The organism is Pseudoalteromonas sp. SG43-4 (genome assembly GCF_014164325.1).
GTDB classification, from domain to species: Bacteria; Pseudomonadota; Gammaproteobacteria; order Enterobacterales; family Alteromonadaceae; genus Pseudoalteromonas; species Pseudoalteromonas distincta.
Window position 1 is genome coordinate 57,672 of the sequence record NZ_JACJFB010000005.1, and the last position, 56,681, is coordinate 114,352.

The window sequence follows — 56,681 nt, forward strand, 5'->3', positions numbered from 1 at the left end:
TGAGCCTTGCCGGTATTTTGGCATTACAAGGTAAACGTGTATTGCTTATAGATACAGACCCTCATGCGTCACTCACTTATTACTTTGGCATTGACTCAGAGGATTTAGAAGTCAGTGTGTACGATATTTTTGCCCGTGGTACAAGTATGCAAAGTGAAGAGATACTCCAAGCTTTGTGTCCATCAACACTTCAAAACTTGGATATTTTACCTGCGACTATGGCAATAGCTACGCTTGATCGAAGTATGGGTAATAAAACAGGGATGGGGTTAATACTAAAAAAAGCGCTTGCAAAAATTAGCGAACATTACGATTATGCCATTTTAGATTGCCCTCCAGTTTTAGGGGTGTTAATGGTCAATGCGCTTGCAGCAAGTGAGCGAATTTTAGTGCCAGTGCAAACGGAGTTTTTAGCACTCAAAGGGCTTGATAGAATGATGCGTACTATGGATTTGATGCAATCCTCTCAAGCAAAAGATTATCAATATACTATAATTCCTACCATGTACGACAAACGTACTAAAGCATCGTTAGAAGCATACAAAACATTGCAAAGTACATATGGTGATAAAGTTTGGCCAGGTGTGATACCGGTGGATACCAAATTTAGAAATGCAAGCTTTGCACAAAAAGTACCTGTAGAGTATTGTCCTCGCTCGCGCGGTGTATACGCATATAAAGCACTGCTAGAATATTTAATTGAACAAGGTTAATGAATGAGTAAGCAATTGTTTGCTAATGAAAAAGTAATGAAACAATACCTTGGGGCTTTGTTATGTGAAGATGAGCCTGTAGATAACCTTGAGCCAGTTGCAAAATTACTTGAGCAAATCCCAGATGATTCACAACAGCATATTCATTCAAAACCTAAAGAACAATTAAAAGCAGCAGAGAGTACATTTGATAATGACTTGCTCAATGTTGAAATTGAGCCAATAGCTGAGCCAGCGTTTGAAACTGAAAAAGTTAATGAAGTGGTTGACGAGGAAGTAATAGCACCTGCAATTACTACTATAGAAAAGCCAGAGCTGGAGATTGTAACTACTAGCCAATCAGACTATTTTGATGGTGAATTTCAGGCATTGTTTTTTGAAGTTGCTGGCTTGACCTTGGCTGTGCCATTAAAAGCACTTGGTGGAATACATCAATTAGGTGAAGTAAATCATTTGTTTGGTAAGCCGAAATGGTTTAAAGGCGTTATGCTCAACAGAGAAGAAAAGCTTAATGTTGTTGATACTGCGCGTTGGGTTATGCCAGAAAAATATGATGATAAATTAGAGGCATCTTTAGATTATCAATATTTGATTACACTAGGTGATAGCCAGTGGGGTTTATTAGCTGAAAAGTTGATAAATAACATTACATTGAGTAAAGAAGATGTAAAATGGCGTACAAATAAAAGCAAGCGCCCATGGCTTGCTGGCGTTATAAAAGAAAAAATGTGTGCTTTGATAGACGTAGATAATTTAAATATATTATTAGAGAAAGGCTTAGATAGCCGTCAGTAGTAATGACCATTACGGGGTAATAGCATGAATCAAGATAAATTACTGTCAGCAAATAAAAACGCAGATAATAACGATGAAATTTTACAGTGGGTTACGTTTAAGCTAGAGGAAGAAACTTACGGCGTAAATGTAATGCAAGTACAAGAAATACTTCGTTATACAGAGATAGCTCCTGTACCAGGTGCACCTTCATATGTGATTGGTATTATTAACTTACGCGGCAACGTTGTTACCGTTATTGATACTCGTGCACGTTTTGGTTTGCTAGCTGCTGATGCAACTGACAACTCTCGCATCTTAATTATTGAAGCAGAAGAGCAAGTTATTGGTATTTTAGCCGACAGCGTATCGGAAGTGGTTTACTTGCGCAGCTCTGAAATCGACAGTGCGCCAAATGTTGGTACTGAAGAAAGCGCTAAGTTTATTCAAGGTGTTTGTAACCGCGATAATGAATTACTGATTTTGGTTGATTTAAATAAGTTACTCAGTGATGACGAATGGGATGAGTTAAGCGATATATAAGCTTTACCAAATAAATTATGGTGTTACTTAGTATAGCTATATCAGCGTTAGCGGTAGGACTTATATCGCTGGCGTTAATTATTGCATTAAAAAATAAACACGCGAATGAAATTAATGCTGTATCGCAGCAGCTTAAAGATAGCTCTGAGCAGACTCATATTTTGCGCAGTGAAATTTCGGAGATTAGAACCGGGCTCTTAAGTATTGGTAAGCGAGTGCTTGAAGTTGAACAACAAAACCAAGATTTAATGCAACAGCAAGCGGCGCAAAAATACGATGACCCTGATGCTAAAATTTACTCTCGTGCTGTAAAAATGGTTGAGTTAGGTGCAGACCTTGATGAAGTAATACGCGAGTGCGAACTACCACGAGCAGAAGCCGAATTACTATTTTCATTACATAAACAAAAAGGTGCTTAGCGCCTTTTTTTATGTGCGGATAAATTGGCTCAAGCCTTAATATTTAACTTACCTTGAAAATCCTGCCAACCTGGCGGAAATTGACCTCTTAATACATACGAAAACGCAATAAGCTCTGCAATAACATAATAAAGCTCTTTAGGAATTTCTTCTCCTAACTCTAAATGCGACAACGTTTTAGCAAGTGCTGCATCTTCGTGGATCATAATTCCTTTTAGTTTAGCCGCTGCTATTATTTCATCAGCTAATTCACCAAACCCCTTAACACTTACAGTGGGTGTGTTACCAGCTTCGTACAAAAGCCCAATGGCTGATTTATTAATCGGTGTATCACTCATAGCTAAACCTTAATATTAATAATTGCGTGAGATTTATAGAATGCCTGATTGTTGGCATCGCCTCGCCTTAAATTGAGCTCGCCAACTTGTAAGCCATGTTTAGCTAGTTTTGATCTTAAATTATCTAAGTGAGGGTGAGCAATTGCACTTACTTCTTGGCTCGAGGCTAATAGCTGGCAATCGAGTGCTTTATCCATTAACTCTGCAGTAATTTGTAGCTGCCCAAGTTGGGCATAATCAAAGTTTAATCTGACAAACCATACATTTTTATCTTCTAATTTACCGGCGCTTGGCTTTTTATACTGTCCAAGTGTTATTTCTGTTTGGGCTGCTTCTGGAGGTAATCTCATCGGTAATAAAAATTGTGCAAGCGGGTTTGTGTCTGGCTGTTGATTTGGTGTTGAGACACTTACTTGGGTAAGTGTGTTTTTAACGTGTACGATTTCGCTGGCCAAAGCTTGTACTTGAGCTTGTTGAAGCTGTTCAAGCATTTTTGCTCCCGTGTTACCCATTTTAAAAGTAGGTATAAGTACTTGTAAGAGAGCATCTAAGCCAGTTTGATTATTAAAACTGATAGGCGTTACTGATTGGCTAATCAGAGGCGCAGCTAAAATACTCACAGCCACCTGTTCAAGCCCTTTAGTGAAACTACTTTGCAGCATATCACCCGCTAGTTGAGTGGGCTGTAAAGTAGCAAGTATCTCACGCTGTATGGTTGCAGGGTTTATGTTATTACTTGAAACCATACGGTTAAATGCCTGATTAATTAAGCGAGTTAAATCAGGGGTGTCTTTTGTTGCCTTATCTGTAATATCAGTAATTTGACTGCTTAAAAGTTGTTTATTGTAAGCCAGCCTATCTGTAGGGGTTGTGGCATCAGGAAGCTTTAATAATGTACTTAATAGTTTTGCTTCTATTGGTTGTAGCATTTGACTACGAGAGGGCGCATTAGATAACGGCTCAGTTAACAAGGTAATGCTTTTAGTGTTCACTGTGCTTGTGTTGTTTTGATTATTATCGTTTATTGCAAGCTGTGCTGAGGAGGTGGTAAGTCCCTTAGTGACTACTTCATTGGTAGGGTTAACCAAGGTGTTCGATTTACTGCTTTCACTAGTAATAAGGGGTTTTAATTGGCTTGCTTTTAAATCACTTAGCTTAGCGCTCGCCACTTCACCTGGGGTAGTATTATTTGTTATTGGCATGTAGGTTGTTGCTGTGTTTGCAGGTGTTTGCCAAACACTAACACTTCCTTTTACTAGTTGCGTTAATTGTACAATCGGCGGGAGCCTTGAAAAGTGCTCTGGCAAAATATTGCTCGTATTGTTATTTAACGCAGTACTCACACTTTGAGTAATGTTAACTCTATTTAGCGGTGATTCACTCAGTTGTATAGCTAAAGACGTTTTTTGTTGCGCGGGCGAAGTTGATAGCTGCGTTAACTCAGATTTACTTATTGTAGCAAAAGGCTTATTTTCAAAATATTTAACCGCATCATTAATTCGCGTTTTTAAATCACTAAAACTATTTTGTAACCACGATTTTATTGGACTATTTAGGGTCAATAATGGATTTACTTTAATATTACTCGCAGAAACGGCTACTTCAGGTGCATTGCTTTTTTGCGCTAAAAGTAACTCGTTAAATGGTTTTGAGAATGAGTTGTTAAGCGTTACTTTTATATTGTTTGTATCGGTTTTAATAAATAATTTATCTGCCTGGTTCACTAAATTTACTTTAATAGGTGTATTAGGTAGTTCGGCAAGTTGTTGATTAGTAATAGGTGTTGTAAATGAACCTGACTTTTGAGGATGAGTTAAAATAGCCAGTTTTGGTGTTGCTTGAAGTTGCGCACTGGGTAATAAGGCCGCGAGCAAATTAGTAAGTTTAGTTTGGCTAAGTGGTTGCGAGTGAACCGTATCAGCAAAGCGGTTAATAACATTAATCTGCGCGCCTTTATTAGTCGTACTAACAACTACTTTTAAAGGCTGTTCTGTTGTAAGTAACTGGGCTACGTCTTTATTTATGGCAATACTTGCGTTGAGTTTATCAATAACTAACTTGGGAGAAGGGGATACAGCAACTTGTACATCCATTGGTTGGCTTTGTACCTCAGTGCCCGTGCTTACATAATTTAACAAGCGCTGCAATTGTACCGGCTGATTTAAAGTAAAGGTTGTACTGTTTGGCGATATGTTGAGCTGCTTACCATCAGGGCTGATTTGTATGTTAGCACTGACTATTTTTTGCAGGTTTTGTGGTGCGCTTGTAGTGCCAAGCCTTAATGTTTGCCAATGCTTATCAATAAATACATCAAGCGTAATCGAGTCTTTCGAAAATTGGATGTTTTTAGCCGCAAGTACCTCACTAGGTAACTGTGGTAACTCATTGGTCTGGCTGTGAGCAGATTGATTGATAACCAATGAGTTAGATAATGTTATTTGCGTTGGTGTATTCATTATTTTAAATCAAGTTTTTGTTAATCGATTATAAAGCAATATTCGTATTACCCTATCATTATGGTAGACTAACGCCTAATTTTTGGCAGAGAGAATCGTCATCTTGTTACACATTAAGTCCGTCACCTGCATCAAGCAAGATCGTTGTTTGTTTGCGGATCTTAATTTTAGCCTTAATAGCGGTCAAATCATGCAATTAGCGGGTCCTAATGGGGCTGGTAAAACATCGCTACTGCGTATTATTGCTGGCTTTTCTGTGCCTGATGAAGGGTCTGTTCTGTTCCAAGATCAACCTATATCTAAGTACTATGAAGAGTATGCCAGAGAGCTGCTTTTTATAGGGCATAAAACAGGTGTAAGTACTCAGCTTAGTGCAGTTGAAAATGTTCGCCACTGGTTACAAATTAATGGCTACATAAATGAGCCTGATTTGTATCCTATTTTAGCGCAACTTGGCCTTGTTGGACTTGAAGATGTACCCGTTAGAATGCTATCTGCTGGACAACAACGACGTGTAGCGCTTGTTAGGCTTTGGTTAAGTGATGCTAAATTATGGGTACTTGATGAGCCATTTACCGCGCTTGATAAAAGCGGTGTCGCCTTTTTACAGCAGCGATTTACTGAACACTTACAAAGCGGTGGTGCCATTTTATTAACGACCCACCAAGACTTAACGACCCACTTTAGTAACTTACAAACGGTTACACTGGAGTATCGCCACTAATGACTCGTCAACACTCTTATTGGTTGCTATTTAGTGCGGTATTTACCAAAGATGTAAAACTTGCGTTTCGCCAGCGCGCCGAAATTGTAAATCCTATTTTATTCTTCTTAATTGTAATTTCATTATTTCCGTTAGCAATAGGGCCTGAGCCCAGTCTACTTGCGAGAATGGCGCCAGGTATTATTTGGGTTGCCGCATTACTCTCTACCATGTTGGGTTTAGATAAGTTGTTTAGGGATGATTTTAACGATGGCTCGTTGGAGCAGTTAATTGCATCCTCTTATCCATTATCGCTAACCGTACTTGCTAAAGTGGCTGCTCATTGGGTGGTAACAGGTTTACCGCTTGTATTAATGACCCCGCTATTTGCATTGTTGTTAAACCTAGAAAGTACGGCGTTAACAGCAACTGTTTTAACATTATTATTAGGCACTCCACTATTGAGCTTTATTGGCGCAATAGGCGCAGGGCTTACTGTAGGATTACAAAAAGGGGGTATTTTGATGAGTTTACTCGTACTGCCTTTGTATATTCCTGTTTTGATTTTTGCAACGTCGGCTATCGATACCAGTACAATGTCACTGGATTATAGTGGGCAGCTTGCCATCCTTGGTGCAATGTTACTTATTGCTATTATTAGCGCACCAATTGCCATATCGTCAGCTTTAAAAGTGAGTGTAAGTTAATGTGGAAGTGGTTACATCCCTATGCTAAAGCAGAGCGTGCATACCAGTTATGCAATACGTTACTGCCATATTTTGCCGTAGTTACCGTAGTTAGTATGATTGTTGGATGGGTATGGGGGCTTGGTTTTGCACCTGCCGATTACCAACAAAAAGACAGCTACCGTATCATCTTTATTCATGTGCCTTCTGCCATTTTATCTATGGGGGCTTACTCATCAATGGCGATTGCCGCTATCGTTGCACTTGTATGGCAGCTACGAAATGCCGAGCTTGCTGTTATTGCTATTGCGCCTGTTGGTGCATGTATTACTGCTATAGCGCTTATTACTGGCGCTGCATGGGGTAAACCTATGTGGGGTGCTTGGTGGGTATGGGATGCGCGTTTAACGTCTGAACTTATTTTATTATTTTTATATCTTGGCGTGCTTTCGCTTTACCATGCATTTGAAGATAAGAAGTCAGCAGGGCGTGCGGCTTCTATTTTAGCAATTGTTGGCGTAATTAATTTACCTATTATTCATTACTCTGTTGAGTGGTGGAATACGTTACACCAAGGTGCAAGCATTACAAAGCTAGATACAAAAGCAATAGATCCAAGTATGTTTTGGCCTCTTATGGTTAATATTTTAGCCTTTGCTGCTTTTGTTGGAACAGTGACTTTAATTCGTCTTAAAAATGAAATTTTGCAACGAGAAAAGCACCGACCGTGGGTTCGCTCGTTGTTAAATAAGGGGTAATTATGCAGTTTGACTCTTTTTCTGATTTTATTGCAATGGGAGGTTATGGATTTTATGTCTGGCTTTCTTTTGGTACATGCGCACTTATTTTACTCGGTATTTTAGTGAACTCTTTGAGAGACACAAAGCGTATTATGGCTTCAGTGGAGCAACAAATAATACGTGAAGCGCGAATTAAAAAAGCTAAGCAGGAACAAATCTCATGAATCCAAGACGTAAAAAGCGCCTATTGGTAATCATTGCCGTACTGTTTGGTATTGGTGGGTCAATTGGTTTAGTGCTTTATGCACTGCAAGAAAATATTAATCTTTTTTATACGCCAAGCGAATTAATTGATGGCAAAGGCCCTAACAAAGAAAAACCACATATAGGTCAAAAGTTACGTATTGGCGGCATGGTTGTGCCAGGCACGGTTGAGCGTAATGAACAAAGCTTACAAGTAAGCTTTAAGCTAATAGATACAGGTCCATTAGTGACTGTGCGTTATCAGGGCATATTGCCAGACTTGTTTCGTGAGGGGCAAGGCATTGTAGCGCAGGGCGTATTAGTCGAGCCTAATGTTATTGAAGCATTTGAAGTACTAGCAAAGCATGACGAAGAATATATGCCAGCAGAAGTTGCAGAGGCAGTTAAAGGTATTAAGCACGAAAAACCAAAATACAACTTAGATAGTGGTAATTAGCTATGATCCCAGAAATTGGTTATTTTTCTTTAACGCTTGCCATGGTGCTAAGCGTTTTACTGTGTATTTTTCCTCTTTGGGGCGCGCATACTGGTAATCTTCGGTTAATGCGTGCGGCTCCATCTTTAGCAATAGGCCAGTTTGCTTTTGTACTAATCTCTTTTGCTGCACTTATTTATGCAAGTTTAACAGACGACTTTACCGTATCTTACGTAGCGTATCATTCAAGTAGTACGCTGCCTTGGTACTATAAAATCACCTCTACGTGGGGCGGTCATGAAGGTGCTATTTTATTATGGTTAGTAATGCAAGCGGGTTGGACCGCTGCTGTAGCAGCGCGTTCTAAATCATTACCTTGGGTATTACGTGCTCGCGTACTGGGTGTACTTGGTTTTTTAGGTGTAGGTTTTATGATGTACACCTTACTGCTTTCAAGCCCGTTTGAGCGCCTACTTCCTTATTTTCCGGTAGAAGGGCGTGATTTGAATCCGCTGCTTCAAGATCCAGGTATGATTATTCATCCACCATTACTGTACATGGGTTATGTGGGGCTGTCGGTTGCTTTCTCTTTTGCTATAGCTGCATTGTTAACTGGTAAACTTGATAACACATGGGCTAAATGGTCACGCCCGTGGACGATGACTGCATGGGGGTTCTTAGGTTTAGGTCTTACTATTGGTAGCTGGTGGGCGTATTCAGAACTAGGCTGGGGTGGCTGGTGGTTTTGGGATCCAGTAGAAAACGCAGCGCTTATGCCTTGGCTTGTTGCAACCGCATTACTGCATTCATTAAGTGTGACAGAAAAGCGCGGTATATTTAAATCATGGACAGTATTACTCGCAATTGCAGCATTTTCTTTAAGTTTGCTAGGTACGTTTATTGTACGCTCGGGTATTATTGTATCGGTACATGCGTTTGCTACAGACCCCGATAGAGGCTTATTTATACTCGCCTTTTTAGGCATCGTTGTCGGTGGTGGCTTGGCTTTATATGCAATGCGTGTGTCACAAGTTCACAGTGAAGGACGATACAAGCTGGTATCGCGCGAAGTGGCGTTATGGCTCAATAATATATTTTTAGTTGTTGCTACATTAATTGTTATGTTAGGTACATTGTTGCCAATGGTTCATAAAGAAATGGGCTTAGGTAGTATTTCTATTGGCGAACCGTTTTTTAATAAGATGTTTGCAATAATTTTAGTACCGTTTGCTATTTTGATGGGTATCGGACCACTTTTACGTTGGAAGCAAAACAAGTGGGCTTTTTTGCAAAACAAAATATTAATGGGCGTATTAGCAAGTGTTGTGATTACCTGCGCTTGGTTATTCTCAAGTTACGATTTAGTAAAACCACTTACGTTATTAGCGACAACACTGGCGGTTTGGATTGCAATATCAACAGGGATTGATATTTACACCAAAGCAGCTGTGCACGGGAGCTTAAAAGAAGGCTTAAAACGCTTTACTGTAAGTTACTGGGCTATGGTACTTGGGCATATTGGTATTGCATTTATTATTGCGGGCGTAACACTTACCTCGGCTTATTCAGTAGAGCGTGATGTATCGATGAAACCGGGTGAAATAGCACAGCTTAATGAGTATGAATATCGCTTTGATGGCGTTAAAACTATTCGTGGGCCAAACTACAGCGGTCATGCGGGCGTTGTATCTGTGCTTAAAAATAATGAGCTAGTAACACGTTTACACGCCGAAAAACGTAAATATGACATTGGTATGCAGTTTATGACTGAGGCGGCAATAGATGCCGGTTTTAAACGTGATTTATATTTAGCATTAGGTGAGCAATTAAGTGGTGATGCATGGTCACTTCGCATTTACCATAAACCATTTGTACGCTGGATATGGATTGGTGGCGTGCTTATGTCATTTGCAGGTTTCATGATTTTGTTTGATAAACGTTACCGTACATCAGCTAAAACAGCCCGTAAAGATGTACCGGAGAGTGTTTTATGAACCGTAAAATTTTAGCTATTGCGCCGCTTTTAGTGTTTGCTTTTGTGTGTGTATTTTTATACCAAGGTCTTTTTGCCAACCCTCGTGAAATTCAAACAGGGCGGATAGGTCAAGAAATGCCAGCGTTTAATTTACCTGATTTAATGCAAGACAATAAGCAGTGGACCAACGAGTCGTTAAAAGGTGAAGTTTACTTATTAAATGTATGGGGTACGTGGTGCCCAACATGTTTAGTCGAACTTGGTTATTTAACTAAGTTACGTGAGCAAGGCGTTAAAATTATTGGACTATATTACGTACAAGGTTACGACTCTGATTTTGATGGCCCGTTTGATATGCAATCACTTCGCAGCGAAGTCACTGATATGCTGCAACGTGCAGGTGACCCTTACCAATTTAATATTTTAGATTTACACCGTACTTTGTCGTTGGATTTAGGTGTATCGGGTGCTCCAGAAACATTTTTAGTCGATAAAAAAGGCACTATTTTGTTGCATCACACCGGTGATATAAATCCGCGAGTATGGCGTGCTAAATTTGCGCCAATTATGCAGGAGCTTAAATAATGAAGTGGTTACTACTTACGCTTAGCCTTTTTGTAAGCATGGGGGCGTTTGCACAGCAAGATCGCTATCAATTTGATAACAACAAACAAGCAATATTGTTTGAAGAGTTAACCAAAGAGCTACGTTGCCCTAAGTGTCAAAATCAAAACATTGCGGACTCCGACGCTGTTGTTGCTAAAGACTTGCGCGATAAAGTGCTCGTATTGGTTAAAGAAGGTAAAAGCAAAGACGAAGTGATTGATTATATGATTGACCGCTTTGGCTATTTTGTTCATTACGACCCACCTGTTACACCAGCGACTTTAGTGCTGTGGGTACTACCTGTATTAATTGTAATTGTTGGCTTTGGTTTTATTGTTATTCGCCAACGAAAAGCATCAGTAAAACAAACATGGAGCAGCGACGATGAAATGCTGCTAGCGAAGCTAATTGAACAAAATAAACGTCAGGAGCAAAGCTAAATGATTTTAATGTGGGCGTGTTTTGCCTTACTCACACTGGTTGCTCTTAGCTTTGTTATGATACCTTTTTTAAAAAAAGAGCGTGTTCAAACGATTACTCATAACGCCAATGCTGAATTAATTAGTATTTATGAGCAGCGTTTAGTCGATTTGCAAACTGATTTAGATAATCAACGCATTGATAGCGTAAATCACGCAGAATCAATTGTTGAATTAAAACGTCGCTTATTGAATGAGCTATCACCTGAGAAATCACTTAACAGCAAAGGTAATAATCGTATTTTTGCTTTAACAGGCGGTGCATTTGTTCTTGCGCTTACAGGGATTTTTTATAGTTTTACAGGCAGTCAGCAGCAAATTTCGGCTTGGCATGACGCAATGGATAATTTAGCTGATTATGGCGAGCGTGCTGTAATGCAAAAAGGTGAGCCGCTTAGTCAAAATGAGCTGCAGGCTTTTGCATTGGCGCTTCGTACTAAACTTAGCCGCTCTGGCGATGATGAAGTTGCTTGGATGCTACTTGGTCGAGTGGCTATGTCGCTTAATGAATTTGACATGGCGCAGCAGTCATTTGATAAAGCACTACGTATGAACCCTGATAATATGCAGGTTCTTATTAGTTACAGTCAGGTTTTATTACTTGAAGGTAGCGAAGCTAATATGACTCGCTCGGCAGGTATGCTTTCAAAAGTGCTAAACGTTGAGCCTACTAATTTAGATGCTATTTCGTTACTAGCGCTGATAGCGTATGAGCGTAAAGATTGGCCGCAAGCTAAAACTGCATTTGAAGTTTTATTGGCGAGCATGGAAAAAAATGATTCACGTTATAACATGATCTCAGAACGTATTGCTGATATTGAGCAACAAATGCAAAGTGAAGGCTCAGTTATGCCAGTTACTACTACAACGGGTGCTATTGCAGTTACAGTCGACATTGCAAAAGAGCTTATTGATAAACAGCCAAAAGACGGTATTTTGTTTATATTTGCAAAAGCTGCAACTGGCTCACCTATGCCATTGGCTGCTGTTAAGCTTACTAAATATTCATTTCCAATTACAGTTGAGTTGAGTGATAGTAGTGCAATGGTTGCAGGGCTTAACCTATCTAGTGCAGAAAATATTATTATTTCGGCGCGTATTTCTATCGATGACTCTGTTATGCCAAGCTCTGGTGAGCTAGAAGGTCATTCACAGGCGTTAAAGCGTGAAAGTGTAAGTGACTACCAACTTCAAATTGATACATTAATACCTTAAGGACGTTAGATGTTAAAACACAGTTTTACTTTTTTATGTTTATTGATACTAGCCGGCTGTGCTCAAGTCCCTCAAAGCAAAGTAGATGAAAGAGATCCGCTGCAAAGTATTAATCGTCCATTATATGACTTTAATATGGATGTACTGGATGCTTATTTGTTGCGCCCAGTTGCTGTAGGTTATGTTGAAGTAACGCCTGTACCGGTAAGAAACGGTATTGTTAATTTTACAGGTAATATCACCGCACCTGTAGATATGATCAATGCGGGTTTGCAAGGTAAACCGGGTAATGCAAGCGTGAGCTTAGCACGCTTTTTAGTTAACTCTACTGTCGGTCTTTTTGGTATCTTTGATGTTGCAAGCTCACTAGGTCTTGAAATAGTCGATGAAGACTTTGGGCAAACGTTGGGTGTATGGGGCGTAGGTGATGGCGCCTATTTAATGCTACCAGGTATGGGGCCAACAACAGCACGTAACCTGACCGGTGATGTAGTCGACAACTTTGTATTACCTGAAGTTGCGCTAACGACTCCACAAACTATTTTAGTATTTGTTTTAAAAGCAGTTGAGGCGCGTGCATCATTAATCCCACAAGAAGGGCTATTAAATGATTCACTTGATCCGTACTTATTTGTAAAAGATATTTACTTCCAGCGTCAAATTTATGAGCTGTACGATGGCAATCCACCAGTTAAAGAAGAGCCAGCTGATTTTGATGAAGACTTTTTAGAAAGTTTATAATTGAAGCCACTAATAAAAACGCCAGCTAAATGCTGGCGTTTTTATTTACTGTTTATATAGAATCTGAACTTTGGCTAGAGAAAAATAAACTTAGATATCATTATGATTCAATATATTAGTAAATGTTTTAACCAGAGTTCGGGTTACTTATTTTTCGTTAACTATTAACTGCATTTGCTCATTAACCCAAGTCAGTGCTTCATGATAGGCATCAGGAACTTTTTCACCTAGGTTTAGTTCTTTCGTTAATTCGTTTGCGGCTGACCAGTTAGCTTGTTCATAATACTTAACTAAGTTTAAATATTTTGCCAGCAAGCCTTCATCGTTTAATAACGCTGCTTTTATGTCATTCGAAAGTGGAAGCTTTTTCATAACGCTTTCCATACTCTCATCTAAAATAGCATCCATAAGAGACATCATACCGGTTAAAAATGCCATGCCGGTATCTTTAAATTGTCCATGGGATATAGCGAGTAACTCACCAAAACGAGCGCGCGTAAGCGATAGCCTAATTAGCTCTACAGGTTTATCTGCTGATACTTGCGCTGCAAATAATAATGATAATAGTTTTTTAATTTCGTTAGCACCAAGCACTATAAGGGCTTGCTTAATGGTACTTATTTCAGCACGCCTTGCAAAGGCAGCAGAATTTGAATACCTAAGTAATTTGTAAGATAGGTTTACATCACGCTCAAACACATCAGTGATTTTTTTAAGATCCATATCAACGCTTGATGTTTCGTAAAGTAATTCAGCTAATGCCATTTCTGAAGGCGGTAGAGCCTTACTTTGTACCATTTCAGGTTTTGAGAAGAAAAATCCTTGGAAATAATCAAAACCAAGCTCTAGAGCTTGTTGGTAAATTTCATAGGTTTCTACTTTTTCGGCAAGTAACTTAATATGCGAGTGCAGTTTTAAATCATTAAGAACCGTTTTTATTGTATCTATATCAGATGCTAAAAAGTCTATTTTAATAATATCAATAAATGGATAAAAGTGGCGCCAAACAGGCTGATGAATATAGTCATCAAGAGCAATAGTGTAACCTTTATCTTTTAGATCTTTCACTATGGCTAATAATCGCTTCCCAGGTTGCACAGTTTCAAGGATTTCTACAACTACAGTATCTTTGCCCAGTAGTGTTGGGTAGCCCTTTGATAGCGTTTCTAGAGTGAAATTTATATAGGCGGGTTTATTGTCGGTTAAATCTTCTAAGCCGAAATTAAACTGACTACCTTCAATTAGTCGTGTAGTTGCCTCGTCACCGTCTATATCGGGAAATACGTTATCAACGCCATCGCGAAATAAAAGTTCATACCCGATGAGCTTTTTATCTCTGTCTAAAATAGGTTGGCGTGCAGCGTAAAAATACATAAACAGTTCCGTAAGAGTAATCTAATTAGTTATTGTAATAATATATGGCAAAAGACTCAAAATAGCATTACGTATATTTGCTAGATTAATAAATTATCATTAAAAATTAAGGTCTTTCTAGTATTTAATTTATTATATTTCACCAATTCGCTTTAAAATTATTCAACATGAGTATTTTTGTATCAGGTGAGGGCAACAAGTTGGAGATTTTATTATCAAGCATGATATAGTCAGCGAGAATGGTTTTTACCCCAATAGTGTCTTAACTATAAAATTTTAAGAGTCATTATTTGGATTAAAGCCTATTATTAATAATTATGCGGAGGCTAATTTGGAAACAGGAATGATTATTTCACTAGCATTATATTTTATTGTAATGTTAGGTATCGGACTATATGCATATAAGCAATCTACTGACGATGTATCTGGTTACATGTTAGGTGGACGAAATCTATCTCCAAGTGTAGCTGCACTGTCTGCAGGTGCATCTGATATGAGTGGCTGGATTTTAATGGGCCTACCTGGTGCGATGTTTGTTACTGGTTTTAGTAGTACATGGATAGCAATTGGCTTGGTGATTGGTGCTTGGTTAAACTATCTGTTAGTTGCACCGAGATTACGTGTTTACACTGAAAAAGCAAATGACTCTATAACCATCCCAGATTACTTTTCAAATCGCTTCAATGATAAATCCAACCTATTACGTGTTGTATCAGCTGTGGTAATTATTGTTTTCTTTACTCTTTATACTTCATCTGGTGTTGTCGCTGGTGGTAAATTGTTTGAAAGCTCATTTGGTTTAACTTATGAGATGGGTTTATACATTACAACGGGCGTAGTTGTTTTATATACCTTGTTTGGTGGTTTTTTAGCTGTAAGCTTAACTGACTTTGTGCAAGGTTGTATTATGTTCATTGCACTTATTCTAGTACCAACGGTTGCATATTCTTTGCTTGAACAACCTTTAGAATCAACTTTACATAGCGTAAATCCAGATATGCTTAACTGGATTGGTGCAGGTTCTGCATTAGGTATTATTTCTGCAATGGCTTGGGGTTTAGGTTATTTTGGCCAACCACATATCATTGTTCGTTTTATGTCGGTACGTAGTGTTAAAGATATGCCTAAAGCACGCCGTATTGGTATGACATGGATGATTGTTGCTGCCATTGGTGCTGTTGGTACTGGTATATTTGGTGCAGCTTATACTTATGAGAACAACATTGTAGTTGAAGACCCTGAAACAATTTTCTTAATTCTTTCTGAGTTGCTGTTCCACCCACTTATTGCTGGCTTTTTACTTGCTGCAATTTTGGCTGCGATTATGAGTACTATCTCATCTCAATTATTGGTTAGTTCAAGTTCATTAACAGAAGATTTCTATAAAACATTCTTACGTAAAGATGCCAGTGATAAAGAGCTAGTTGCTGTTGGCCGTATTAGTGTTGCCGTAGTTGCTATGTTCGCTATTTATTTAGCTTACGACAGAGATAGCTCTATTTTAGACCTAGTAAGTAATGCGTGGGCTGGCTTTGGTGCTGCGTTTGGACCTCTTGTATTGTTTAGCCTTTATTGGAAACGCATGAACTTTGCTGGTGCGTTAGCTGGTATGTTAGTAGGCGCATTTACTGTGCTAATTTGGATATATGGACCATTTACTATCAATGGTGAAAGCTTAAGTAGCTTTATGTACGAAATAGTACCGGGCTTTATTTTAGCGAGTATTGCAATTGTTGTTGTTAGCTTAGTAACAAAAGAGCCTGAGCAAAACATCACTGCTTTATTTGATGAAGTAGAAAAAGAGCTTTAATTAGCAATTACTACTTATTTTAAAGTGAGTAGTAATTAATACCAACCCGCAATAATACTTAATCATTTTGCGGGGCTAAACGTGTTGCTACCGGCGTTAAAAAATTCTCATTTAGAACAACTAAATATCGAATTTTTGCCTAGCTATCAACACGTTTTTCCACCCTCAAAGAGATCATTTAATTAAGCGAATTGGTATAATAAAAAAGGGAGCAACTTAGTTGCTCCCTTTTTTATTTAGTTTGTCCCGTTCGAGGAGGGAGCATTCTATGAATTAACTTACTTTTTTATCGTTGTTATCTTCAATTGATGCAACGTTATCTGACTTTTTACTTTTTGCTGGCGCTTTGGTAACAGCTGGATCTTTGCCACCTTTTAATATGGTCATAAAATCATCTTTGCTTTTCGCTATTTCTAAAGCAAGTGATTCAATTTGTTGCTCACTAAGCGGTACGTCTACCTTTTCTAGCATCAGCTCAAGTGATTCTGCTATATCGAGCATCTTGTCATAAGCATCCGCTTCTTTTTTGGTAGTAAACGTCATACGCTCGACTCCGTTTCGTTCTACAACATATTTAACAACAACAGCCATGATTTCTCCTGCAAAATTGCTTGGCACCGTGGTTTTTAAAAAACCATTAGATTACTGTTTTTATGTACAGTAATGGTTTGTAAGTAAATTTGCAAGCGCGAAGTATTAATTTTTAGGTGTCTTAAATTTGACAAAAAACGGTAACTTTACTTTAGTTAAGCAATCACTTTGTTGTACCAGCTGCATTTTCAGGATTTCGGATCATAGTGATAATGCGTTTAGGTACACTTTAAGTGATGAACTTTACAGTTCCTTATTTATTGATTTCCTGAGCAATACTCAAAATTAAGAAAAGAAGAATAAGGGCAAGTTTAATGAAAACGTTAAAAAATTTACTCATCATAAGTTTATTATGTTTACTACCCGCGACTACCGCGTATGCACAATTATCAGAAGTAACTAAGCAAATGCCTCAAGCTGAGACAATTAGTATAAATAATGCTGATGCAGAGATGCTTGCTAAGTTACCTGGTATAGGTAAGAAAAAAGCGCAGGCAATTGTGGATTATCGTGAAGAAAATGGCGAATTTAAAAGCGTTAGTGATTTATCGCAAGTTAAAGGGATTGGCAAAAAACTTTTAGCTAAATTAGAGGGGAAACTTTCACTTTAATATTTCTAAAAAGTAATCAGGGTGCTAGGCGCCCTGATTAAATTGTTTTAGCGCATCGCTTAAGTGCTTTTTAGCAAAGTTAATTTCAATAGGTGTAGTTAATAGTGGATAGCACAATCCGCCAAGTATCAAAAATGGTATTAATATCCAACCTTTAAATACAGTGAATATTAAAAATAGTGGGCTAAGTAATAGCAACTTTATAATACGCAATAGAACTTTATCAGTTGGCGATAGCTGACTTAATGCAAGCGCAATTACGTCTTGGCGCTGGCGTACTTTTAAATGCTTAAGCTGGTCTAATTGGCTTGAAAAAAATGTAAACATATCAAATCGACTTTTTAATTGATAAACGGGCAATAATTATAATAAATAGCGTTAGTGAGAAAATCCCAAATATCACTTCCATCCAAGCAGGCATGCTCATGCCAACAAACTGCCAATCTATATTTCCACAATCCCCGGTAGCTTGAAAAAAGCTAGGTATCCATTCATGTAGTGGCATAAATGATGGGAAATTTGGTTCAAACTCGCAGCTAAATGCAAAAGGGTCTGTGGTGGTCTGCATATCAATATGTTCGCGAGCAATTAAGTATCCCCAAACACTCGATATTCCCCAAATAACATACGCTATCATACGCACAGTTTTACTTTGTGGTTTACTTGAGCCTACAATCCCTGCGCCTAATAACCCCAATACTGCAGTGCGTTGATATATACACATTATGCAAGGCGCTAACCCCATTTTGTATTGAAAGAAAAGAGCGGTAACTTCAAGTAAAAAAACGATAGCTGTAAATAAAAGCCACGGGGTTCGTTGGGTAGGTAATTGTGCAAGCCAGTTCATAAAAATTCCGCGTTTTAATAGGACGTTAGATTATGACGTAGGATAAAGTATGCAGCAACAAAAAGGAAAAAAAAGCTACCGAAGTCGCTTTTTATAAGATGAAATTAATGACTACTCAATTCAGCCTTAGCAAAGGTTAAATGACGTTCTATTATTTTCCCATCGATACATAAGCTCAGTTATATTGCTTACTTATACTAAGGTGATGCATCATCTAAAGAATTTTTTATGGTTGCACTTTTTTGTACTTTTTCTTATGGCAAGTGCGGGATAAGTTAATTAAGCTCAGGCGCTGCGTAAATAAAAATATCTCCATAATAACAATGTACCTACAATGAATATTACTCTAGATATTCATGCATTGTAGCTAAATTAGAGAAACCCAAATTTAATTATTTATTAATTTTAAATTTCTACCCATTTGCTTTATTAATATATTACTTTACTTGTTAGTTGTGCTTCGTCTGGTACAATCAGTCAGTTATTCGTGTAAAACGATGAGTGTTGATTAATTCGAGTGGGAACTGGATGAGAATTTTTAAAGCGAAAAGCCCAGCAGGATTTGCTGAAGAATATATAGTTGAGTCCATTTGGAACGGCGATTTCCCTCCAGGTTCAATTTTACCTGCCGAGCGAGAACTTTCAGAGTTAATTGGTGTTACAAGAACAACCTTGAGAGAAGTATTACAGCGTTTAGCACGTGATGGTTGGCTAACAATTCAGCATGGTAAACCTACAAAAGTAAATAACTTTTGGGAAACGTCTGGCTTAAACATTCTTGAAACATTAGCGCGCTTAGATGAAGACAAGATGCCAGAGCTGACAGATCAGCTTTTATCTGCACGTACTAATATTAGTGCTATTTATACACGTGCTGCAATTAAGTTAAATCCTGAACGCGTGATTGAAATTTTATCACAAAGCCATGAGCTAGAAGACACCGCTCAAGCATTTGCTGACTATGATTATAAAGTGCATCACGAATTAGCCGTTGCGGGTAATAACCGTATTTATGTATTAATACTTAATGGTTTTAGAGGTTTTTATTCAAAGATTGGTTGTCATTACTTCTCTGATGCTGGAACTCGTGAACTTGCTCGTCAGTTTTATAAAGATTTAACCATTTTGGCAGAAAAGAAAGAGCATGATGGTGCTATTTCTATGATGCGTAAATACGGTCATCAAACGGGTGAGATTTGGCAAAAAATCCGTGGTGATATGCCCTCAGATATAATGGACTAAGTCTAAGCGAGAAACCTGCATTTGCAGGTTTTTTTTATATCTGTAAAATTTAGCGCCACCGTATATGAAATTCTAAAAAGTTTAATGCATAAACCACTTCGATATTTTTAAAATTTCTACTTAGTTACAACGCAACTTACACTTTAAATTAGACCTATTATTTAAGCATATTAGCGCAAGTTGCAAGTGTTCGTTATTTTCGATTGCTCACATCGTTAAATGCGATTGTTCTTTTGTAGTGAATAACTTTAGAATGCCAATTAATTATATGTATGCGCTATTGGTTTTTAATTTTTAGCGCCCATATAAGTACCAGCATTGCGAAAGCAATTGAAAACAAACTCAAAATATTTGGAGAATAAAATGGGTGTATTAGTAGGCCGCCAGGCACCAGACTTTACCGCTGCAGCTGTTCTTGGTAACGGTGAAATTGTAGATAGCTATAACCTTCATGAAACAATTAAAGGTAAAAAAGCAGTTATCTTCTTTTACCCACTAGATTTCACGTTTGTATGTCCTTCTGAACTTATTGCATTTGATAAGCGTTTTGAAGAGTTTCAAAAGCGTGGCGTAGAAGTAATTGGTGTTTCTATCGATTCACAATTCTCACATAACGCATGGCGTAACACTGCTGTAGCAGACGGCGGTATTGGTAAAGTTCAATACGCACTAGTTGCAGACGTTAAACACGAAATTTGTAAAGCATACGACGTTGAGCATCCAGAAGCGGGTGTTGCGTTCCGTGGTTCTTTCTTAATTGATGAAGAAGGTAACGTACGTCACCAAGTAGTGAACGATTTACCACTAGGTCGTAACATAGACGAAATGCTTCGCATGGTTGACGCGCTAGCGTTCCATACTGAGCACGGTGAAGTATGTCCTGCTGGTTGGACTGAAGGTAAAAAAGGTATGGACGCAAGCCCTGAAGGCGTTGCTAAGTTCTTATCTGAAAACGAAGGCGAGCTATAATTTAGCCCTTAGTTTTAAATAAAAAAAACCGCCAATTGGCGGTTTTTTTATTTGTAGCGTTAGCTCACTTTAAAATAAGCTCGCAAAGTTAAAACGAGAAGCTAACTTTAGTATAGAAGTATCGGCCTCTAGGATTGTGTACACCTGAAGCATAACCGTATAGATCAGCGTCGCCATCACCAATTGCAAATGGTGGCTCTTCATCAAATAAGTTATTTACACCTAGCGATAGTTTAGTTGAGTCAGTAACACGATAAGATGTTTGTAAATCTACCAATGTTTGCGAATCAACCATACGTGATGTATTGCTATCAAAGTCTAAATTACCGTCAAAATCAATATCTGGGGTATCTTCAAACTCACCTACATAACTGATGTTTACGTTTGTATTAAACTCGCCAATTTCCCAGTTTGTAGAGAAAATCCAGCGGTGCTCTGGATAGCCATACTCACCGGTGTAATCGCGGCCATCTTTTTCAAATTTATCTTGGTATGCCCATTCTAAATTAAATTTCAATAAACCTAAGTCATCAAGTGAGTGATTGTAGTTAGCTGAAACATCGACCCCAGATACTTCTTGCGAAGAAACGTTTTCAAATGTGCTGTAAATTTTTTGAATTGTTCCTAAGCTATCGCCACCTGTAGGTGTTAAGCGCACACATACTGTACTATCTTGGTTATTACACTCAGAGTTATAAATTGGACCAAACTCTTGCTCATCAATTTTGTTATCTTGAGTGATGCTCCACACATCGACACTTAAACCAAACTCAGCAGAAGGCGCCCAAATAAAGCCGACATTCCATGATTCTGATTCTTCAGCTTCAAGGTCAGGGTTACCAGCAAATTCAATGTTGTAATCAAGTGCATCACAATCAAGGCCCGTTGCTTCACATCGGTATGTATCTACAAAGAATTGGCTTTCTTGAGATGGACCTAAACCAACTTGTGCCAAAGAAGGCGCTCTAAAGCCTTGTGCCCAAGAGCCACGCACTGTGATTTCATCAGTAGGCGCCCAGCGAAGAGCTACTTTAGGGTTTGTTGTTGTACCGAAGTCACTGTAGTCATCGTAACGGCCAGCAAGTTGTAGCTCTAAATTATCAGCAAGAGGGATAGAAAACTCGACATAGGCTGCGTATTGTTCACGATCTGCAGATGCAGATACAGACTCTGTGCCAAATATTAAACCACGTTGAAATTGATCATCTGGAATGTCATTAACGTCTTCTTCACGGTACTCAATACCTGCAGCCATCATTACTACATCATCGCCAAAACTAAATGCTTCACCTGTAATGTTTGCATCAAAGGAAGTCATGTGAGACTCACCACGACGCACTAAGCTTGTTGTAATACGATCAATTACAGCAGGGTCGTTGTATGTGCCACCAAATGGATTGTAGTTTCCTGCATCAATTTCTTGTTGTAAGAAATCAGTACGCACCCAACCTTGTGTTCTATCACCTGTTTGAAGAGATTTACTTCGGCCTTTTTGTACAGCGGTTTCCCAACTCCAGTCATTAAACTCACCTCTAAGCCCTGCAACAAAGCGAAGAGTATCTGATTCAATATCCCATTGGCGTGCGCCAGCATCAACTGTACGGTAACGACCAATTTGAATGTCTTCACCAAATGGATTGTTAGGGTGGCTAGCTGGGACAGTTAAGCCTGCATCTTCATCAAGTGGAGTAGGGGCTCCGGCCGCAACAGACGTATTGTGCTGTACTGCCATTTCTAAAAAGCCCGTAATGCCATTATCAAAGTTATATTCAAATTGAGAAATAGCACCCACGCGTTCAGACGCTGGTGCGATATAACCGTAGGGGCCGTAATCAAATAAACAACTGCCGCTTGAAGTTGCATTTTCAGCAGGACAAGCCGGATCAATTGTTTTAACACCGTCTACATAAAAATATCCAGGGAAGCCACGAGATGAGCGAAAATCTTCACCACCATAAGGTGATTGATTTGCTGTACCTAAGCTGCCCATTTCATCAGAAGAAAGAGATGTATTTTTGAAGTAATCAATAATAACTGACGCGCTACTTTTCTCGCTAGTAGTACCCCATACTAAACTTGCTGTTGTTTCTTCATAATTGGGACCATCAGTACCACCGTAGCCCAAATTAACTTCAACACCGTCAATGTCTTTTTTCAAGATAACGTTTACAACACCCGCCACTGCGTCTGAGCCGTAGATAGCTGAAGCACCATCTTTTAGTATATCAATTCGCTCAATGGCAGAAACTGGGATACTGTTAATATCTACAAATGAGTTTGTGATACCTTCGGCAAATGCACTAATAGATACACGACGGCCATTGATGAGTACGAGCGTAGCATCAGCACCTAAGCCACGTAAACTAACAGCAGCAGAACCATTTGCAGTTGAATCTTGGTTGTTACCACGTGTTGAGAAAGTACCGCTACCCGCGACAGGCATTCTTTCGAGGAGTTGTTGTAGGTTGTCATAACCCATGTTCTCAATATCAGCTCTTGCGATTGATTGAACCGGAGAAGGTCCTTCGATATCTGAACGTTTGATTCGTGAGCCAGTTACTTCAATGCGCTCTACTTTTTTAGCTTCTTCAGCAGCGTAAGTTGTTGTTGTAAAACCTGCTGAAAGTGCGATTGTAGCACCTGCAATTAAGCTAGGTGTAAATGCAATTGATTGCTTCATCCTTAAGTCCTTGTTGATATGTTATAAATTTAGTTGCTCTATACCAATCCTTTTTAAACTGTTAAATAAATCCCATATTTAAGCGGATTGATATAACAAGCGACGACATTAATATCATGTAACTTAAGTGTTAGCAATTAGACTGAAATGTGATTTTAGTATGGTTTTTTGTGTGTTTTTGGATGATTTTAAAACAGATGTTATGCGCTGAAGAAGGTTGAAATAGGCGCATATGCTTTATTTTGGAAATAACAAATACAGCCTAAATGCGAGTAATAATTAAATTAATTAATTCACAATAAAATTGTAATAAATTATTTACATGTATATTCTGAATGAATAGTAATCTTGTTGTATATTAATAAAACAAATAATAGTTGGTTTTTTAATAAAAAAAACGCCTAACTTGTTAGTTAGGCGCTGTGCTTATACTTTGTGTTTCATTAAACGTTCTTTTTCGCGAGACCAATCTTTATTTTTCCCGTCGTCACGTTTATCGTGCAACTTTTTACCTTTTGCTAGATGAAATTCAAGTTTTACCCAACATTTTTTCCAGTACATAGCTGTAGCTATTAATGAATAGCCATCTCGCTCTGTTGCACCGAGTAGACGGTCAAGTTCGCGTCTGCTTAATAGTAACTTACGATAACGCAACGGATCGCAAATTACATGGGTTGATGCACTATTAAGTGGCTGGATTTGCGCGCCAAGCAAAAATGCTTCGCCATTTTTAAGATGAATATAAGTTTCGGTGATGTTTACCTTACCTGCTCGGATACTTTTTACTTCCCAGCCTTGTAGTTCAACACCTGCTTCAAACTTATCGTGTAAAAAATACTCATGTCGCGCTTTTTTGTTTAGCGCGATGGTATTACTTGTCGATTTTGATGAATTTTTCTTAGCCATAGTGCCCTATAATATACGTAATGTGAGATGTTTTACATCGATTTTTTAATAATGCTTTTAAAAATTAAGCTTTAATTTAAGCAGCATGAAAATTTGGGGAAACGCGCAAAGCTTGCTAAAATTCGCCCACACAGTTGGGAGTGAGTATGCCACAAATAGAAAAAAGTGCGCTGGTTATGTACAGCACTAAAGAGATGTTTGATCTAGTTAATGATGTAGAAGCTTATTCGCAGTTTTTACCAAATTGCTCAGACTCAAAAATTGTTTCACAGCATGATAATAACATGACCGCGAGTTTAGAAATATCTAAGGCGGGTATAAAAAAGTGGTTTACCACCGAAAACACCTTTGTTGATGAGCAAACCGTGTTGCTAAGCCTTGTTGATGGACCATTTAAGACGTTAAAAGGACGTTGGCATTTTCAAGAGCTTGACGCCAAAGCATGTAAAGTTCATTTGCACCTAGAGTTTGAATTTTCAAGTAAGTTAATAGAGCTTGCCTTTGGAAAGATTTTTAACGATGTAGCAAAAAATATGGTGAGTGCATTTACTCAACGTGCAAAACAGGTTTATGGAGCGAGAGCATGATTAATGTTGAGGTGGTATTTGCGTTACCAACCACGGCAACGTGTTTATCAATTGAAGTGCCACAAGGGACTACAGTCGAGCAAGCTGTTATTCAGTCAGGTATTATACAAAAGTGCCCTGAGATAGATGCTACATCGCTAACTTTAGGTGTGTGGAATCGAACTGTAAAAGCTAACTATGAGTTAAAAGACGGTGACCGTATAGAGATATATCGTCCATTAATTGCAGACCCTAAAGATGCGCGCAGAAAGCGTGCAGAAAAAGCTAAAGAAGAAGGGCGTGCAAATAAAATAACGGGTGGCCGCCCACTCGAAAAGTAACGAAAATCGGTATAAACGTGGAAAATTTAACGGATTAAATCACACGCTAACGTTGTTTAAAATGGTAAAAGCTTTTAAATAAACCAATAAAAAAGGTGAGCCATGCTCACCTTTTTTTACCACTTGAGAAATTTATTGCTCGAGCGGTGTAGTAAAGTTTTCAGGTTGGTCATAATCACCTGAAATTGAAACTAACTTTTCATTTTCAAAGTTAATTACTAACTCTTTATTTTGCTCGTTTTTACGGCCTTTATTGAAGCTGTAAATATAACGCCAAGTATTGTTATCAAAGGCGTCTTCGGCAATAGGTCTGCCTAATACGTAAACAACTTGCTCTCGAGTCATATTTACACGAAGTTTTTCAACATCCGATTGCTCTAAAAAGTTGCCTTGTGGGATGTTAATTCGGTATACCCAGCTAGAGCAACCTGCTGCTGAGCTAAGTGTTAAAGCAACGATAAGCCAAAGAGAAAAAGTTTTTAACGACTGCATTGTTAGTTGTGATCCTTATTTTTTATAATCTGCATGATACCGATTAGTCACTGAAGGTAAAACCCTTTTAAGCAATTGTTTTATGTTAAGGGCGTTAAGGTAATGTTTTGACCATAAATAATGAAAAAAGTTTACAGCACATCGAAACGAATATTTTAAAAACGGAGTCTACTTGGTTTTTATATATAGTTGAGACACGATTTGGTCATTGGTACACAGGGATCACGACTAATGTTGAAAAACGCTTTGCAACTCATCAAGCCGGCAAAGGGGCCAAAAACCTTAGAGGGAAAGGGCCGCTTTTACTTATCCATCAACAACAAGTTGGTAATAAAAGTGAAGCAAGTAAACTTGAGTATCAATTAAAAAAGCTCCCTAGGGCCAAAAAAGAAGCATACGTTTTAGCATTTAATACCGGCGACACTAAAATCATTTAGTTAATTTATTTAGATTAAACCGTATTCGCTGTGAGCAAAAGCTAGCTTTTAATATAGCTTTTGCTCACAAAGGAAATATAGCAGTTATAGCTGCTTAGCGATGTTTTTCAAAGGTAGCGACAAGTGCATCGAGTGTTTGAGCGCTGTTTGCCAAGTCACGAATAGCTTGCTCTGTATTGATTTGCTCGCTCATTGCTTTATCGCTAATTTCACTTATTTGCTCTATGTTACGACCTACATCAGCAACCACATTACTTTGCTGTTCGGTTGCAGTTGCAATAAGCGTAGCCATATCGTTTATTTGATTAGCTGTTTCGGCTATCGCATCGAGTAATTCTACTGAGCTCTGCATGGCTCCAACGCTTTGCTGCGCTTTATCTTTTGATTGGCTAATATCGTTAACTACATCATCAGATATTCTTGTAAGCTCTTCAATCATAGATTGAATTTCGGTGGTTGATTGCGATGTACGGTTTGCCAGAGCGCGTACTTCATCAGCAACAACAGCAAAGCCTCGACCGTGTTCACCTGCGCGAGCAGATTCAATTGCCGCGTTTAAAGCAAGTAGATTAGTCTGATCCGATATCCCTCTAATTGAATCCACAATACTTGCTATATCAACCGTTTTTTTAGAAAGCAAAGTAACTTGCTCTGTTATGCCATCAATATCGCTAGCTAGGGCTGAGATAGTTGCCTGGCTTTGTAATACTTGTTTGTGGCTTTGAATGGTGTTCTCACGGCTGTTATCGGTTAACTTAGCTGTATTCGCTGCGCTTTGTGCTATTTCTTGCACTGTAGCGCCCATTTCGTTGATAGCTGCTGCGACAGATATTGTTTGCTCTTTTTGATTATCAATTGCTTGCGAGTTTCGTTTTGCCTGTTCAAATACATGATCAGAACTTTGGCGAATATCGTGGCTTTCACTGGCAACTTGAGTAATCGCTGTTTCTATTTTATTTATAAACTGGTTAAAGCCATTACTTAGATTGTTGAGCTCTGGTTGGCTTGATTCTGGTAAGCGGTACGCTAAGTTTGCATCGCCAGAGCCTAAGCGTGAAAATAACTCAGCCATTTTAGAAAGTGGAGATGAAAGAGAGCGAGCAAGTAAGTAACTAATCAAGCTAGCAACTAACGCGGTGATTACTGTAAAAGTAAATATTTGCCATTGTAGGGTGTTTACACTTGCGAATACTTCACTTTTTGGTACTTGAGCTACAACATATAAGTCAGTGTTTTTAATTGGGGTTGCAGCTATAAGAGTAGGTTCGCCATTTAAGTTAATTTCTTCTAGTGCAAAGCCATTACTATTAAATAGTTGGCTGTGAATATTTGCAGTATATAAATCGTCAATATTTGCTTTTGCTACTTTATTGGCATCTTTATGAAGTTGAATTAATCCATTTTTATCTGCAATAAATACAAAACCTGTTTGCTCAATTTTAAATTGCTGTAATAGCTTTTGCATATCAGTGATGCTTTTTGCAAGACCTGCTAAACCAGTACCATTAGCTTGCTGATGATTTACAAACATTTTCACATCATTGGCTGACTCTTGATAAATACTGATAGAATAAGGTTGTTTTGATTGTTTGAACGCAAAAAACCAGCCATCAGCTGTATCGTTTTTTAACACACGCAAAAAACCATTTTGGTTCCAGTACTGTGCAGTGTCTCTATTTGCCCAAGATGCTGTTGCTAAATCGTATTGCTGGGCAACACGATTTAATTCTTTTAATAATAAAGTGTCGTCTTGATTACTAGACTGAGCCCATTGTAAAACAAATTCGTTTGATGATAGTTGCTGAGCAGCACCAAGTAACTCATTAATTTCACCGCCTATATGATTACTGATTGTTTGCAGTTTACTAGGTAGCTCTGACTCGATCATACGTTGCTCAATTATGTCTTTAGAGCTGTATAAAGAGGTCAAGCCAATCAGTGCCGCTACGCATATAGCAATAACACTGCCTAAAGCTGTGATTTTTTGAGTAATAGAAAGGTTTTGTATCGTCATGATATTAATTAATTTTACAACTGAGTAGAGGACTATACTAGCACATTATTTATTTAGAGCTAGATATTGCCTACTGTGAAATGAATAGAAGGTAGCGTGTTATGGTTAAAATTTTATGAATATGCATAAAAAAGCCCATAAGCAAAGCATATGGGCTTGGTTTCTAACAAGCGAAACATTTATCGTTTAGGGTTAAACAATCTTTTTCATTGCTGACATGTAGCCACGTAATTTAGCACCTACTTTTTCAACTGGGTGTTCACGAAGGGCGGCGTTAATTTGAATTAATGTTTGGTTATCAACTTGGTTACTGTGCTCGCCAAGGCCTTTACCAATGACATCTGTATCAATTTTTTTCATAAAATCTGCAAGTAATGGCAAACATGCATGGTTATATAGGTAACATCCATACTCTGCAGTGTCAGAAATTGTACGGTTCATTTCAAAAAGCTTTTTGCGTGCAATAGTATTAGCAATTAATGGCGTTTCATGTAAAGACTCGTAGTAAGCTGACTCTTCAATAATACCGGCTGCTGTCATGGTTTCAAAAGCAAGTTCAACACCTGCTTTTACCATTGCTACCATTAAAATACCGTTATCAAAAAATTCCTGTTCTGAGATTTCTACATCGCCAGCAGGGGTCTTTTCAAAGTTAGTCTCTGCTGTTTCAGCGCGCCATTTAAGTAAGTTTACGTCATCGTTATTCCAGTCTTCCATCATAGTGCGTGAGAAAGTGCCGTCGATGATGTCATCTTGATGCTTATTATAAAGCGGGCGCATAATTAGTTTTAGCTCTTCGCTTAGTTCGAACGCTTTTACTTTTGCAGGGTTTGAAAGGCGGTCAAGCATGTTTGTAACGCCGCCGTACTTAAGTGCTTCGGTAATTACTTCCCAGCCGTATTGAATTAGCTTTGATGCATAACCCGCATCAACGCCTTTTTCTATCATTTTATCAAAACATAAAATAGAGCCAGTTTGTAACATGCCACATAAAATGGTTTGCTCGCCCATTAGGTCTGACTTAACTTCAGCAATAAATGATGATTTAAGTACACCTGCACGGTGTCCGCCAGTCCCTGCTGCATACGCTTTAGCTTGTGCTAAACCATGACCTTGAGGGTCATTTTCTGGGTGAACAGCAATTAGAGTTGGTACACCAAAACCGCGTTTGTATTCTTCACGTACTTCAGAACCAGGACACTTAGGCGCAACCATGATTACAGTAATGTCTTCACGTACTTGCATGCCTTCTTCAACAATATTAAAGCCATGAGAGTAGGCAAGTGTAGAGCCTTTTTTCATAAGCGGCATAATTGCACTTACTACAGCAGTATGTTGCTTATCTGGTGTTAAATTAAGTACTACATCAGCTGTTGGGATTAGTTCTTCGTAAGTGCCAACAGTAAAGCCGTTTTCAGATGCGTTCAAAAATGATTGGCGACGCTCAGAAATAGCTGATGCGCGTAATGTGTAAGAAACATCTAAACCAGAGTCACGTAAGTTTAAGCCTTGGTTTAAACCTTGTGCGCCACAGCCTACAATAACTAGTTTTTTACCTTTAAGTGCATCAACGCCATCGGCAAATTCGCCTGCGTCCATAAATTCACATTGCGCTAATTGCGCTAATTGCTCGCGTAAAGGTAAGGTATTGAAATAATTCGCCATTGTTAGTGTCCTATAAAGTCATGTTTGTTAGATGCGCAATGTTTACTGCGCTTACAAACACCATATGTAAAATCGTTGCTTGCGTAAAATGATATATTTGAATTAAAGTGTTTCATAATATGAAATACAGGGGGTTGGATGGAACATAAGCACTTAAACTACTTTTTAGCGTTGGCTAAAACACTTCACTTTGGGCGCGCAAGTGAGCTTTGCCACATAAGCGCACCCACTTTGAGCCGAAATATAAAACACTTGGAAGAAGAAGTTGGAGTGGCATTGTTTATCCGCGATAACCGAAGCGTTAAATTAACGCGTGAGGGGGAGTCCTTTATTGATTACGCAACGGCAACGCTTGCTAATTGGCAACGTTTTAAAACGAATGTAAAAGACCCACAACAGCATATTTACGGCAAAGTAAGTATTTATTGTTCTGTAACTGCATCTTATAGTTTTTTACATCAAATATTAGAACAACTTCGTGCGCAGCATCAGTACATAGAAATAACATTAAATACCGGTGACCCAGCACTTGCTATAAATCGTGTCCTAGATGGCCACGAATTAATGGCAATTGCAGCTAAGCCTAATAAATTACCGTCGCAAATTGCCTTTGTTGATATTGGGCACTCACCACTTTTATTAATTGGCCCAAAAATTCAATGTCCGATCACACAAAAGCTTACACAAAATAGTGATGACATTAATTGGTCTGATTTAGAGTTTATTGTCCCAGAACAAGGTTTTTCTCGCCGAAGGTTAGAGCACTGGTGGCGCAAAAATAATATTCACGGAAAAATCTACGCCCAAGTTGCAGGACATGAAGCAATGGTATCTATGGTGAGCTTAGGGCTAGGCGTCGCAATGGTCCCTAAAATAGTGCTAGATAACAGCCCGCTGCAAGATAAGGTACAAATCCTAACACCAAAAATGCAAGCACCTGAAGGGTTTGATATCGGTTTGGCGGTATTAAGAAAAGAGTTAAATGACCCTGCAATCAGTGCGTTGTGGAATATTGCGCAAACTTTAGAAGCAAAAGCAATTTAATATGCACACAGAGCAAGCAAATTAGTTAAATAGTATTAATATAGGTTGCGTATGAGTTTACTATTACTTAACATTGAGTGCTAATAATAAAAACAATGACGCTTGAGAGTTTATTTATGAACCACGCCGTATCACTTGCTCATTCTGCTCAATGCCTTAAAAAGGCGATTCCTTTGATGGTAAAATACCGCATGCCGGTTACGCCTATCAACTATGCAATTTGGTACTGTTACATTCAAGGGAGTAACCCTTCATTAAATGCTGAATTAGACCATGTTATTGCTGAGCAACAAACATGCTCACAAGACAAAGCAAAAGAAATTTTTGATAAGCATTTAACGCAAGACGATCTGGCTTTCTTTCAAGAAATGACTGAAAAGTTCCATACAACTATGGAGCAGGTCCAGCAAGATATAAGCACCACGCTTGAGCATTCCAAAAGCTTTACAACAAGTTTAGTTGATTCACAAAATGAATTAAATATGCTTGCTGATGTAAATTCTTATAATGAAATATTAGGTTGTGTAGAGCGCTTAACCGACGATTCTATTGCTATGCAGGATTATGCTAGAGAATTTCAAACTAAGTTAGCTGTTGCTTACAACGAAATAAAAGATTTAAAAGAAGCACTTAATATTTCAAAAGAAGCAGCTGATACCGACACGCTTACGGGGTTTTATAACCGAGGTAAGTTTGATTCAGATATCGTAAAATTTTGTTTAGAATACTCAGAGAAAGCACAGGAAGATTCTCTTGCCGTACTAATTATGTTTGATATTGATCACTTTAAACGTTTTAACGATGACTTTGGTCATCAAAAGGGTGACGAAGTGTTGAGGTTAGTTGCCAAAAAAGTGAGAGAAAATACAACTGAAACAGCAAATATATATAGATACGGTGGCGAAGAGTTTTGTATAACAGCTTATTTTGACACTATTAACGATATAATAGCGTTTGCCGATTGTATACGTTTAGCTATTGCGAAATTAGCGATTCGTAAAAAGCATGATATAACAGCTAAACGTGCTATTTCTGCAAGTTTTGGTTTAGCTATTTTACGTCCATTTACTAATAGCTCAGTTTTAGTTGAGCGTGCAGATAGAGCCTTATATATCGCAAAAACACATGGCCGAAACCGAATAGAAATAGCCCCTGATATTTAATAAGCATCAGAAGCTTGATTTATTACGGCTAAAGCCGCTATTAACTTTGGTAACCTAGTAGCTTGTAAGGTTAATAAAAAAAGTTGTTAGAGTTGGCTTCCTGCAGATTTTATTTGAATTAAAGCATTTGCGAGGTTATCCCTCATTTCCAAAGTTTCTCAAAGCAGTGCCAGGTTAGCCAACGCACATAACTAATTTGAAGGGTTTGTCACTTCAAAAACACAAAAGTTAACATTTGTGTATACAAATTGTGAATAATTGTAACCAGCTAGAGCTAGTTTAAAAAGACCTTGCTAGTATGGGGAACTTACTTAATTTAATACTTTGATGTACGCTGATGCGGTATTCCTTCTCCTTATTAACTGCTCTATGTTTTAGCACTTTGTTTGCTTGCCTTTCGGTGCAAGCAACACAGGCAAGCAAGCATGCTGACGATTATAAAGAGCAAGATATAACAACTGATCGCCTGCATTTGAGTTTAAGCGTTGGGGCTGGAGTTATAACCAACCCTTTGCATGGTGGAGATAATATTCCGCTTGTGCTTATTCCACAAATTGCGTTTTATGCAGAGCAATGGTTTTTTGATAATGGCCGCCTTGGCTATTCATTTTCACAATCCCCAAAGCATCACTTTAATCTAGTTAGTGAACTCAACTCTGAATCTCGCTTTTTTATAGACTGGCACCCTAAAAATGTATTTGCATTGCAAAGTAGTGCTCTTAATAATCAGTTTGTAATGCAAAATGAAGCCTCGTCCTCTCGCTACGCTGATATTGATAATTTGCATAAACGGCAAATTGCCTTGGATGCGGGTATTGCATATCACTATGTAAATGATGACCATGTTTTTTCAGTTCAGGCTCTGCATGATATAACCGATGTTTATCGAGGTGTACGCGGTGCATTGCAGTGGCAATATCATACTGTGCTAGGAAAGCTTAAAATAAAGCCAACACTTGGAATAAACTATAAATCTGCGGAACTAAATAGCTATTTTTATGGACTTAATGAGGGTGAAACTCAATTTGGCAAAATAGACGTTGGTAGTAGTTGGCAACCTTATGCTAAAATCGACGCCCGTTGGCCACTGAGTAAGGCTGACTCTCTTCGTTTTCATGTAGCATATTACGACTATTCGGCTATGGATGGCAGTCCGCTCTTTGAACGTACTTATTCAATGACTGCATTTATAGGATTCGATCGTACTTTTTAATATGAAGTATTCAATATTAGTTGTGTTTATTACCACTTTTTTTAGTGGTTTTAGTGTGGCACAAACCCCTGTTTTTAGTGTTTCTCCAAAAGTCTGCGTGGTTTCCGAACAGCAGGATTTTTGCGATCTTGATTTACAGTTTAAATGGCTATTAAACACCTATAGTGATGTCTGTTTGTATCAACAAGAACAACTACTTCAATGCTGGCAGCAGCAGCGTTCTGGGCAATTTAATTATAAAGCGCGTGTTCAGGTGGAGACCATATACTCCTTAATCAATCCTCATACGGGTGTGTTAATAGCAAAAACACAGGTTGAAGTACAAAGCGCCCATGCTAAAAAAAATAGGCGTAGGCTTCGCTCTCCGTGGAGCTTTTTTTAATTTAGGAGCAACTAATGCCAAAAATTTTACTTGTTGAAGATGATCTCGGTTTACAACAGCTAACAAAAGATTACCTTGAACATAATGGCCTTGAAGTCGAAGTGTTGGAGCGCGGTGACGAAGTGTTTAATTACCTAGAAAACAATACACCCGATTTAATGATTCTAGACGTTATGCTGCCAGGTAAAGATGGCTTTAGCGTTTGCCGCCAAGTAAGAGATAAATTTACTCTACCAATTTTAATGTTGACTGCTAAAGGTGAAGACTTCGACCAAGTGCTTGGTTTAGAACTTGGTGCTGATGATTATGTAATAAAACCAGCAGAGCCACGTGTATTACTAGCGCGGATCAATGCATTACTACGACGTGGGCAACCAATAGTAAAATCTAGTGAAGAACTGCAGTTTGGTGATTTAGTCATCGATAAAACAAGCCGTATTGTAAAACTAAGTGATTCAGAGATTGTATTAACTTCGCACGAGTTTGAACTACTATGGCTATTAGCGTCAAATGCGGGTGAAGTACTAAGCAGAGAACATGTGCACCAACATATGATTGGCCGTCAATACGACGGACTTGATAGAACTGTGGATGTACGCGTATCACGAATTCGTAAAAAATTAGGCGATAATAGTGATAAGCCGTATCGTATAAAAACCGTATGGGGACAAGGCTATTTATTTGTTTCTGATGCATGGGATCTTTAGAACTATTTAAGGTTAATCGGCTGTAATGGGAAAACTGTTTACCAGCTTATACTTATATATCATTGTTTCATTATTTGTTGTAAGTGGTGTTATTGAGCAGCTGTGGCCCTATGAAGAGTCGCAGCAGCAGGTCTTCTTAGACGATGAGTTTGGGCAATCACTGTGGTTGCTTTCACAAACCCCAAATGGTCTTAAAAAACTAAAGCATAACTTTGAAAGTAAAGTGATTGAACGACGTGATTTAATACTTCCTCAAAAACAACAATCGCAGCTAAATCAAAACCACTACTTATATTTGTATGATAAGCAACAACGCATTGTTTGGTATGTAGATCTCGGTAATGATTCATTACTTCAAGTAGGACCGGTAGGCGTATTAACGCAGCAATCATCTTCTGTTTGGCCGTATTTATTACTACTTATTATTGTAGGTATACCAGTTGGGCTGTGGAGCTTTTTACTTTGGCGTGACTTTGCAAAGCTACGTAAAGCGTGTGAAGCGGTAGAGGGGTTGCAAGACTTCCAACTAAACGACTCTTCTAAGTCTTTCTTTTTACCTATAACTGATACATTAAAGGTAATGCAGCAACGCATTGAGTTTTTGCTTAGTGCACAGCAAGAACTTACCTCATCGGTATCCCATGAGTTTAGAACGCCATTAGCACGTTTAAAGTTTGCAATTGTAATGTTACAAGAACAAATGCTTGACGAAAAAGGCGAAAAATACCTAACAAACATGCAAACAGATATTAGTGAGCTTGAGTCACTAGTTTCTGAAATGCTTGAATACGCGCGATTAGACTCTCAACAACCAAGTTTACAGCCAATAAACTGCGATTTAGCTGGGCTGGTAAAAACCACTGTTGAAAAGCTAAATTTTGAAGCTAGAACAACGCTCTCTATAAACCTCCCTGAGCATTTAAATTACTACTGTGATAGCCACTTTATGGCGCGAGTATTTCAAAATTTAATTGGCAATGCGCTCAAATACACTCATCAACAAGTCAAAATTTCATTGCTACAAGAGGCAACTCACATCGTATTGATTGTTGAAGATGATGGTGAAGGGATTGACCCCGTTGAGCGAGAAAACGTATTTAAGCCTTTTACTCGATTAGATAAAAGTAGAGGCAAGGACACTGGTGGCTTTGGTTTAGGGCTTGCTATAGTTGCTAAAATTGTGTCGTGGCACCAAGGAGAGTGTAAAGCAGAAAGCTCAAGCTTAGGTGGTGCTAAATTTATTGTATATTTACCTCTTAAATTTAAGACATAAAAAAAGCGCCTAAGGCGCTTTTTTTGCGGTTAAAAACCAAAATCAACAAGTAGCAATATAATAGACCGCAAGTATTTAAAAAAGTTCTCAATTATTTTTTATTTTTTTCAAGTAATGGCATTAACATTTGCTCAAGGCCATTTAGTTTAACCTCATACATCATCGCTAGTTGGCTACCAAGTTTCGAGTTAGGAAATCCCTGCTGTTTGAACCACACCAAATAAGGTTCTGGTAGTAGTAATAAAGGGCGCCCAGCATATTTCCCAAAAGGCATCGTTGTATTTACAGCTATTTTTAATTGTTTTGGATCCATAAGAGTTACTTAGGTTTTAAAGTCTGCGTAAGTGTAAGGGATTTTAGAAATATAAAATAGGCTGTGACGGGCAAGAAACAGCCTATTTTGCGAGGGAGTAGGCCCTCTGATTTAATAATTTTTTGTTGATTAATATAAACCTAGTTGAACTTTAATTAGCTGGGATCTAATTAAGTTATTATTAGAACATGGGGTTTTATTTAACCAACATGGATAGTCTACCTGTTTTTTATGGTCGTGGTGAAATGGCTTGTAAAGGAATGTAAATAGAATTGCTTTTCATTTAAAAACTAATAACAAAGCCTTAATGATTTTAAGGCTTTGTTATTTATAGACGTTATAAAAAGTGATTATTCGTTAAATAGCTCTTGTTTAACGTGCTCTGCAAAACCACTACCTGCTTCTAAGTAAAAGTTATAAGTAGAATGAACACCCATTTCTTCTAGCTCTTTTTGTTGATCAGGGTAGTTTGCAATAGCTGTTACTTGGCCTTTATAACCTGAGGCTTGTAGTTGCTCTAGCGCAAAAATATTTTGCATATGCTTTGGCATTGCAAGCATGACCATTTCTACTTGCGAATGATTTACTCGTTGCCAAAAGTCAGGATCTGTTGCATCAGCAATTAATACGTTGCGGCCTCTGTTAACGTGCTTATCTACCACTTCAGGTTTTATATCTATGCCTGCAACAACATTTGGGTGAGTCGCGTTGATTGTTTCATAAGCACCAGTACCAATACGTCCCATACCAAAAATGACTATTTTAGTATCGTTTAGGTTAACAGGTAGCTCTTCAGCTAAACGAGTTTTGCTTTCAAACTTTAATAGCCAGTGCTCTATTTTTACGTATAGCTCGTTTGAGCGCTTATTTAACGGCGAGGCAATTACAAAGGTAATAGAAACAGCAATTGCCATTACGGCCAGCCACTCAGAAGTGATCATGCCTGTGCTAGCTGCTACTGCACATACAATTAACCCAAATTCACTGTAGTTAGATAAACTAAAGGCGGTAAGTAATGATGTACGTGCGCGTAGTTTGAATATATTTGTGAACACGTAATAAAGCGCTATTTTAATAGGTAAAACTAAAACAAGTATAATAGCAACGATTAATGAGCTAGTGGTTAGCTCTGCGCTCAAGCCAATACTTAAGAAAAAACCGACTAATAATATGTCTTTTAAATTAAGCAGAGATTTTGATAGTTCTCCTGCTTTTTTATGTGGTGCAAACATCATCCCAATTATGAGTGCGCCTAGGTCGCCTTTTAATCCTGCAAATTCAAATGCATGATAACCAGCAACTAAAGCAAAGAAAAAACCAAATAATGGTAATAGTTCACCATGTTTAGAGCGATTTAATACGCCATACATGACAGGTCGTAATAAAGGCAGAGCAATTATTAATGCAATTGCCCATACATTTGGAATTTTACCTGTACTAATCGCTAAAAAGATAACAGCAAAGATATCTTGCATGACTAGTATACCAATGGCTATTTTACCGTGAAGGCTTGCCATTTCTCCGCGTTCTTCAAGCACTTTTACTGCAAATACAGTACTTGAAAAACTAAGCGCAAACCCAACTAATAAAGCACTTTGCCAACTTAAATCAATAAACAGTGGAATAGCGAAAACACCAAGCAATAACATAAAGCCACTAAAAAGCGCGCTGCTAAAAATAATATGCAATGTTGCAGGCGCCCACACTTGGGGTTTAATTAAACTGTTTACCTTTAGCTTTAAACCAATACTAAAAAGAAGAAGGGTTACGCCAAGTGCTGCTATTGTATCGAGCAACTCTGTACTTTTATAACCCGATAAATTTAAAGCAAAACCTGCTAATAAAAATCCAATAAGAGGAGGCAGCTTTAACTGATAAACAGCAAAGCCACACACAAACGCGGCGGCAAAATAGATTAGTTCCATAATTCTTAATATCACTTCATTTGGGGTTGCAGTGTAACGAAAAATTTATACCATTGAAAATAAAAATAGACCTAAAAATGAACGCGTCTAATCAAATACTTGCCTAGCTGTGTATAAAAAATGCGCATCAAACATATATTTAATCGTAAATAGCATGTAAATAACATTTTTTCACTGACATTGGCTTTTAAATATGGTTAAGATGCGATAACGAAGAAGTTTAAGCAAGAGCAAATAATAGAACCGTTCAGCTTAAGGAGAAATATATGTTTAAAAAGATTTTAGCGTCGGTAGGTATTGGTGCTGCAAAAGTAGATACTGTTTTAGAGACTGAACACCTACAACCTGGTCAGCTTTTTAATGCACAAATAGTCATTACCGCAGGTGATGTTAGCCAAGATATTGCAGGCTTAGATTTATTACTTATGACCCGTGTTAAAGTGGCAGGTGATGATGGCGATTATTTTACCAATCATGTGATTGACCAATGGCGAATTACAGATATAGGTACAATTGAGCCTGGCGAAGTTAAAAGTATCCCTTTTGAAGCACGTCTTCATTCTGAAACACCTATTACAGAAATTAATGCAGGTTACAATCAATCCCATGTGTGGCTTGAAACAGGTTTAGATATTGATTTAGCACTTGATCCGAGCGATAAAGACCATTTACATATTTACCCTAATGAAGCTGTTAAAACGTGCATGCAGGCGATGGAAAAGCTAGGTTTTAGCTTAATGAAGGCTGATGTAGAAAAAGGCCATTTGCGCGCTTCAACATTTCAATCGTTATCGGGCTGTTATCAGGAACTTGAATATAAGCCAAATAGCCGTAGTTTATTTGGCATTCAAGAGATCGAGTTGTCATTTGTACCAGAGGCACATAAAACACACGTGCTTATAGAGCTAGACAGGGCCTTTAGAGGCGATGGTTATGTAGATTTAACGATAGAGCATGACCACGTGAATTTATCGCAGTTGTGCGACCAACTAGAGCGCTTATTTGCTTAATATAAACTAACAAGTGAATAATTTTATTAAACCCGGCCTAGGCTGGGTTTATTGTTTATAGGATTTAAAATGCAATTTAAATGTGAGCAGTTTAATGCTTTAGATGCGCATACTCTTTTTACTATTATGCGAGGACGTGTAGACGTATTTGTTGTAGAGCAGGCGTGCCCTTACCCTGAACTTGATGATGTAGATATTGATTTAAATACACAGCATTTATATACACTAGACAATGGGCGGCTACACACTTATGCCCGATGCTATGAAAAAAATGAGCAATACAGCGCAATAGGACGCGTGCTGGTAAGTAAAAGTGCGCGTGGCAAAGGCTACGCCACTGTACTTGTAAGTAAAGCTATAGAATGTTGTAAAGAGCGGTGGCCTGAACGAGATATTTATATTGGCGCACAAACCTACTTACTTGATTTTTACCGCTCCTTTGGCTTTGAAGATTACAAAAGTGAATATCTAGAAGACGGTATACCTCATCAAGATATGATTTTAAAACTCACTCAATGAATCCAATTGAAGCAGCTATAAAAAAGCCCACTAATGTGGGCTATTTTATTTAAAACTATTTTAAGGCTAAGGTATCATTTAGCTCAATAGTGAATGTAAAAACACCATGCCAATAGCCAGTGGACATACAAACTTAGTATACCAAGGCCATATTTTCCAAAACAATGTATTGTGAACTTCAGGGTTACCCTCTTGAATTGCTTTTAGTAATGAGCCTCTATACCAAATCCAGCCTACAAATATACAACACATAAGACCAAGTAAAGGCTGAGCTACTTTTGTAGTGAGAGTGATTACTAAGCCAAATAAGCTGCTAAGGTTACACACAATTGTAATACTGACGATAGCGATTAGCGCCCCAATTAACCACGTTGCTTGAACGCGTTTCATCCCAAAGCGCTCTACGGTGTATGATACTGGCGCCTCTAACATTGAAATAGATGATGTTAAAGCGGCAATACTCATTAACGCAAAAAATGAAAAACCCACAAATAAGCCAACTTCGCCCATTCCATCAAATAAAGCGGGGAGTACCTGAAACACTAATGTATCTTCAGAGAGTAGCTTACCCGTTGTGGCCGAGAATATTTCAACGCCTTGAGCTTGTGCTACGTACATAGCCGGAATAATCAGTAAACCTGCAACAAAGGCTATAAATACATCAATAAGGGTCACATAGGCACCTAAAGAAACAAGATTTTCTTTTTTACTAATGTACGAGCCGTAAATAATCATTACGCTAGTGCCAAGCGATAAAGAGAAGAAAGCTTGCCCTAATGCACTTACTAATAGTTTTGCGTCAAAAATAGATGAAAAGTCAGGAACTAAGTAGGCTTTTAAGCCTTCCATAGCACCATCTTGCGTCATTACATAAGCAATAAGTGCAAATAAAATGCCTAAAAGTGCAGGCATTAAACGCTTAGACCACTTCTCAATACCGTTTTCAACGCCTCTACTTATAATAGCGACAGTTAGTACGATAAAGATCATAGTGAATATAATATTTCGAGTAAGTGATTGCTCGCTTAACCATGTAGATGCTGTGTTGGCACCAACTAAAGTGGCTATGGGTTCAGCTGTGGCGCTGAGCATCCAACCGGCAACAATGGCGTAAAAGCTTAGTATAAAGCCAGCGCATAAAATACCGCCAAAACCAACAGCAAAAGCAAAGTGTTTTTGCCATGACTTATTAGATATTTTTTGAAGTGATGACACTGCGTTTGCTTGGCCATGACGTCCAATCATAAGTTCAGCCATTAAAGCAGGGTAGGCTAAAAAGAACGCAAGCACTAAATATGCGACTAAAAATGCAGCACCGCCATTACTTGCTGTTTGTGTAGGGAATCCCCAAATATTGCCCAAACCAACGGCAGAACCCGCGGCGGCCATAATAAAACCAAAGCGAGAGCTAAACTCGCCTCTAACTGCGCTCATATTATTGTACTTCTCTATTGTGTGACGGCGGTGACAATCTACTGGAAATGTAAAAAAATAAAAAGTGCTTATTTGCTGATCTAGCACAAATTAATAAGTAAAGTGTATGTTATAACCATCGATTTTAATTGTTGTTATTAAGTCGTTTAAAATAACGAGTTGATTTTGTTTAATAATTGTTAATTACAGTCTGTAACTATTGCTTTACGGATTATGGTGCTGTGCAATAGTGAGAGTAAAGCACGCCCCCCCTAACTGGGTGCTTTTACTTACTTTAACGCTGCCATGATGCCAATCAGCTACCTTGGTAACAATGGCTAGGCCAAGGCCATAACTCTTATCGGCTCTGTTACGGTGATCTTCCTCTCTAAAAAATGGGCTAAATACATTACTAAAGTTCTCTTGTGCGATACCTGGGCCGTCATCTTCTACCGTTATTATAAGCTGTTGCTCGTGTAACTTTGCACTGAGGTAAATATGTTGGTTTGCAAAATCACATGCGTTAGTTAATAAGTTAGTAATTGCACGGGCCAGCCAGTGAAGATCTGCATTTATTATTTTATCTGTACTATTGAGTTGTACGTTGAGCATTTGCATTTCAAGTTTTGGTGCAAGTTGAACTAAAATATCTTCAAGGTAGGATTTAATATTGGTTGATGAATAGGTTAGTTTATTCGCGTTTTGCTCTAAAGTAGCAAATGCTAAATAGCTACTAAGCATCGATTCCATATGATCTAAATCGTTTTCCATACGGGTTAAATACTGTTTTACTTTTTGCTCATCATGGCTATCTAATGCCGCATCTAAACCAAATCGCAGGCACGCGATAGGGGTGCGGATGTCGTGAGACAAGCTCGAGGCCATTAGTTTGTTTTCGGCGACGAGTTTCTCTATTTGGCTAGCCATGCGGTTAAAAGTAAGTTCCACATCTTTTATATAGGTAAAGTGCGATACCTTTATTCGGGCTTGAACATTACCAGAGGCAAACTTTTTAGCGGCTTCATTTAAGACAGTTAGCCGTTTAGCTAAGGGCGCGATAATAAACCCCATAAATACACATAGGCCTGCGTAAAATAGTAGAGTTAATATAATGTCGTTATGCTGCTCGCTATCAAAAATTTTATCTAAGCGCATTGATAAGTGAAAAGGATTTAAAACGTCGCTACTATAAAGCATATAAAAGCCTTGCTGATCCTCTAAAATCAGCCCACCTGGCGTGTGCATTTGTAATAATAAAGAAGGTGGTAAGGCGAGTGACTCATTTGGCTTGTAGTCAATTAAAACATCAAACTCTCGGGCTAGTTGTTTTACATAATCGCTGCGCTCAGATGTAGGTATGTTAGCTAACTGCTTATTAAAACCCATGATCATTTTACTTTGCTGACTAAATTCATCTTGTGGGGTATGCGCTTGTTGACTAAAAGCATCAATAAGCCAGCCCAATACCACAATAGATAAAAGTGCACTGCCTAGAAGCGATATATAAAACTTTTTCATTTATTTATTCATCGCTCTATTACCACGCGGTAGAAACAAGTAAATATCCACGGCCCCAAATAGTTTTAATTTTTTCGGGGTTTTGTGGATCATCATTAAATTTTTTACGAAGTGCAGAAATAAGTACATCAACACTTCTATCAAGCCCGTCGTACTCTCTACCTTTCGTCGCTTTAAATACGGCATCGCGTGAGACAACTTGACCTGCATTGCTTGCAAGGTAGTGTAATAATAGATATTCGGCGCTTGATATGTTTATATCTTGCTCGTTAAGGGTCACATTTCTAGATTCGGTATTAATACTAAGTGCACCAACTTGAATAATGCTTTGGCTAACCTGTGGTTTATTTGGTTCATTGTTTTGACGCAGTGCTGCTTTTATTCGCGCTAGTAATGCACGCGGACGCACCGGTTTCATTATGTAGTCGCTTGCGCCAACTTCTAAACCAATAACTTCATCCATCTCTTCATCGCGTGCGGTGAGCATTATAATAGGCGAATTATAAAAGCTACGAAGCTCTCTACATACGCTGATACCATCTTGCCCCGGGAGCATAATATCAAGGAGCACAATATTTGGGTTTAACGTTTTGACCTTGCTAACAACTTCGTCACCACGATGACAAACATGCGTTGTATAGCCTTGCTCTGTTAAATATTCAGCAACCCATTGCGCTAGTGATGCATCGTCTTCAACAAGTAAAATAGTGCCGTAGTTATCCATAAAATATCCCTAATGCGATTGGTATTAAAATAGTCGCCAGCGGCGTTTTTTTTGTCTGTTTTGATAAACCCATTGTAGTTTTACTTCTGCTGTACTGATGACTTTGGATGTATTGCTATCAAATAGTTCAAATGAAATGCTTTGCTGTGAGTCAAAAGCATAATTAAAAGTACCACTTTGTTGCTTTAGCCAACATTGCATAATGTACTTTGAAGTTGCATCGCGTAGGCAGTAATTGCCAATGATAGGTTGCTCCCACGTAAGTGTGACATCGGCATAGCAATTACGCCCTTCGCGCAGTGCAACACAAGTGTCGGGTAGTGCTATGAGTGCTTCAGGGGGGTCCTGCGCTTTAACAGTAAAGGTACTGGGAAAGATCAGTAATACCCAGATCCATCTAAAATACATAACGTAGGCCTACCTTGGCTTTATGTTGATATCCTTGGGAAATAATTGGGCTGTCGTCAATTTCTTTTGAAAACCATGTAGTAAGCCAACCGGATAAAAACACCCAATCTTGGCTTATTGGATATTCAGCATGGAACTCAAAGATAATACTAGTACTGGCATTGCTGGTATAAATCGGGCGAAGGCTGGTGGCTTCATCGCTATCAATGCCAAAGTAATAATTGGTAAAGTCAGCAGAGTAGGCGCTTAAACCAACACCAGACCTAAACTCCCAGTTTCGCCATGGCAAAATGTGGCTAAAAAAGCTATTTATAACCCAGCCATTATGGGCACCAGATATGTCATGAAGGTATTCAAAGGAGAATTGTGAGTTTTCAAATCGGCGCGAGAGCCTAAGACCAACATCAAAATCGTAATTACGTTTTTTAATACCTTGGAGTTCTTTTATAACACCATGGTTATAAAACCCGAGGCCTTTTTCGTCAAACCCGGCTTGAGTATTTGTGCCAAGTATATCTAAGCCCCAATCAAATTTATCTATAAGGCTGTAACCAATTACAAGACCACCGCTGAGTTGATTGTGATCAAAATCAAGATAAAATTTATCGTAAGAAACAGCAAGACTTAAATCAAGCTCAACGCCCTTATCGTAAGATTCGATACCGATTAGGTAAGAATCTTCAACATAAAAGCCCGCACCTGCACTCCAATCCCAGGCAAAGCCTTGGGTTGGCTCTAACGTATTGTCTGCATAATAGCGATTACTTGCCATACTTGTGGTGCTAAAAATAAAGCAAAAAAGCAATGTTATGCTAACTAAAGTATGGTTAAGCAAAGTGTTTCTCATCCCTATGGGGCCTAATTATTATTTGTTATTAGGCGTAGTATATTGTTAATTCGTTCCTTTAATCTGTAAAAAAATGTAGTAAGTGTTAGGTCTGTTGAACTTTCAAGGTTAAATTTTCAGCAGTCTGTTTGGTATATAAGCAAGGCAGAGCCTATGCAGTGTGGCTATTCCCCATAAATGGGCGATAACGTAGCATTAATGCCAAACAGGCGCTGCCCAATGGGTTCTTCCTAAGGGCTATTTACGCTTTGTTGCTCGGTTTTTACTTATTCTTACATGGATGTAAGCCATTAGAATAACGCAGGAGCAGTTATCGAGCCCACTAGGTTACAAACCGAGCGCCGCGATTAAATAGCCCCTAGTTTGAACAAATTTTAATCCGTAAAGATCAACAGACCCTAATTTACTGAACTTTAATTTTATCGATTAATATACTGCTTAAGTAAAACTGCATCATAGGCGTTAATGCGCTTACTTCTGTTCTGTTACATGGACCACTAAGCTTGGCAAGGCTAGATAACTTTGACAACGTTTTGTACCGAGGAATTTGAATGTCTTTTCCAAGTCTTTCCATGCGGGCTTCATCAGTATTTTGCTGATGGACAAAAGCGACAACCTCAAGCTCATTAGTTATTTTTTGCTCTTCGGTGAAACTATAAACTAGTGGCTCACGATGAAAACTTGCACTATCAATAGAAGATTTAGCAAACCAAACAACATCACCTGATGCTTTGTGTGTGAGGCGCATACTTACTTGTGCAAATATTGCAGCGCATTCCTGAGTTGGGTATTGCTGAGCAATATCTGAATATAATGTAAAAGGGTTCTCAGGTTGCTTTATTGCGTACTTAACATCGTCAGTGAAAGTTAAATCAAGTTGCTGAATAGTTAGTGTGTAGTCGCTGTTATTTTTAGTGGTTACTTTTAGCTGTTTATCGTTAAGTGCTTGGCTAATTTGCGATAAAAGTTTATCGGTTACACTTGCCTTATCGGTAATAATTTTTACTGTTTGGTTTCTAACTACCTTATGTGCAGGAAGTTGAACGGATTTAACTTTTGGGGATGAGTGTTCTGTGGTGTACTCAAGCTGGTAGGTCTGACTTTTTAATGTTGGCTTTAATGGCATAGCCAGTGGCTCGGCCGGCTGCTTTGTAAGAGTACAACCAGTTGATAATATAACAAAAAGTGACACAACTAAAAAACGCATAAGTACTAAACACTCACTAAAAACCAAATAATCGTCGTATTGTACGTTAGTCCAAACAAAACTTCATGATATTATCTACATAGATGTAGTTAAAAAGATAAAATTTATAAAAATGAAGTATCTCAAATCTTTATTGTATAGCCTACCTGCTTTGTGTTTGTTGTTTAGCTCTGTGAGTTTTGCAGCAAAAGCAGATCCTGATTGGGATGCATTTGTAAAAAAGTACGGCCGTTATGCGCAAAAAAAACTGAAAAATAAAGGTATACCAGGCGCTGCACTTTCGATTGTAAGTACAAACAACTCAGACTACATCCACACCATGGGTGTAACTAAAACCCGAAATGGACAAAAAGTAAATAAGCATACCCGGTTTAGGCTCGCGTCTGTTTCTAAAACATTTGCAGGCTCGTTATCAGCTAAATTAGCCAATGAGGGTTTACTTAAATTAGATAAAGCTGTTAGCGATTACATAACTGAGTTCAAAGGGACTGTTTATCAAGATGATTTAAAGGTATTTCACCTTCTAAGTCATGCAAGTGGGTTAGTGCCTAATGCGTACGATAATTTGATAGAGTCTCGTATGGATTACCCCAGTATTGTTGAAAAATTACTTAGTGTTAAACCTATTTGCAAACCAGGCGAATGTTACGGTTATCAAAATGTTATGTTTAGCCTTATAGGTAATGTGATATTACAAAGCAGTGGTAAAAGTTACGCGCAGTGGTTACGAGAAACTATTTTTGCGCCTTTAAAAATGAGTGATGCCAGCTTAGGTTTTGAATCTATGGTTCAGGATGAAAATTACGCATTACCACACGTGCGCGGTACAAAACGTTGGTATAGCGCTAAGCTTAAAAAAAATTATTATAAAGTGGGACCTGCAGCGGGTGTAAACGCAAGCGCAAATGACATGGCCATTTGGTTAAAAGCCCAGCTAGGGCAATACCCTGATGTTTTGTCATTGGATACTCTAGCAAAGCAAACGCGTCCTTATACACATACAAAAAAAGAAATGCATCGCAGGGTGTGGAAAAAACACCTTAATGAGGCTTATTACGGACTAGGTTGGCGGGTTTATAATTACGCTGATGAAACGCTTTACTATCATAGTGGCTGGGTGCAAGGATATAGAAGCGATGTGGTTGTGTTTCCCCACTTAAATGTTGGTTTTAGTTTAATCGTTAATGCTGAAACCGGCGTAATAAATGAATTAACAACTGAATTTATCGACAGGCTATTAGAATACAAACGAGGTAAAAAAATATGAATAAAATAATATTAGCAATCACTTTTTTAGCCTTGTCATTTAATTGTAGTTTGGCATTTGCCGCACCTGACGAGGTATATTTGTTTCGTCATAGCGAAAAGTTAACGGGGAAAAACCCAGCGCTCTCAGAAGAGGGGAAGGCACGTGCAAATAATTTAGTTACTTTGTTTAAAGAACATCAAAATATACATCTTTTTAGCAGCAACTATAAACGCACGTTGCAGACAGCCGCACCTTTGCAGGCACATTTTAATACCAAATTAAATGTGTATAACGCAGGTGAGCTAGGTGATTTAAAAAATGAGTTACTCAAACTAAAGGGTGTAGTTGTTGTTATTGGGCACAGTAATACGACGCCGCAACTGGCTGAACTACTCTCCAATGAAAAAGTGCCAGCTATGAGTGAGACACAATTTACTCAGTATTTTATATTGCATAATAAGCCCAGAAGTAATGGCACTGATTATGATGTAACGCACCATACAATGAGCTTTTAAATTAAAAAGTGTTATATAACAAAAAACCAGCATTAAGCTGGTTTTTTAATTTAAACGTACTAAATCCTTTAAATAGGATTAATTAGTTACGTGGTAAATGTATTTTTTTCTCAACACTTTGACGATAAAGCACAATAGTGTGACCTATCGTTTGTAGCTTAGTCGCACCAGTTTCACGTACGATTGCTTCAAAAATAAGTGCTTTTGTTTCACGATCATCAGTTGGAACTTTAACTTTGATTAATTCGTGAATTTCTAATGCACTTTGAATTTCGACTACTACGCCTTCGGTTAAACCGTTAGAACCTAGTAAAACTACAGGCTTGAGGCTATGTGCCTGACCTTTTAAAAACTGCTTTTGTTTGTTTGATAATGTCATGTTTATACAAATTTTGCTGAATATGGCTTGAATTAAGGGTATTCTAACGCCATCTAGAGAATATTACTAATTAGTTGCGTGTTAATTTATGACAAATAAAAAACAGTCAGCCAGTTCACAGCGATGGCTGAAAGAACATTTTGATGATAAATATGTTCAAGAAGCGCAAAAAAAAGGCTGGCGTTCACGAGCGGTTTTTAAATTAGATGAAGTACAAAATAGAGATAAGTTACTTCGCCCTGGTATGACCGTTGTTGATTTAGGAGCAGCTCCAGGAAGCTGGTCACAGTATTTGGCAGAAAAAGTAGGTGACAAAGGTCAAGTAATTGCCTGTGACATATTACCTATGGACTCACTTGCGGGTGTTGACTTTTTACAAGGTGACTTTCGTGAAGAAGCTGTGTTAAATGCGTTGCTAAAACGTATTGATGGTAAAAATGTTGATGTGGTACTCTCTGACATGGCACCAAATATGAGTGGTAATAACTCAGTAGATCAAGCGGGTAGTATGTATTTGGTAGAACTTGCGCTGGATATGTGTAGTCAAGTACTAAAGAAAAATGGCGCATTTATTGTTAAGGTTTTCCAAGGTGAAGGCTTTGATCAATACTTGCAAGATGTACGTAATAGTTTTAAAGCAGTGAAAATACGCAAACCTGATGCCTCACGTGCCCGTTCTCGGGAAGTATATATAGTAGCGACTGGATACAAACTGTAGTACAGTTGCTTGGCGTTTAGTTGAATTTAAATTAATTGGATACAAGAGGTTAACCCCTTGAGCGATATGGCGAAAAATTTAATACTATGGCTGGTGATTGCAGTTGTGCTGATGTCAGTCTTTCAGAGCTTTAATGGTGGCGAGCAAGTTGATCGTCAAACAAGTTACACTCAATTTGTTAAAGATGTCCGCAGTGGCTCTTTACAAGAAGTTATTATCGACCGCGGTACAGGAAATATTACTGGTACTAAGAGCAGTGGTGAACGTTTTCAAACAACGATGCCAATGTACGATGAAGACTTAATAAATGATTTACTTAAAAATGATGTAAATGTGAAGGGTGTACAACCTGAAGAGCAATCATTCTTAGCAAGTATATTTATTTCTTGGTTCCCGATGATACTGCTTATTGGTGTATGGATATTCTTCATGCGTCAAATGCAAGGCGGCGGCGGTAAAGGCGCTATGTCATTTGGTAAGAGTAAAGCTCGTTTAATGAGCGAAGATCAAATTAAAACAACGTTTGCAGATGTTGCTGGTTGTGATGAAGCGAAAGAAGATGTTACCGAATTGGTAGACTTTTTACGTGACCCTTCTAAGTTTCAAAAGCTTGGCGGTAGTATTCCTAAAGGCGTACTAATGGTTGGTCCTCCTGGTACTGGTAAAACGTTACTTGCAAAGGCTGTTGCGGGTGAAGCGAAAGTACCGTTTTTTACAATTTCTGGTTCAGATTTTGTTGAAATGTTTGTCGGTGTGGGTGCGTCACGTGTACGTGATATGTTTGAACAAGCTAAAAAAGCGGCACCTTGTATTATCTTTATAGATGAGATTGATGCGGTTGGTCGTAAACGTGGCGCAGGTATGGGCGGCGGTAACGATGAACGTGAGCAAACACTCAACCAAATGCTAGTAGAAATGGATGGTTTTGGTGGTAACGAAGGTATTATCGTTATTGCGGCAACTAACCGACCAGATGTTCTAGATCCTGCATTACTTCGTCCAGGTCGTTTTGACCGCCAAGTAGAAGTTGGTTTACCTGATATCCGTGGTCGTGAGCAAATACTTAAAGTACACATGCGTAAAGTGCCATTAGGCGATAACGTAGAGGCGGCTCTTATAGCGCGTGGAACACCAGGTTTTTCTGGCGCTGATTTAGCGAACTTAGTAAACGAAGCTGCACTTTATGCTGCACGTGGTAATAAACGTGTTGTAAGTATGGCTGAATTTGACGCTGCTAAAGATAAAATCATGATGGGCGCAGAGCGCAAAACCATGGTGATGAGCGAGCAAGAAAAAGAAATGACAGCATATCACGAAGCAGGCCACGCAATTGTGGGCCGTATGGTTCCTGAACATGATCCAGTTTACAAAGTATCTATTATTCCACGTGGCCGTGCGCTAGGTGTAACAATGTACTTGCCTGAACAAGACCGTGTTAGTCATTCAAAAGAGCTTTTAGAATCAATGATTTCAAGCCTTTATGGTGGCCGTATTGCTGAAGCGCTTATTTATGGTGCTGACAAAGTAACAACGGGTGCAAGTAACGATATTGAGCGCGCAACTGATATTGCACGTAAAATGGTTACACATTGGGGTTTAAGTGAAAAGCTAGGTCCATTGCTTTACGCTGAAGATCAAAACGAGATGTATATGGGTGGTGGCGGAAGCCGTGCATCTAGTATGTCGGATGATACTGCTAAAATAATTGATGCTGAAGTACGCTTGTTTTCAGATCGTAACTACCAAAGAGCAGAAGAAATATTAAAAGAAAATATTGATATTCTTCACTCAATGAAAGACGCGTTAATGAAATACGAAACAATCGACGCTAAGCAAATTGATGATTTAATGGCGCGCCAACCAGTGCGTGAGCCGCGCGATGCTCATGACCGCCATGAAGCTAAGCCGGTAAAAGAGCAAGAGCCTCAAGAGCCAGTGCTTGATGAAAGTCAAAAAGCGGATGATTCATCGAAAAAAGATGAAACAAACCTTGATGATAAAGCTGAATAATCGTTAAAATAGTTAGTGAAAGCCCCGAATTTCGGGGCTTTTTTGTATCAGCTATTTAGAAAAAGAATAAAGGTTGGCAATGACTAATATATTAAAGCTTCCCAGAGGACGTACGCTCAATATTGAAAAGCCTGTTATTATGGGAATATTGAATGTAACGCCAGACTCATTTTCTGACGGCGGGCAGTTTTTAGACCCCAAAATAGCGCTAAAGCGCGCAATGCAATTGTTAGGGGATGGTGCGCAAATTTTAGACATTGGGGGGGAGTCTACCCGCCCCGGCGCGCCAGATGTGAGTTTGAAAGATGAACTAGCCCGAGTAATTCCTGCTATTAAAGCGATACGTGAGTACAGTGATTGCGTTATTTCAATTGATACTAGTAAAGCGCAAGTTATGGAGCAAGCAATACTCGCTGGGGCAGATATAGTCAATGATGTAAGAGCTCTACAAGAAATAAACGCCTTAGAAACGGTTGCGCAGTATGAAGATGTAGCAATTTGTTTAATGCATATGCAAGGGCAACCCCGCAGCATGCAGTGCGCACCTCATTACGACAATCTGTTTGCAGATATAAATATGTTTTTTAGTGAACGTATTAAAGCATGTGAAACAGCAGGGATTAAGTTTGAGCGACTTATTCTAGACCCTGGTTTTGGATTTGGAAAAACACTTAGCCATAACTATCAAATATTGGCTAAGTTTGATGATTTTAACAAGTTAGGTTTGCCATTATTGGCCGGATTATCTCGTAAGTCGATGATAGGTAATCTATTAAATAGAGAAACAAATGAGCGATTAGCGGGCAGCTTAGCGGGTGCGTTAATCGCGGCGCAAAATGGCGCAAAAATTATTCGTGTACATGACGTTAAAGAAACCGCAGACGTACTTGGTGTATATCAAGCCTGCGAGAAAGGAATTGCAAAATGAAAGAAAGAAAATATTTTGGTACTGATGGCGTACGTGGTCTAGTAGGAACGCCACCTATTAACCCTGAGTTTGCAATGAAGTTGGGTTGGGCTGCAGGGCGCGTATTATCTCAAAGTGGTACTAAAAAAGTCATTATAGGTAAAGATACGCGTATTTCTGGCTACATGCTTGAAACTGCACTTGAGGCTGGTTTAATTGCCGCTGGTATTGATGTTGTATTACTGGGTCCAATGCCGACACCTGCAGTTGCGTATTTAGCGCAAACATTTCGTGCAGAGGCAGGTATAGTAATTAGTGCCTCACATAACCCTTATTACGATAACGGTATTAAGTTTTTCAATGGGCAGGGTCTAAAGCTTGACGATGAAGTAGAGCTTCAAATTGAAGCGATGCTTGATGAGCAAATGACATGTGTTGCTTCAGATAAATTAGGTAAAGCTTCGCGTTTAGTTAGTGCAGACGGCCGTTATATAGAGTTTTGTAAGAGCCAGTTCCCCCAAGGGTTATCTTTAGAAGGGCTTAAAATTGTTGTCGATTGCGCAAATGGCGCTACATACCATATAGCTCCTTCTGTCATGCGCGAACTTGGCGCTGAAGTTATAACACATGCATGCGAGCCTAATGGCGTTAATATAAATCATGAATGTGGCGCTACTCATGTAGATACCCTTAAACGCAAAGTGCTTGAATTTAAAGCTGACGTAGGTATTGCATACGATGGGGATGGCGATCGTGTAATGATGGTTGATCATAATGGTCGTGTATTTGATGGTGACGATTTAGTTTATATTATTGCTTGCCAAGCTGCCGAAGATGATATGTTGGGTGGAGGTGTTGTTGGCACTGTAATGTCTAACATGGGTCTTGAAAATGCTTTAAAAGCAAAAGGTATCGAGTTTGCTCGCAGTAAAGTGGGTGACCGCTATGTAATGGAATTACTACAGCAAAAAGGCTGGAAAATTGGCGGTGAAAGCTCAGGCCATGTATTAAATTTAGATTTAATTAGCACGGGTGATGGCATTATATCAAGTTTGCAAGTACTTGCAGCTATGGTTGCACAAAACCGTACACTACAAGATTTGGGTGCTGGTTTTACTAAATATCCAATGAAAATGATTAACGTGCGCTATACCGCTGGAACAGATCCGACAAAAGCGCCAGAGGTACTTTCAGCTGTAGCAGAAGTTGAGCTTGCTTTAGGCGACAAAGGCCGAGTTTTACTGCGCAAATCAGGCACAGAACCTGTTGTTCGTGTTATGGTTGAAGCCGAGCAAGAAAAAATTGTAATAGACAGCGCTCAAAAAATTGCAGCTGTTGTAGAATCTATGAGCAAACAGACTGATTAATAACAATAACCTCTTGTAACTTTGGGCGAGAAAAGTTAATATCTCGCCCGCTTTCTAATGTGGAGTGGAAAATGGCAATACGCAAGGCGATGGTCGCAGGCAACTGGAAAATGAATGGTTCGTTAGAGCTAGTTAAACAAATGTCTGATGCTATTAACGATGTAAAATCACAAGAGATGGACATTGTTTTATTTCCTCCATTCCCACTTGTACCTGCGATGATAGCTAGTGGTGTTTCTACAGGTGCTCAAACTGTTTCTGAAAATACACCTGGTGCGTTTACCGGTGAAGTAGACGGACAGCTTCTAAAAGACTTAGGTGCAACTTACGTACTCGTTGGTCATTCTGAACGCCGCAGTATTTATAACGAAAGTAATGAAACTGTCGCTGAAAAGTTTGCTAGAGCACAAGAAGTTGGGTTAACACCAATTTTATGTGTTGGCGAAAGTGAAAGTGAGCAAGAAAACGGTCAAACCGAACAAGTCGTTGCTGCACAAATTGATGCAGTAATTGAAAAATTAGGTGTAGCAGCACTGAAAGATTCTGTGATAGCATACGAGCCCGTTTGGGCCATAGGCACAGGTAAGACTGCATCGCCAGAGCAGGCACAAACTGTTCATAAATTTATCCGTGATAAAATTGCTGCACTTGATAGCACTTTAGCACAAGGGCTTTCCATCTTATATGGTGGTAGCGTTAATGAAAAAAATAGCGAATTATTATTTGCACAAACAGATATAGATGGCGGCTTAATTGGCGGCGCAAGTCTAAAAGCAGAATCTTTTTCTGCAATCTGTAACAGTGCAAAAGGGACTGTATAAGATGTACGAAATTTTATTAGTAGTTTATTTAGTTGTGGCTCTAGCTCTAGTTGGAATGGTTTTAATTCAACAAGGTAAAGGCGCAGATATGGGTTCTTCATTTGGTGCTGGTGCTTCAGGCACGGTTTTTGGTTCGTCTGGTGCTGGTAACTTTATGACAAAAACAACCACAAGCTTAGCAACAGTATTTTTTGTTTTAAGCATTGTGCTAGGTAACCTAACTGCAGGTCAAATTAAAAAGACTGACGAGTGGGAAAACCTAGAAGCAGCTCCTGCAGTAGAAACTGTAGTTCCTGTTGAAGAAGATGTTCCGGTAACATCTACGAAAGAGCAAAGCTCTGACGTACCGAACTAATTTAGCGTAATGCTATCGTTAAACGATTTATACTCCTCAAATAAATCATATGTTTAACAAATAAGCGAAAGCTTAAAAATGCGGATGTGGTGGAATTGGTAGACACGCCACCTTGAGGGGGTGGTGCTTTCGGGCGTGGGGGTTCAAGTCCCCCCATCCGCACCAAATTTAGAAACCAGTAACAGAAATGTTACTGGTTTTTTTGTGCCTGCGATTTAAATTGAATGTTATTTGTACTTTCTTTTTTTAAAGGGCAATTAGTTATGTAGAATTTTGAATTGTTTGTAAAAAAAACTAGAAATTTTACAAATTTAGTTAACACTTATGAGTAATAAGCCGATAATAGATTTAGACAATAAAATAAGGTATTCACAATGGCTTCAGGCTTCACTTTTCAAAATCTCAGCATAAGTAAAAAAATACATGCGATTACGAGTATTGCTGTCGTTGCATTTTTAGTGATTGTTCTGATCAACTATTTTGCTATGAATGATAATAGAATTGCACTTGATGAAATGGAAAAATCATCCTACAAAGTTGTTAAGTTAACATCTGCTAATGTTGGCATTTTAGAGAAGCTGGACGAACTTTACACCCAAGCCGTAACATTTGGTGAGCAAGATTTAGTCGAGAAAGCATCTGACACATACAAGCAACTTGAGTTGAATATTATTGCGATAGAAAAAATAAATGCCTCTTACATTCACAGTGACACTAAAGAGCAGCTCGCAAATTACGAAAAAATATCAGCGACTATCGCAAATGGCATGGTAAATGGAACAGCAGATTTTAGTAAAATTCAACAACAAGCACAGAGGAAAACAGCGCTTTATAACGATGTCCTAGAAAAGTTTAAGGCAGCACAAGTCAAAGCTGACGATCGTTTTTTTGAACTTGTTGCAAGCACAAAGGACCGCTCTGATTACGCCCTTACGTTAATGTTAGTTGTTTCTATTGTATCGCTTATTTTATTGCTCTTTATGGCTATTTGGATAGCTAAGCGAATTGCTTCTTCGGCAAGTGATGCGGCAAATAATTTAAGCTTATTAGCAAGCGGTAAAGGCTCGCTAAGCACTAAATTGACAGTTAACTCTGAAGATGAAATAGGTCAAGTATCTATAAACTTCAACTCTTTTATTGGCATATTGAAAAAAACGGTGTTAGAAATTATCGCGGTTTGCGAACCGTTAATGGAAAACTCTACTCGCTTAGTGCAGGGGATGGAACAAGCGGAGCGTGCAACGACTAAACAAACCACTGATGCTGAGATTGTAAAGCAATCGATGGAAGAGATGAAACAGAGTGTAGGAGATATCTCTCAATCAGCTGCAAGTGCTTCTCATGCAGCGCAAACGGCTGAGAAAGAAGTTGAGCAAAGTCGAACTCAAGTACAAACATCAGTAACCGCTTCTCGTACGTTAAGTGATGAGATTAATCACGCTGCTACAACTATCAATAAATTAGCAGACGATACAAAAAATGTGTCGCAAATATTAAATGTTATTACATCAATAGCGGAGCAAACAAATTTACTTGCACTTAATGCTGCCATTGAGGCTGCCCGTGCTGGTGAGCATGGCCGAGGCTTTGCTGTTGTTGCTGATGAAGTTAGAGAGCTTGCATCGCGAACTGCTCACTCTACAAATGAGATTCGAGAGCTGTTGACTACTTTAACTGAAGCGGCTAACGAATCAGTTACTGCAATGACGACTGCAAGAGATATGGCTACAGATAATGCAACTGCAGCAGAAAAAACGGGTATTTCTATAGAGAAAATTGCAGAGCAAATGTTAGAAATAAATGGAATGAACTCACAAATTGCTGCTGCCACAGAAGAGCAAACATCAGTTGCTGCTATGGTTGTAGAAAACGTGACAAATATGCACGTATCATTTGAAGATACAATGGACTCGCTAACGGCTGTGAGGGATGTAGCTAAAAACCTTCATTACCTTTCAGATAACCTATTAGATGCCACGGCTAAATTTAAAATTGAGTAACGTAGCTAAATCAATTCGAAGTAATGCTTATTCAATTTGAGAGGGCAGATCAGACGCTAGCTGTGTTAAAATTTCTATTGAACAGTTTTTCTCCCTCAAAATATCTTACTTAATCGAGCGAATTGTTATTAAAGTTAAGTTATAAAAAAACCACCGATTTGGTGGTTTTTTTTATTTAATAATAGCAATTAAAAGGTAGCAATCACTTTAACTTTATCAGTTGCTTTATTGCTATCTATATAGCCGATTGAATCACCATTAGCGGCAACAAAGTCAATGACAGCTTGATCTGAATCAAACTTTTCAGGCGGTGTTCCTTTACCTGTAAAAACAAGTTTTGACCAATAGGCATTTAATTGGCTGCTCGATTTACCTACCACTTTAGAATTGAATTCATCAGCAATAGCGGTACCGTTTTGAGTTGCTGGGTTGACCTTATTGCCGTTATCAAACGACTTGGCCTTTCCTAAGTAAATTTTCTTAATAGTCTCTGCATCAAGTGCATTTGCATTACCAGGATTTACAATTACTGCAACTTCAGCTAAAGCACCGAAAGAACATAATGAAAGCGCACTAGCTAGGATTAATTTTTTCATATTCCGCTCCAATTAAAATACTAAATCAACACCAACGGCGACTATATCCGTTTCAGTGTCAGTGATGTCATCATCAAATCGACTAAAGTCAATTTTAAATGCAGCTGAAGGGTGGAAGTCATAACGTGCGCCGATGGTGTATACGTTACTCTCTGCACGCATGCTCTCTAGGGCAAAGTTCACTGTAGTATTTAATAAAGGAATTGATTCAAGAGTATTAAAACGTGATGAATCATGTTTATCATCATTTTTTTCATAGGTGAAGTGAACAATAACATCGTCGATACGATAACCGGCAGAGGCATAGTATTGTGATTGTTCAGCCAAAATACTTCCCTCTACTTCAAACTGTGTATATTCAGCATCAAATAAGAAGTTATCATAGTCAATAGAGAAGCCAATACCAACAAAAGTTGTTTCATCTTCGTCAGTAGTAAGATCATTTGCTGTGCTCGTTAAACCGTTAGTATTAAGTACTTCAACAAG

60 protein-coding genes and 1 tRNA gene (2 of these 61 cut by a window edge) are annotated in these 56,681 nt (G+C 38.6%); 39 read left to right on the top strand and 22 right to left on the bottom strand.

What is annotated here, in order from left to right:
• The 4 genes in view from H5160_RS06550 to H5160_RS06565 are tightly spaced (at most 24 nt apart) and all read left to right on the top strand, a layout consistent with a single transcriptional unit that may run on beyond the window.
• A protein-coding gene (locus H5160_RS06550; protein WP_182737104.1) for a ParA family protein crosses the window boundary here: on the top strand, positions 1–713 show its 3' portion. Its footprint begins 58 nt before the window's first position; 713 of the gene's 771 nt are visible here — the last part of the coding sequence; its start codon lies off the left edge, out of view; it ends in the stop codon at positions 711–713.
• A 3-nt stretch (positions 714–716) separates the two neighbouring features.
• The gene (locus tag H5160_RS06555) at positions 717–1,508 is read left to right on the top strand and encodes a chemotaxis protein CheW (protein WP_024595393.1); all 792 of its coding nucleotides are present in this window, start codon (positions 717–719) and stop codon (positions 1,506–1,508) included.
• A gap of 24 nt (positions 1,509–1,532) precedes the next feature.
• Positions 1,533–2,030, top strand: coding sequence for a chemotaxis protein CheW (locus H5160_RS06560; RefSeq protein ID WP_002959294.1), 498 nt, complete (start codon positions 1,533–1,535; stop codon positions 2,028–2,030).
• Between the two features lie 17 nt (positions 2,031–2,047).
• Positions 2,048–2,449, top strand: coding sequence for a DUF2802 domain-containing protein (locus H5160_RS06565; protein WP_024595394.1), 402 nt, complete (start codon positions 2,048–2,050; stop codon positions 2,447–2,449).
• A gap of 29 nt (positions 2,450–2,478) precedes the next feature.
• On the opposite strand, the gene H5160_RS06570 is transcribed toward H5160_RS06565, so the two are convergent.
• Positions 2,479–2,787: an EscU/YscU/HrcU family type III secretion system export apparatus switch protein gene (locus H5160_RS06570; RefSeq protein WP_007377933.1), complete on the bottom strand. Its 309-nt coding sequence runs from the start codon at positions 2,785–2,787 to the stop codon at positions 2,479–2,481.
• A 2-nt stretch (positions 2,788–2,789) separates the two neighbouring features.
• Complete coding sequence (locus tag H5160_RS06575) at positions 2,790–5,243, bottom strand: flagellar hook-length control protein FliK (protein ID WP_182737106.1); 2,454 nt, start codon at positions 5,241–5,243, stop codon at positions 2,790–2,792.
• A gap of 103 nt (positions 5,244–5,346) precedes the next feature.
• On the opposite strand from H5160_RS06575, the gene ccmA reads away from it, so the two are divergent.
• Genes ccmA through H5160_RS06625 form a run of 10 tightly spaced genes read left to right on the top strand, consistent with a single transcriptional unit; the run spans position 5,347 to position 13,067 of the window.
• Positions 5,347–5,967, top strand: coding sequence for a cytochrome c biogenesis heme-transporting ATPase CcmA (gene ccmA / locus H5160_RS06580; RefSeq protein ID WP_152609331.1), 621 nt, complete (start codon positions 5,347–5,349; stop codon positions 5,965–5,967).
• A complete protein-coding gene (gene ccmB / locus H5160_RS06585) occupies positions 5,967–6,653 on the top strand; it encodes a heme exporter protein CcmB (protein WP_165723519.1) in 687 nt (228 codons plus the stop codon). Before ccmA ends, ccmB begins: the two co-directional genes overlap by 1 nt.
• Positions 6,653–7,390 (top strand): heme ABC transporter permease, encoded by a 738-nt coding sequence (locus tag H5160_RS06590; protein WP_002959285.1) that lies wholly within the window; start codon positions 6,653–6,655, stop codon positions 7,388–7,390. The genes ccmB and H5160_RS06590 overlap by 1 nt, the downstream gene beginning before the upstream one ends.
• Before the next feature lie 2 nt (positions 7,391–7,392).
• Entirely contained in the window at positions 7,393–7,596 is a 204-nt protein-coding gene (gene ccmD, locus H5160_RS06595; protein WP_002959284.1) for a heme exporter protein CcmD, read from the top strand.
• Complete coding sequence (gene ccmE, locus H5160_RS06600) at positions 7,593–8,072, top strand: cytochrome c maturation protein CcmE (protein WP_002959283.1); 480 nt, start codon at positions 7,593–7,595, stop codon at positions 8,070–8,072. The genes ccmD and ccmE overlap by 4 nt, the downstream gene beginning before the upstream one ends.
• A 2-nt stretch (positions 8,073–8,074) precedes the next feature.
• On the top strand, positions 8,075–10,045 hold the full coding sequence (locus tag H5160_RS06605) for a heme lyase CcmF/NrfE family subunit (protein WP_002959282.1): 1,971 nt from the start codon (positions 8,075–8,077) through the stop codon (positions 10,043–10,045).
• The gene (locus H5160_RS06610; protein ID WP_182737107.1) at positions 10,042–10,611 is read left to right on the top strand and encodes a redoxin family protein; all 570 of its coding nucleotides are present in this window, start codon (positions 10,042–10,044) and stop codon (positions 10,609–10,611) included. Before H5160_RS06605 ends, H5160_RS06610 begins: the two co-directional genes overlap by 4 nt.
• Entirely contained in the window at positions 10,611–11,072 is a 462-nt protein-coding gene (locus H5160_RS06615) for a cytochrome c-type biogenesis protein (RefSeq protein WP_002959280.1), read from the top strand. The genes H5160_RS06610 and H5160_RS06615 overlap by 1 nt, the downstream gene beginning before the upstream one ends.
• On the top strand, positions 11,073–12,326 hold the full coding sequence (gene ccmI, locus H5160_RS06620) for a c-type cytochrome biogenesis protein CcmI (RefSeq protein WP_182737108.1): 1,254 nt from the start codon (positions 11,073–11,075) through the stop codon (positions 12,324–12,326).
• A 9-nt stretch (positions 12,327–12,335) separates the two neighbouring features.
• Complete coding sequence (locus tag H5160_RS06625; protein WP_182732705.1) at positions 12,336–13,067, top strand: VacJ family lipoprotein; 732 nt, start codon at positions 12,336–12,338, stop codon at positions 13,065–13,067.
• Between the two features lie 147 nt (positions 13,068–13,214).
• On the opposite strand, the gene H5160_RS06630 is transcribed toward H5160_RS06625, so the two are convergent.
• Complete coding sequence (locus tag H5160_RS06630) at positions 13,215–14,441, bottom strand: EAL and HDOD domain-containing protein (protein WP_004335679.1); 1,227 nt, start codon at positions 14,439–14,441, stop codon at positions 13,215–13,217.
• 331 nt (positions 14,442–14,772) lie between these two features.
• On the opposite strand from H5160_RS06630, the gene putP reads away from it, so the two are divergent.
• Positions 14,773–16,251: a sodium/proline symporter PutP gene (gene putP / locus H5160_RS06635; RefSeq protein ID WP_149602304.1), complete on the top strand. Its 1,479-nt coding sequence runs from the start codon at positions 14,773–14,775 to the stop codon at positions 16,249–16,251.
• Positions 16,252–16,524: 273 nt separating this feature from the next.
• Here putP and H5160_RS06640 read toward each other — a convergent pair whose 3' ends face one another.
• Complete coding sequence (locus H5160_RS06640) at positions 16,525–16,842, bottom strand: YebG family protein (protein WP_004335683.1); 318 nt, start codon at positions 16,840–16,842, stop codon at positions 16,525–16,527.
• 314 nt (positions 16,843–17,156) lie between these two features.
• On the opposite strand from H5160_RS06640, the gene H5160_RS06645 reads away from it, so the two are divergent.
• Positions 17,157–17,453 carry a helix-hairpin-helix domain-containing protein gene (locus H5160_RS06645; RefSeq protein WP_165723515.1) on the top strand — a complete coding sequence of 99 codons (297 nt, stop codon included), beginning with the start codon at positions 17,157–17,159 and terminating at the stop codon, positions 17,451–17,453.
• 24 nt (positions 17,454–17,477) lie between these two features.
• On the opposite strand, the gene H5160_RS06650 is transcribed toward H5160_RS06645, so the two are convergent.
• Entirely contained in the window at positions 17,478–17,780 is a 303-nt protein-coding gene (locus H5160_RS06650) for a DUF6170 family protein (protein ID WP_024595348.1), read from the bottom strand.
• 1 nt (position 17,781) lies between these two features.
• The gene (dsbB, locus tag H5160_RS06655) at positions 17,782–18,300 is read right to left on the bottom strand and encodes a disulfide bond formation protein DsbB (protein WP_024595347.1); all 519 of its coding nucleotides are present in this window, start codon (positions 18,298–18,300) and stop codon (positions 17,782–17,784) included.
• Positions 18,301–18,828: 528 nt separating this feature from the next.
• Between dsbB and fadR the strand changes: the two genes are divergently transcribed.
• Both fadR and H5160_RS06665 read left to right on the top strand, forming a co-directional pair.
• The gene (gene fadR, locus H5160_RS06660; protein ID WP_024606190.1) at positions 18,829–19,542 is read left to right on the top strand and encodes a fatty acid metabolism transcriptional regulator FadR; all 714 of its coding nucleotides are present in this window, start codon (positions 18,829–18,831) and stop codon (positions 19,540–19,542) included.
• A gap of 363 nt (positions 19,543–19,905) precedes the next feature.
• The gene (locus H5160_RS06665) at positions 19,906–20,511 is read left to right on the top strand and encodes a peroxiredoxin (protein WP_007378637.1); all 606 of its coding nucleotides are present in this window, start codon (positions 19,906–19,908) and stop codon (positions 20,509–20,511) included.
• A gap of 88 nt (positions 20,512–20,599) precedes the next feature.
• Here H5160_RS06665 and H5160_RS06670 read toward each other — a convergent pair whose 3' ends face one another.
• Both H5160_RS06670 and smpB read right to left on the bottom strand, forming a co-directional pair.
• Complete coding sequence (locus tag H5160_RS06670; RefSeq protein WP_182737110.1) at positions 20,600–23,191, bottom strand: TonB-dependent receptor; 2,592 nt, start codon at positions 23,189–23,191, stop codon at positions 20,600–20,602.
• A 426-nt stretch (positions 23,192–23,617) separates the two neighbouring features.
• Complete coding sequence (smpB, locus tag H5160_RS06675) at positions 23,618–24,097, bottom strand: SsrA-binding protein SmpB (RefSeq protein WP_004335699.1); 480 nt, start codon at positions 24,095–24,097, stop codon at positions 23,618–23,620.
• 146 nt (positions 24,098–24,243) lie between these two features.
• Between smpB and H5160_RS06680 the strand changes: the two genes are divergently transcribed.
• Positions 24,244–24,684: a type II toxin-antitoxin system RatA family toxin gene (locus H5160_RS06680; RefSeq protein ID WP_138488724.1), complete on the top strand. Its 441-nt coding sequence runs from the start codon at positions 24,244–24,246 to the stop codon at positions 24,682–24,684.
• Entirely contained in the window at positions 24,681–25,004 is a 324-nt protein-coding gene (locus tag H5160_RS06685) for an RnfH family protein (protein WP_004335703.1), read from the top strand. Before H5160_RS06680 ends, H5160_RS06685 begins: the two co-directional genes overlap by 4 nt.
• 132 nt (positions 25,005–25,136) lie before the next feature.
• On the opposite strand, the gene H5160_RS06690 is transcribed toward H5160_RS06685, so the two are convergent.
• Complete coding sequence (locus H5160_RS06690) at positions 25,137–25,496, bottom strand: outer membrane protein assembly factor BamE (RefSeq protein ID WP_004335706.1); 360 nt, start codon at positions 25,494–25,496, stop codon at positions 25,137–25,139.
• Between the two features lie 107 nt (positions 25,497–25,603).
• Here H5160_RS06690 and H5160_RS06695 point away from each other — a divergent pair, with 107 nt between their 5' ends.
• On the top strand, positions 25,604–25,933 hold the full coding sequence (locus H5160_RS06695) for a GIY-YIG nuclease family protein (protein WP_024594786.1): 330 nt from the start codon (positions 25,604–25,606) through the stop codon (positions 25,931–25,933).
• Between the two features lie 94 nt (positions 25,934–26,027).
• Here H5160_RS06695 and H5160_RS06700 read toward each other — a convergent pair whose 3' ends face one another.
• Together H5160_RS06700 and ilvC are read right to left on the bottom strand one after the other, a co-directional pair.
• Positions 26,028–27,947, bottom strand: coding sequence for a methyl-accepting chemotaxis protein (locus H5160_RS06700; protein ID WP_182694296.1), 1,920 nt, complete (start codon positions 27,945–27,947; stop codon positions 26,028–26,030).
• Between the two features lie 192 nt (positions 27,948–28,139).
• Positions 28,140–29,612, bottom strand: coding sequence for a ketol-acid reductoisomerase (ilvC, locus tag H5160_RS06705; protein ID WP_004335714.1), 1,473 nt, complete (start codon positions 29,610–29,612; stop codon positions 28,140–28,142).
• Positions 29,613–29,750: 138 nt separating this feature from the next.
• Here ilvC and ilvY point away from each other — a divergent pair, with 138 nt between their 5' ends.
• The 6 genes from ilvY (at position 29,751) to H5160_RS06735 (ending at position 35,394) form a co-directional block, all read left to right on the top strand.
• Positions 29,751–30,656, top strand: coding sequence for an HTH-type transcriptional activator IlvY (gene ilvY / locus H5160_RS06710; RefSeq protein ID WP_182737111.1), 906 nt, complete (start codon positions 29,751–29,753; stop codon positions 30,654–30,656).
• A gap of 116 nt (positions 30,657–30,772) precedes the next feature.
• Positions 30,773–31,819 carry a GGDEF domain-containing protein gene (locus H5160_RS06715; RefSeq protein ID WP_182715995.1) on the top strand — a complete coding sequence of 349 codons (1,047 nt, stop codon included), beginning with the start codon at positions 30,773–30,775 and terminating at the stop codon, positions 31,817–31,819.
• 400 nt (positions 31,820–32,219) lie between these two features.
• A complete protein-coding gene (locus H5160_RS06720; protein ID WP_182715994.1) occupies positions 32,220–33,032 on the top strand; it encodes a MipA/OmpV family protein in 813 nt (270 codons plus the stop codon).
• Position 33,033: 1 nt separating this feature from the next.
• Complete coding sequence (locus H5160_RS06725; RefSeq protein WP_024594944.1) at positions 33,034–33,414, top strand: DUF3019 domain-containing protein; 381 nt, start codon at positions 33,034–33,036, stop codon at positions 33,412–33,414.
• A 14-nt stretch (positions 33,415–33,428) separates the two neighbouring features.
• A complete protein-coding gene (locus H5160_RS06730) occupies positions 33,429–34,121 on the top strand; it encodes a response regulator (protein ID WP_024589922.1) in 693 nt (230 codons plus the stop codon).
• Between the two features lie 25 nt (positions 34,122–34,146).
• Positions 34,147–35,394 carry an ATP-binding protein gene (locus tag H5160_RS06735; protein ID WP_004335732.1) on the top strand — a complete coding sequence of 416 codons (1,248 nt, stop codon included), beginning with the start codon at positions 34,147–34,149 and terminating at the stop codon, positions 35,392–35,394.
• A gap of 91 nt (positions 35,395–35,485) precedes the next feature.
• Here the strand turns inward: H5160_RS06735 and H5160_RS06740 are convergent, their stop codons facing one another.
• Together H5160_RS06740 and H5160_RS06745 are read right to left on the bottom strand one after the other, a co-directional pair.
• Complete coding sequence (locus H5160_RS06740) at positions 35,486–35,707, bottom strand: DUF3820 family protein (RefSeq protein ID WP_024594942.1); 222 nt, start codon at positions 35,705–35,707, stop codon at positions 35,486–35,488.
• Positions 35,708–36,057: 350 nt separating this feature from the next.
• Positions 36,058–37,632 (bottom strand): cation:proton antiporter family protein, encoded by a 1,575-nt coding sequence (locus H5160_RS06745; protein WP_004335737.1) that lies wholly within the window; start codon positions 37,630–37,632, stop codon positions 36,058–36,060.
• A 266-nt stretch (positions 37,633–37,898) separates the two neighbouring features.
• Between H5160_RS06745 and H5160_RS06750 the strand changes: the two genes are divergently transcribed.
• Both H5160_RS06750 and H5160_RS06755 read left to right on the top strand, forming a co-directional pair.
• Complete coding sequence (locus H5160_RS06750) at positions 37,899–38,642, top strand: sporulation protein (RefSeq protein WP_004335740.1); 744 nt, start codon at positions 37,899–37,901, stop codon at positions 38,640–38,642.
• A gap of 69 nt (positions 38,643–38,711) precedes the next feature.
• A complete protein-coding gene (locus H5160_RS06755) occupies positions 38,712–39,161 on the top strand; it encodes a GNAT family N-acetyltransferase (RefSeq protein WP_182712663.1) in 450 nt (149 codons plus the stop codon).
• Positions 39,162–39,239: 78 nt separating this feature from the next.
• Here H5160_RS06755 and H5160_RS06760 read toward each other — a convergent pair whose 3' ends face one another.
• The 6 genes from H5160_RS06760 to H5160_RS06785 all read right to left on the bottom strand — a co-directional run bounded on the left by H5160_RS06760 (position 39,240) and on the right by H5160_RS06785 (position 45,278).
• A complete protein-coding gene (locus tag H5160_RS06760) occupies positions 39,240–40,595 on the bottom strand; it encodes a sodium-dependent transporter (RefSeq protein WP_182672328.1) in 1,356 nt (451 codons plus the stop codon).
• 204 nt (positions 40,596–40,799) lie between these two features.
• The gene (locus H5160_RS06765; protein WP_182682682.1) at positions 40,800–42,092 is read right to left on the bottom strand and encodes a HAMP domain-containing sensor histidine kinase; all 1,293 of its coding nucleotides are present in this window, start codon (positions 42,090–42,092) and stop codon (positions 40,800–40,802) included.
• Positions 42,093–42,111: 19 nt separating this feature from the next.
• Positions 42,112–42,816 carry a response regulator transcription factor gene (locus tag H5160_RS06770; protein WP_004335749.1) on the bottom strand — a complete coding sequence of 235 codons (705 nt, stop codon included), beginning with the start codon at positions 42,814–42,816 and terminating at the stop codon, positions 42,112–42,114.
• Between the two features lie 24 nt (positions 42,817–42,840).
• Complete coding sequence (locus H5160_RS06775) at positions 42,841–43,224, bottom strand: DUF3019 domain-containing protein (RefSeq protein WP_024597091.1); 384 nt, start codon at positions 43,222–43,224, stop codon at positions 42,841–42,843.
• Positions 43,214–43,996 (bottom strand): MipA/OmpV family protein, encoded by a 783-nt coding sequence (locus H5160_RS06780; RefSeq protein ID WP_259416829.1) that lies wholly within the window; start codon positions 43,994–43,996, stop codon positions 43,214–43,216. The genes H5160_RS06775 and H5160_RS06780 overlap by 11 nt, the downstream gene beginning before the upstream one ends.
• Positions 43,997–44,474: 478 nt before the next feature.
• On the bottom strand, positions 44,475–45,278 hold the full coding sequence (locus tag H5160_RS06785; RefSeq protein WP_182715992.1) for a hypothetical protein: 804 nt from the start codon (positions 45,276–45,278) through the stop codon (positions 44,475–44,477).
• A 112-nt stretch (positions 45,279–45,390) separates the two neighbouring features.
• Between H5160_RS06785 and H5160_RS06790 the strand changes: the two genes are divergently transcribed.
• Both H5160_RS06790 and H5160_RS06795 read left to right on the top strand, forming a co-directional pair.
• A complete protein-coding gene (locus H5160_RS06790) occupies positions 45,391–46,545 on the top strand; it encodes a serine hydrolase (RefSeq protein WP_024597089.1) in 1,155 nt (384 codons plus the stop codon).
• Positions 46,542–47,042 carry a histidine phosphatase family protein gene (locus H5160_RS06795; protein WP_002963152.1) on the top strand — a complete coding sequence of 167 codons (501 nt, stop codon included), beginning with the start codon at positions 46,542–46,544 and terminating at the stop codon, positions 47,040–47,042. The genes H5160_RS06790 and H5160_RS06795 overlap by 4 nt, the downstream gene beginning before the upstream one ends.
• An 82-nt stretch (positions 47,043–47,124) precedes the next feature.
• Here the strand turns inward: H5160_RS06795 and yhbY are convergent, their stop codons facing one another.
• Positions 47,125–47,421 carry a ribosome assembly RNA-binding protein YhbY gene (gene yhbY / locus H5160_RS06800; RefSeq protein WP_002963153.1) on the bottom strand — a complete coding sequence of 99 codons (297 nt, stop codon included), beginning with the start codon at positions 47,419–47,421 and terminating at the stop codon, positions 47,125–47,127.
• An 88-nt stretch (positions 47,422–47,509) separates the two neighbouring features.
• On the opposite strand from yhbY, the gene rlmE reads away from it, so the two are divergent.
• The 8 genes from rlmE to H5160_RS06840 all read left to right on the top strand — a co-directional run bounded on the left by rlmE (position 47,510) and on the right by H5160_RS06840 (position 55,599).
• Positions 47,510–48,139 carry a 23S rRNA (uridine(2552)-2'-O)-methyltransferase RlmE gene (rlmE, locus tag H5160_RS06805; RefSeq protein WP_002963155.1) on the top strand — a complete coding sequence of 210 codons (630 nt, stop codon included), beginning with the start codon at positions 47,510–47,512 and terminating at the stop codon, positions 48,137–48,139.
• A gap of 66 nt (positions 48,140–48,205) precedes the next feature.
• Positions 48,206–50,149 carry an ATP-dependent zinc metalloprotease FtsH gene (ftsH, locus tag H5160_RS06810; RefSeq protein WP_033013425.1) on the top strand — a complete coding sequence of 648 codons (1,944 nt, stop codon included), beginning with the start codon at positions 48,206–48,208 and terminating at the stop codon, positions 50,147–50,149.
• 79 nt (positions 50,150–50,228) lie between these two features.
• Positions 50,229–51,077, top strand: coding sequence for a dihydropteroate synthase (folP, locus tag H5160_RS06815; RefSeq protein ID WP_182737114.1), 849 nt, complete (start codon positions 50,229–50,231; stop codon positions 51,075–51,077).
• Positions 51,074–52,423 (top strand): phosphoglucosamine mutase, encoded by a 1,350-nt coding sequence (gene glmM, locus H5160_RS06820; protein WP_002962765.1) that lies wholly within the window; start codon positions 51,074–51,076, stop codon positions 52,421–52,423. Before folP ends, glmM begins: the two co-directional genes overlap by 4 nt.
• 71 nt (positions 52,424–52,494) lie before the next feature.
• Complete coding sequence (gene tpiA / locus H5160_RS06825) at positions 52,495–53,244, top strand: triose-phosphate isomerase (protein ID WP_002962767.1); 750 nt, start codon at positions 52,495–52,497, stop codon at positions 53,242–53,244.
• 1 nt (position 53,245) lies between these two features.
• A complete protein-coding gene (gene secG, locus H5160_RS06830) occupies positions 53,246–53,599 on the top strand; it encodes a preprotein translocase subunit SecG (RefSeq protein WP_002962769.1) in 354 nt (117 codons plus the stop codon).
• 80 nt (positions 53,600–53,679) lie between these two features.
• Positions 53,680–53,764: transfer RNA gene (locus H5160_RS06835), tRNA-Leu, on the top strand.
• Between the two features lie 209 nt (positions 53,765–53,973).
• Positions 53,974–55,599, top strand: a complete 1,626-nt coding sequence (locus tag H5160_RS06840) for a methyl-accepting chemotaxis protein (protein WP_024594860.1) — start codon at positions 53,974–53,976, stop codon at positions 55,597–55,599.
• A gap of 188 nt (positions 55,600–55,787) precedes the next feature.
• Here the strand turns inward: H5160_RS06840 and H5160_RS06845 are convergent, their stop codons facing one another.
• Positions 55,788–56,195: a phosphate ABC transporter substrate-binding protein gene (locus tag H5160_RS06845; protein WP_182732702.1), complete on the bottom strand. Its 408-nt coding sequence runs from the start codon at positions 56,193–56,195 to the stop codon at positions 55,788–55,790.
• 12 nt (positions 56,196–56,207) lie between these two features.
• Positions 56,208–56,681, bottom strand: partial view of a porin gene (locus tag H5160_RS06850; protein WP_182737115.1) — the 3' end only. It continues 657 nt past the right edge of the window; the window shows 474 of its 1,131 coding nt (coding positions 658–1,131); the start codon falls outside the window, past its right edge; its stop codon occupies positions 56,208–56,210.

What these genes read in the sequence shown, in the direction of transcription:
- H5160_RS06555 (WP_024595393.1), top strand. Translation starts at nt 717, where the DNA reads ATGAGTAAGCAATTGTTTGCTAATGAAAAAGTAATGAAACAATACCTT.
- H5160_RS06560 (WP_002959294.1), top strand. Translation starts at nt 1,533, where the DNA reads ATGAATCAAGATAAATTACTGTCAGCAAATAAAAACGCAGATAATAAC.
- H5160_RS06565 (WP_024595394.1), top strand. Translation starts at nt 2,048, where the DNA reads ATGGTGTTACTTAGTATAGCTATATCAGCGTTAGCGGTAGGACTTATA.
- H5160_RS06570 (WP_007377933.1), bottom strand. Translation starts at nt 2,787, where the DNA reads ATGAGTGATACACCGATTAATAAATCAGCCATTGGGCTTTTGTACGAA.
- H5160_RS06575 (WP_182737106.1), bottom strand. Translation starts at nt 5,243, where the DNA reads ATGAATACACCAACGCAAATAACATTATCTAACTCATTGGTTATCAAT.
- ccmB (WP_165723519.1), top strand. Translation starts at nt 5,967, where the DNA reads ATGACTCGTCAACACTCTTATTGGTTGCTATTTAGTGCGGTATTTACC.
- H5160_RS06590 (WP_002959285.1), top strand. Translation starts at nt 6,653, where the DNA reads ATGTGGAAGTGGTTACATCCCTATGCTAAAGCAGAGCGTGCATACCAG.
- ccmD (WP_002959284.1), top strand. Translation starts at nt 7,393, where the DNA reads ATGCAGTTTGACTCTTTTTCTGATTTTATTGCAATGGGAGGTTATGGA.
- ccmE (WP_002959283.1), top strand. Translation starts at nt 7,593, where the DNA reads ATGAATCCAAGACGTAAAAAGCGCCTATTGGTAATCATTGCCGTACTG.
- H5160_RS06605 (WP_002959282.1), top strand. Translation starts at nt 8,075, where the DNA reads ATGATCCCAGAAATTGGTTATTTTTCTTTAACGCTTGCCATGGTGCTA.
- H5160_RS06610 (WP_182737107.1), top strand. Translation starts at nt 10,042, where the DNA reads ATGAACCGTAAAATTTTAGCTATTGCGCCGCTTTTAGTGTTTGCTTTT.
- H5160_RS06615 (WP_002959280.1), top strand. Translation starts at nt 10,611, where the DNA reads ATGAAGTGGTTACTACTTACGCTTAGCCTTTTTGTAAGCATGGGGGCG.
- ccmI (WP_182737108.1), top strand. Translation starts at nt 11,073, where the DNA reads ATGATTTTAATGTGGGCGTGTTTTGCCTTACTCACACTGGTTGCTCTT.
- H5160_RS06625 (WP_182732705.1), top strand. Translation starts at nt 12,336, where the DNA reads ATGTTAAAACACAGTTTTACTTTTTTATGTTTATTGATACTAGCCGGC.
- H5160_RS06630 (WP_004335679.1), bottom strand. Translation starts at nt 14,441, where the DNA reads ATGTATTTTTACGCTGCACGCCAACCTATTTTAGACAGAGATAAAAAG.
- H5160_RS06640 (WP_004335683.1), bottom strand. Translation starts at nt 16,842, where the DNA reads ATGGCTGTTGTTGTTAAATATGTTGTAGAACGAAACGGAGTCGAGCGT.
- H5160_RS06645 (WP_165723515.1), top strand. Translation starts at nt 17,157, where the DNA reads ATGAAAACGTTAAAAAATTTACTCATCATAAGTTTATTATGTTTACTA.
- H5160_RS06650 (WP_024595348.1), bottom strand. Translation starts at nt 17,780, where the DNA reads ATGTTTACATTTTTTTCAAGCCAATTAGACCAGCTTAAGCATTTAAAA.
- dsbB (WP_024595347.1), bottom strand. Translation starts at nt 18,300, where the DNA reads ATGAACTGGCTTGCACAATTACCTACCCAACGAACCCCGTGGCTTTTA.
- fadR (WP_024606190.1), top strand. Translation starts at nt 18,829, where the DNA reads ATGAGAATTTTTAAAGCGAAAAGCCCAGCAGGATTTGCTGAAGAATAT.
- H5160_RS06665 (WP_007378637.1), top strand. Translation starts at nt 19,906, where the DNA reads ATGGGTGTATTAGTAGGCCGCCAGGCACCAGACTTTACCGCTGCAGCT.
- H5160_RS06670 (WP_182737110.1), bottom strand. Translation starts at nt 23,191, where the DNA reads ATGAAGCAATCAATTGCATTTACACCTAGCTTAATTGCAGGTGCTACA.
- smpB (WP_004335699.1), bottom strand. Translation starts at nt 24,097, where the DNA reads ATGGCTAAGAAAAATTCATCAAAATCGACAAGTAATACCATCGCGCTA.
- H5160_RS06680 (WP_138488724.1), top strand. Translation starts at nt 24,244, where the DNA reads ATGCCACAAATAGAAAAAAGTGCGCTGGTTATGTACAGCACTAAAGAG.
- H5160_RS06685 (WP_004335703.1), top strand. Translation starts at nt 24,681, where the DNA reads ATGATTAATGTTGAGGTGGTATTTGCGTTACCAACCACGGCAACGTGT.
- H5160_RS06690 (WP_004335706.1), bottom strand. Translation starts at nt 25,496, where the DNA reads ATGCAGTCGTTAAAAACTTTTTCTCTTTGGCTTATCGTTGCTTTAACA.
- H5160_RS06700 (WP_182694296.1), bottom strand. Translation starts at nt 27,947, where the DNA reads ATGACGATACAAAACCTTTCTATTACTCAAAAAATCACAGCTTTAGGC.
- ilvC (WP_004335714.1), bottom strand. Translation starts at nt 29,612, where the DNA reads ATGGCGAATTATTTCAATACCTTACCTTTACGCGAGCAATTAGCGCAA.
- ilvY (WP_182737111.1), top strand. Translation starts at nt 29,751, where the DNA reads ATGGAACATAAGCACTTAAACTACTTTTTAGCGTTGGCTAAAACACTT.
- H5160_RS06715 (WP_182715995.1), top strand. Translation starts at nt 30,773, where the DNA reads ATGAACCACGCCGTATCACTTGCTCATTCTGCTCAATGCCTTAAAAAG.
- H5160_RS06725 (WP_024594944.1), top strand. Translation starts at nt 33,034, where the DNA reads ATGAAGTATTCAATATTAGTTGTGTTTATTACCACTTTTTTTAGTGGT.
- H5160_RS06730 (WP_024589922.1), top strand. Translation starts at nt 33,429, where the DNA reads ATGCCAAAAATTTTACTTGTTGAAGATGATCTCGGTTTACAACAGCTA.
- H5160_RS06735 (WP_004335732.1), top strand. Translation starts at nt 34,147, where the DNA reads ATGGGAAAACTGTTTACCAGCTTATACTTATATATCATTGTTTCATTA.
- H5160_RS06740 (WP_024594942.1), bottom strand. Translation starts at nt 35,707, where the DNA reads ATGGATCCAAAACAATTAAAAATAGCTGTAAATACAACGATGCCTTTT.
- H5160_RS06745 (WP_004335737.1), bottom strand. Translation starts at nt 37,632, where the DNA reads ATGGAACTAATCTATTTTGCCGCCGCGTTTGTGTGTGGCTTTGCTGTT.
- H5160_RS06750 (WP_004335740.1), top strand. Translation starts at nt 37,899, where the DNA reads ATGTTTAAAAAGATTTTAGCGTCGGTAGGTATTGGTGCTGCAAAAGTA.
- H5160_RS06755 (WP_182712663.1), top strand. Translation starts at nt 38,712, where the DNA reads ATGCAATTTAAATGTGAGCAGTTTAATGCTTTAGATGCGCATACTCTT.
- H5160_RS06760 (WP_182672328.1), bottom strand. Translation starts at nt 40,595, where the DNA reads ATGAGCGCAGTTAGAGGCGAGTTTAGCTCTCGCTTTGGTTTTATTATG.
- H5160_RS06765 (WP_182682682.1), bottom strand. Translation starts at nt 42,092, where the DNA reads ATGAAAAAGTTTTATATATCGCTTCTAGGCAGTGCACTTTTATCTATT.
- H5160_RS06770 (WP_004335749.1), bottom strand. Translation starts at nt 42,816, where the DNA reads ATGGATAACTACGGCACTATTTTACTTGTTGAAGACGATGCATCACTA.
- H5160_RS06775 (WP_024597091.1), bottom strand. Translation starts at nt 43,224, where the DNA reads ATGTATTTTAGATGGATCTGGGTATTACTGATCTTTCCCAGTACCTTT.
- H5160_RS06780 (WP_259416829.1), bottom strand. Translation starts at nt 43,996, where the DNA reads ATGGCAAGTAATCGCTATTATGCAGACAATACGTTAGAGCCAACCCAA.
- H5160_RS06785 (WP_182715992.1), bottom strand. Translation starts at nt 45,278, where the DNA reads ATGCGTTTTTTAGTTGTGTCACTTTTTGTTATATTATCAACTGGTTGT.
- H5160_RS06790 (WP_024597089.1), top strand. Translation starts at nt 45,391, where the DNA reads ATGAAGTATCTCAAATCTTTATTGTATAGCCTACCTGCTTTGTGTTTG.
- H5160_RS06795 (WP_002963152.1), top strand. Translation starts at nt 46,542, where the DNA reads ATGAATAAAATAATATTAGCAATCACTTTTTTAGCCTTGTCATTTAAT.
- yhbY (WP_002963153.1), bottom strand. Translation starts at nt 47,421, where the DNA reads ATGACATTATCAAACAAACAAAAGCAGTTTTTAAAAGGTCAGGCACAT.
- rlmE (WP_002963155.1), top strand. Translation starts at nt 47,510, where the DNA reads ATGACAAATAAAAAACAGTCAGCCAGTTCACAGCGATGGCTGAAAGAA.
- ftsH (WP_033013425.1), top strand. Translation starts at nt 48,206, where the DNA reads ATGGCGAAAAATTTAATACTATGGCTGGTGATTGCAGTTGTGCTGATG.
- folP (WP_182737114.1), top strand. Translation starts at nt 50,229, where the DNA reads ATGACTAATATATTAAAGCTTCCCAGAGGACGTACGCTCAATATTGAA.
- glmM (WP_002962765.1), top strand. Translation starts at nt 51,074, where the DNA reads ATGAAAGAAAGAAAATATTTTGGTACTGATGGCGTACGTGGTCTAGTA.
- tpiA (WP_002962767.1), top strand. Translation starts at nt 52,495, where the DNA reads ATGGCAATACGCAAGGCGATGGTCGCAGGCAACTGGAAAATGAATGGT.
- secG (WP_002962769.1), top strand. Translation starts at nt 53,246, where the DNA reads ATGTACGAAATTTTATTAGTAGTTTATTTAGTTGTGGCTCTAGCTCTA.
- H5160_RS06840 (WP_024594860.1), top strand. Translation starts at nt 53,974, where the DNA reads ATGGCTTCAGGCTTCACTTTTCAAAATCTCAGCATAAGTAAAAAAATA.
- H5160_RS06845 (WP_182732702.1), bottom strand. Translation starts at nt 56,195, where the DNA reads ATGAAAAAATTAATCCTAGCTAGTGCGCTTTCATTATGTTCTTTCGGT.